General features: G+C 66.9%; 52 protein-coding genes and 2 pseudogenes (2 of these 54 only partly in view). 31 read left to right on the forward strand and 23 right to left on the reverse strand.

The window, feature by feature from the left end; all coding sequences use genetic code 11:
• Positions 1-142, forward strand: the final stretch of a protein-coding gene (locus tag ACH46_RS00530; protein WP_062391214.1) for a hypothetical protein. It extends 482 nt beyond the left edge of the window; 142 of the gene's 624 nt are visible here — the last part of the coding sequence; the start codon falls outside the window, past its left edge; its stop codon occupies positions 140-142.
• On the opposite strand, the gene ACH46_RS00535 is transcribed toward ACH46_RS00530, so the two are convergent.
• The 3 genes from ACH46_RS00535 to ACH46_RS00545 are packed head-to-tail and all read right to left on the reverse strand — an operon-like array spanning position 126 to position 3,627.
• Positions 126-974: a transglutaminase family protein gene (locus ACH46_RS00535; protein WP_062391215.1), complete on the reverse strand. Its 849-nt coding sequence runs from the start codon at positions 972-974 to the stop codon at positions 126-128. The two genes, ACH46_RS00530 and ACH46_RS00535, sit on opposite strands and share 17 nt — an antisense overlap.
• Positions 971-1,951 (reverse strand): alpha-E domain-containing protein, encoded by a 981-nt coding sequence (locus ACH46_RS00540; RefSeq protein ID WP_062391216.1) that lies wholly within the window; start codon positions 1,949-1,951, stop codon positions 971-973. The genes ACH46_RS00535 and ACH46_RS00540 overlap by 4 nt, the downstream gene beginning before the upstream one ends.
• Positions 1,948-3,627 carry a circularly permuted type 2 ATP-grasp protein gene (locus ACH46_RS00545; RefSeq protein WP_082399284.1) on the reverse strand — a complete coding sequence of 560 codons (1,680 nt, stop codon included), beginning with the start codon at positions 3,625-3,627 and terminating at the stop codon, positions 1,948-1,950. Before ACH46_RS00545 ends, ACH46_RS00540 begins: the two co-directional genes overlap by 4 nt.
• Positions 3,628-3,727: 100 nt before the next feature.
• Here ACH46_RS00545 and ACH46_RS00550 point away from each other — a divergent pair, with 100 nt between their 5' ends.
• Positions 3,728-4,345 (forward strand): TetR/AcrR family transcriptional regulator, encoded by a 618-nt coding sequence (locus tag ACH46_RS00550; protein ID WP_062391218.1) that lies wholly within the window; start codon positions 3,728-3,730, stop codon positions 4,343-4,345.
• Here ACH46_RS00550 and ACH46_RS00555 read toward each other — a convergent pair.
• The 3 genes from ACH46_RS00555 to ACH46_RS00565 are packed head-to-tail and all read right to left on the reverse strand — an operon-like array spanning position 4,296 to position 7,665.
• Positions 4,296-5,501 carry an SRPBCC family protein gene (locus ACH46_RS00555; protein WP_062391219.1) on the reverse strand — a complete coding sequence of 402 codons (1,206 nt, stop codon included), beginning with the start codon at positions 5,499-5,501 and terminating at the stop codon, positions 4,296-4,298. The genes ACH46_RS00550 and ACH46_RS00555 overlap by 50 nt on opposite strands.
• 4 nt (positions 5,502-5,505) lie before the next feature.
• On the reverse strand, positions 5,506-6,729 hold the full coding sequence (locus ACH46_RS00560; protein ID WP_062391220.1) for an oxygenase MpaB family protein: 1,224 nt from the start codon (positions 6,727-6,729) through the stop codon (positions 5,506-5,508).
• A 57-nt stretch (positions 6,730-6,786) separates the two neighbouring features.
• Complete coding sequence (locus ACH46_RS00565; RefSeq protein WP_062391221.1) at positions 6,787-7,665, reverse strand: crotonase/enoyl-CoA hydratase family protein; 879 nt, start codon at positions 7,663-7,665, stop codon at positions 6,787-6,789.
• 362 nt (positions 7,666-8,027) lie between these two features.
• Between ACH46_RS00565 and ACH46_RS00570 the strand changes: the two genes are divergently transcribed.
• A complete protein-coding gene (locus ACH46_RS00570; RefSeq protein ID WP_062391222.1) occupies positions 8,028-9,608 on the forward strand; it encodes a DUF222 domain-containing protein in 1,581 nt (526 codons plus the stop codon).
• Positions 9,609-9,775: 167 nt separating this feature from the next.
• Here ACH46_RS00570 and ACH46_RS00575 read toward each other — a convergent pair whose 3' ends face one another.
• Entirely contained in the window at positions 9,776-10,342 is a 567-nt protein-coding gene (locus tag ACH46_RS00575; protein WP_062391223.1) for a peroxidase-related enzyme, read from the reverse strand.
• 135 nt (positions 10,343-10,477) lie between these two features.
• On the reverse strand, positions 10,478-11,680 hold the full coding sequence (locus ACH46_RS00580; RefSeq protein WP_062391224.1) for a CaiB/BaiF CoA transferase family protein: 1,203 nt from the start codon (positions 11,678-11,680) through the stop codon (positions 10,478-10,480).
• A gap of 216 nt (positions 11,681-11,896) precedes the next feature.
• Here ACH46_RS00580 and ACH46_RS00585 point away from each other — a divergent pair, with 216 nt between their 5' ends.
• A complete protein-coding gene (locus ACH46_RS00585; protein ID WP_226995712.1) occupies positions 11,897-13,135 on the forward strand; it encodes a hypothetical protein in 1,239 nt (412 codons plus the stop codon).
• Positions 13,132-14,481: a lipase family protein gene (locus ACH46_RS00590; RefSeq protein ID WP_062391226.1), complete on the forward strand. Its 1,350-nt coding sequence runs from the start codon at positions 13,132-13,134 to the stop codon at positions 14,479-14,481. The genes ACH46_RS00585 and ACH46_RS00590 overlap by 4 nt, the downstream gene beginning before the upstream one ends.
• Positions 14,482-14,497: 16 nt before the next feature.
• On the opposite strand, the gene ACH46_RS00595 is transcribed toward ACH46_RS00590, so the two are convergent.
• Entirely contained in the window at positions 14,498-15,331 is an 834-nt protein-coding gene (locus ACH46_RS00595) for a sigma-70 family RNA polymerase sigma factor (protein ID WP_062391227.1), read from the reverse strand.
• 101 nt (positions 15,332-15,432) lie between these two features.
• Here ACH46_RS00595 and ACH46_RS00600 point away from each other — a divergent pair, with 101 nt between their 5' ends.
• Positions 15,433-15,891, forward strand: a complete 459-nt coding sequence (locus ACH46_RS00600) for a carboxymuconolactone decarboxylase family protein (RefSeq protein WP_062391228.1) — start codon at positions 15,433-15,435, stop codon at positions 15,889-15,891.
• Between the two features lie 85 nt (positions 15,892-15,976).
• Here ACH46_RS00600 and ACH46_RS00605 read toward each other — a convergent pair whose 3' ends face one another.
• Positions 15,977-17,593, reverse strand: coding sequence for an APC family permease (locus ACH46_RS00605; RefSeq protein ID WP_082399286.1), 1,617 nt, complete (start codon positions 17,591-17,593; stop codon positions 15,977-15,979).
• A gap of 216 nt (positions 17,594-17,809) precedes the next feature.
• On the opposite strand from ACH46_RS00605, the gene ACH46_RS00610 reads away from it, so the two are divergent.
• The 10 genes from ACH46_RS00610 to ACH46_RS00660 all read left to right on the forward strand — a co-directional run bounded on the left by ACH46_RS00610 (position 17,810) and on the right by ACH46_RS00660 (position 25,852).
• Positions 17,810-19,093 carry a class-III pyridoxal-phosphate-dependent aminotransferase gene (locus ACH46_RS00610; protein WP_062394792.1) on the forward strand — a complete coding sequence of 428 codons (1,284 nt, stop codon included), beginning with the start codon at positions 17,810-17,812 and terminating at the stop codon, positions 19,091-19,093.
• Positions 19,093-20,700 (forward strand): aldehyde dehydrogenase family protein, encoded by a 1,608-nt coding sequence (locus ACH46_RS00615; protein ID WP_062394794.1) that lies wholly within the window; start codon positions 19,093-19,095, stop codon positions 20,698-20,700. Before ACH46_RS00610 ends, ACH46_RS00615 begins: the two co-directional genes overlap by 1 nt.
• A 1-nt stretch (position 20,701) precedes the next feature.
• Positions 20,702-21,301 (forward strand): BMC domain-containing protein, encoded by a 600-nt coding sequence (locus ACH46_RS00620; RefSeq protein WP_062391229.1) that lies wholly within the window; start codon positions 20,702-20,704, stop codon positions 21,299-21,301.
• Positions 21,301-21,822: a hypothetical protein gene (locus tag ACH46_RS00625; RefSeq protein ID WP_062391230.1), complete on the forward strand. Its 522-nt coding sequence runs from the start codon at positions 21,301-21,303 to the stop codon at positions 21,820-21,822. The genes ACH46_RS00620 and ACH46_RS00625 overlap by 1 nt, the downstream gene beginning before the upstream one ends.
• The gene (locus tag ACH46_RS00630) at positions 21,822-22,061 is read left to right on the forward strand and encodes a EutN/CcmL family microcompartment protein (RefSeq protein WP_062391231.1); all 240 of its coding nucleotides are present in this window, start codon (positions 21,822-21,824) and stop codon (positions 22,059-22,061) included. The genes ACH46_RS00625 and ACH46_RS00630 overlap by 1 nt, the downstream gene beginning before the upstream one ends.
• 103 nt (positions 22,062-22,164) lie before the next feature.
• Positions 22,165-22,446: a BMC domain-containing protein gene (locus tag ACH46_RS00635; protein WP_062391232.1), complete on the forward strand. Its 282-nt coding sequence runs from the start codon at positions 22,165-22,167 to the stop codon at positions 22,444-22,446.
• Positions 22,447-22,523: 77 nt separating this feature from the next.
• On the forward strand, positions 22,524-23,171 hold the full coding sequence (locus ACH46_RS00640) for a microcompartment protein (RefSeq protein ID WP_120298676.1): 648 nt from the start codon (positions 22,524-22,526) through the stop codon (positions 23,169-23,171).
• Positions 23,172-23,174: 3 nt separating this feature from the next.
• A complete protein-coding gene (locus ACH46_RS00645) occupies positions 23,175-24,194 on the forward strand; it encodes a phosphotransferase enzyme family protein (protein WP_062391234.1) in 1,020 nt (339 codons plus the stop codon).
• A gap of 15 nt (positions 24,195-24,209) precedes the next feature.
• Positions 24,210-24,980, forward strand: coding sequence for a 3-oxoacyl-ACP reductase FabG (fabG, locus tag ACH46_RS00650; protein ID WP_062391235.1), 771 nt, complete (start codon positions 24,210-24,212; stop codon positions 24,978-24,980).
• 50 nt (positions 24,981-25,030) lie between these two features.
• Positions 25,031-25,852 carry a GntR family transcriptional regulator gene (locus ACH46_RS00660; protein WP_082399288.1) on the forward strand — a complete coding sequence of 274 codons (822 nt, stop codon included), beginning with the start codon at positions 25,031-25,033 and terminating at the stop codon, positions 25,850-25,852.
• A gap of 26 nt (positions 25,853-25,878) precedes the next feature.
• Here ACH46_RS00660 and ACH46_RS00665 read toward each other — a convergent pair.
• The 5 genes and pseudogenes from ACH46_RS00665 to ACH46_RS00685 form a co-directional block, all read right to left on the reverse strand.
• Positions 25,879-26,822, reverse strand: a pseudogene (locus ACH46_RS00665) (alpha/beta fold hydrolase).
• The gene (locus ACH46_RS00670) at positions 26,785-27,648 is read right to left on the reverse strand and encodes an SCO6745 family protein (protein ID WP_062391238.1); all 864 of its coding nucleotides are present in this window, start codon (positions 27,646-27,648) and stop codon (positions 26,785-26,787) included. Before ACH46_RS00670 ends, ACH46_RS00665 begins: the two are co-directional and overlap by 38 nt.
• Positions 27,649-27,690: 42 nt before the next feature.
• The gene (locus tag ACH46_RS00675) at positions 27,691-29,244 is read right to left on the reverse strand and encodes an MFS transporter (protein ID WP_062394796.1); all 1,554 of its coding nucleotides are present in this window, start codon (positions 29,242-29,244) and stop codon (positions 27,691-27,693) included.
• Between the two features lie 8 nt (positions 29,245-29,252).
• Entirely contained in the window at positions 29,253-29,792 is a 540-nt protein-coding gene (locus tag ACH46_RS00680) for a TetR/AcrR family transcriptional regulator (RefSeq protein ID WP_062391239.1), read from the reverse strand.
• A gap of 140 nt (positions 29,793-29,932) precedes the next feature.
• Positions 29,933-30,487, reverse strand: a complete 555-nt coding sequence (locus tag ACH46_RS00685) for a TetR/AcrR family transcriptional regulator (RefSeq protein ID WP_062391240.1) — start codon at positions 30,485-30,487, stop codon at positions 29,933-29,935.
• Positions 30,488-30,536: 49 nt separating this feature from the next.
• Here ACH46_RS00685 and ACH46_RS00690 point away from each other — a divergent pair, with 49 nt between their 5' ends.
• A complete protein-coding gene (locus ACH46_RS00690) occupies positions 30,537-31,361 on the forward strand; it encodes an acyl-CoA thioesterase (RefSeq protein ID WP_062391241.1) in 825 nt (274 codons plus the stop codon).
• A gap of 16 nt (positions 31,362-31,377) precedes the next feature.
• Here the strand turns inward: ACH46_RS00690 and ACH46_RS00695 are convergent, their stop codons facing one another.
• Positions 31,378-32,859, reverse strand: coding sequence for a M28 family peptidase (locus tag ACH46_RS00695; RefSeq protein WP_082399290.1), 1,482 nt, complete (start codon positions 32,857-32,859; stop codon positions 31,378-31,380).
• A 248-nt stretch (positions 32,860-33,107) separates the two neighbouring features.
• Between ACH46_RS00695 and ACH46_RS00700 the strand changes: the two genes are divergently transcribed.
• Together ACH46_RS00700 and ACH46_RS00710 are read left to right on the forward strand one after the other, a co-directional pair.
• A complete protein-coding gene (locus tag ACH46_RS00700; RefSeq protein ID WP_082399292.1) occupies positions 33,108-33,725 on the forward strand; it encodes an AmiS/UreI family transporter in 618 nt (205 codons plus the stop codon).
• Positions 33,726-34,596: 871 nt separating this feature from the next.
• A complete protein-coding gene (locus tag ACH46_RS00710) occupies positions 34,597-35,013 on the forward strand; it encodes a hypothetical protein (protein WP_062391244.1) in 417 nt (138 codons plus the stop codon).
• A 490-nt stretch (positions 35,014-35,503) separates the two neighbouring features.
• On the opposite strand, the gene ACH46_RS00715 is transcribed toward ACH46_RS00710, so the two are convergent.
• From ACH46_RS00715 to ACH46_RS00725, 3 genes are all read right to left on the reverse strand, one after another.
• Positions 35,504-36,100: a hypothetical protein gene (locus ACH46_RS00715; protein WP_062391245.1), complete on the reverse strand. Its 597-nt coding sequence runs from the start codon at positions 36,098-36,100 to the stop codon at positions 35,504-35,506.
• Between the two features lie 103 nt (positions 36,101-36,203).
• Positions 36,204-36,512, reverse strand: a complete 309-nt coding sequence (locus ACH46_RS00720) for a hypothetical protein (RefSeq protein WP_157850977.1) — start codon at positions 36,510-36,512, stop codon at positions 36,204-36,206.
• Positions 36,513-36,861: 349 nt separating this feature from the next.
• Complete coding sequence (locus ACH46_RS00725; protein ID WP_157850978.1) at positions 36,862-37,908, reverse strand: nuclease-related domain-containing protein; 1,047 nt, start codon at positions 37,906-37,908, stop codon at positions 36,862-36,864.
• Between the two features lie 595 nt (positions 37,909-38,503).
• Between ACH46_RS00725 and ACH46_RS00730 the strand changes: the two genes are divergently transcribed.
• The gene (locus ACH46_RS00730) at positions 38,504-39,205 is read left to right on the forward strand and encodes a hypothetical protein (protein ID WP_062391248.1); all 702 of its coding nucleotides are present in this window, start codon (positions 38,504-38,506) and stop codon (positions 39,203-39,205) included.
• Positions 39,206-39,297: 92 nt separating this feature from the next.
• Positions 39,298-40,011, forward strand: a complete 714-nt coding sequence (locus ACH46_RS00735; RefSeq protein ID WP_062394798.1) for a hypothetical protein — start codon at positions 39,298-39,300, stop codon at positions 40,009-40,011.
• A gap of 83 nt (positions 40,012-40,094) precedes the next feature.
• Here the strand turns inward: ACH46_RS00735 and gdhA are convergent, their stop codons facing one another.
• Positions 40,095-41,438, reverse strand: a complete 1,344-nt coding sequence (gene gdhA, locus ACH46_RS00740; RefSeq protein WP_062391249.1) for an NADP-specific glutamate dehydrogenase — start codon at positions 41,436-41,438, stop codon at positions 40,095-40,097.
• Between the two features lie 267 nt (positions 41,439-41,705).
• Here gdhA and ACH46_RS00745 point away from each other — a divergent pair, with 267 nt between their 5' ends.
• Positions 41,706-45,440, forward strand: a complete 3,735-nt coding sequence (locus ACH46_RS00745; RefSeq protein ID WP_062391250.1) for an NACHT and WD repeat domain-containing protein — start codon at positions 41,706-41,708, stop codon at positions 45,438-45,440.
• Positions 45,441-45,453: 13 nt separating this feature from the next.
• Positions 45,454-46,176, forward strand: a complete 723-nt coding sequence (locus ACH46_RS00750) for a sulfite exporter TauE/SafE family protein (RefSeq protein WP_062391251.1) — start codon at positions 45,454-45,456, stop codon at positions 46,174-46,176.
• 1 nt (position 46,177) lies between these two features.
• On the opposite strand, the gene ACH46_RS00755 is transcribed toward ACH46_RS00750, so the two are convergent.
• Both ACH46_RS00755 and ACH46_RS00760 read right to left on the reverse strand, forming a co-directional pair.
• The gene (locus tag ACH46_RS00755) at positions 46,178-46,657 is read right to left on the reverse strand and encodes a TY-Chap domain-containing protein (protein ID WP_062391252.1); all 480 of its coding nucleotides are present in this window, start codon (positions 46,655-46,657) and stop codon (positions 46,178-46,180) included.
• 98 nt (positions 46,658-46,755) lie between these two features.
• On the reverse strand, positions 46,756-47,316 hold the full coding sequence (locus ACH46_RS00760; protein ID WP_062391253.1) for a DUF2812 domain-containing protein: 561 nt from the start codon (positions 47,314-47,316) through the stop codon (positions 46,756-46,758).
• 302 nt (positions 47,317-47,618) lie between these two features.
• Here ACH46_RS00760 and ACH46_RS00765 point away from each other — a divergent pair, with 302 nt between their 5' ends.
• The 8 genes from ACH46_RS00765 to ACH46_RS00800 all read left to right on the forward strand — a co-directional run bounded on the left by ACH46_RS00765 (position 47,619) and on the right by ACH46_RS00800 (position 56,723).
• Positions 47,619-48,755, forward strand: coding sequence for an N-acetylglucosamine-6-phosphate deacetylase (locus ACH46_RS00765; protein ID WP_062394799.1), 1,137 nt, complete (start codon positions 47,619-47,621; stop codon positions 48,753-48,755).
• 131 nt (positions 48,756-48,886) lie between these two features.
• A complete protein-coding gene (locus ACH46_RS00770) occupies positions 48,887-49,429 on the forward strand; it encodes a Rho termination factor N-terminal domain-containing protein (protein ID WP_062391254.1) in 543 nt (180 codons plus the stop codon).
• Positions 49,430-49,445: 16 nt separating this feature from the next.
• Positions 49,446-50,534 carry an S-(hydroxymethyl)mycothiol dehydrogenase gene (locus ACH46_RS00775; protein WP_062391255.1) on the forward strand — a complete coding sequence of 363 codons (1,089 nt, stop codon included), beginning with the start codon at positions 49,446-49,448 and terminating at the stop codon, positions 50,532-50,534.
• Entirely contained in the window at positions 50,531-51,157 is a 627-nt protein-coding gene (locus ACH46_RS00780) for an MBL fold metallo-hydrolase (protein ID WP_062391256.1), read from the forward strand. The genes ACH46_RS00775 and ACH46_RS00780 overlap by 4 nt, the downstream gene beginning before the upstream one ends.
• Positions 51,123-52,871, forward strand: coding sequence for a SulP family inorganic anion transporter (locus ACH46_RS00785; RefSeq protein WP_226995715.1), 1,749 nt, complete (start codon positions 51,123-51,125; stop codon positions 52,869-52,871). Before ACH46_RS00780 ends, ACH46_RS00785 begins: the two co-directional genes overlap by 35 nt.
• Positions 52,872-53,164: 293 nt before the next feature.
• Positions 53,165-53,968 carry a DUF5715 family protein gene (locus ACH46_RS00790; RefSeq protein ID WP_157850979.1) on the forward strand — a complete coding sequence of 268 codons (804 nt, stop codon included), beginning with the start codon at positions 53,165-53,167 and terminating at the stop codon, positions 53,966-53,968.
• Positions 53,969-54,003: 35 nt separating this feature from the next.
• A complete protein-coding gene (locus ACH46_RS00795) occupies positions 54,004-55,023 on the forward strand; it encodes an IS30 family transposase (RefSeq protein WP_193392963.1) in 1,020 nt (339 codons plus the stop codon).
• A gap of 200 nt (positions 55,024-55,223) precedes the next feature.
• Positions 55,224-56,723: an asparagine synthetase B family protein gene (locus ACH46_RS00800; RefSeq protein WP_062391259.1), complete on the forward strand. Its 1,500-nt coding sequence runs from the start codon at positions 55,224-55,226 to the stop codon at positions 56,721-56,723.
• 10 nt (positions 56,724-56,733) lie between these two features.
• Here ACH46_RS00800 and ACH46_RS00805 read toward each other — a convergent pair.
• Positions 56,734-56,768, reverse strand: a pseudogene (locus ACH46_RS00805) (SDR family NAD(P)-dependent oxidoreductase); it runs 762 nt beyond the window's last position.

The raw sequence follows: 56,768 nt of genomic DNA on the forward strand, positions 1-56,768 counted from the left end.
CGTCGCCGAGATCCCGGCCTGGCTGGTCGCCGCGTACCTGCACATCGCGTTCTTCGCCGTGGCCGTCGCACGGCGCGCCCGGTTCCGGCATGCGCAGGAGCAGGTCGGCGTACCGGCCGCGGAGCTCACGCCAAGCGCGTGATCTGCACCGTCACGTCGAGGTCGGATGCGGCCGAACCGGTGTAGATGCCCTTGATCGGGGACACGTCGGCGTAGTCGCGGCCCACGCCGACCGCGACGTGACGGTCGGTGATCGTCGTGTCGTTGGTCGGATCCACGCCCCACCACGCGCCGGTCCAGACCTCCACCCACGCGTGGCTCTCGCCCTCGACGGTCTCGCCGATCGCGGCTTCGGGCTTCGGATGCAGATATCCCGACACGTACCGGGCGGGGATCCCGAGGGACCGCAGCATCGCGAGCGTCACGTGCGCGAAGTCCTGGCACACCCCGGCACGACGCCGCCACGCGTCGCTCGCATCCGTGTGCACCTCGGTGGTGCCGGTCTCGTAGGTCATCGCCTCGTGCACGCGCGCCACCACCGCGTCGACCGCCTCGGCGGGACCGAGCCCCTTCGCCGCCTTCTCCGCGACCCTGCTCAGCCTCTTCCGCGACGGGACGTACGCCGTGGGCGTCAGCATCTCGTCGAACTCGTCGAGCACCGCATCGGACCGCAGGTCCTCCCACGTCGCGGAGCGGGCGTTCTCGGCGGGCTGCTCCGGTTCGGTCTCGATGACGGTGGTGCCGACCACCTGCAGGCGGTCGTGCGCGGTGTGCAGGTCGAACGCCGACACGATGGTGCCCCAGTAGTCGGTGTAGCGGTAGATGCGGGCCGACGGCACGATGTCGACGTGCTCCACCACCACCGTCTGCCGGGAGTCGTTCCGCGGCGTCAGGCGCGCCTCGTTGAACGACGACGTCGCCGGTCCCTCGTAGGTGTATCCGGTGCTGTGGACCACCCGGAGCCTGCTGCTCATGCGTTCTCCTGCTCTTGTTCCTGCTGCGCCTCGGCGGCGGGACCGGCGTCCGACCACGACACGTACGGCGCGATGTGGAAGTGCTCCTCGGAGATCGAGTCGCTGACCGCCTGACACATCACCTGCAGATCCAGCAGGTGGGTGGCGAGGTTCGGCATCAACGTCTGCGGGTCGATGAACTCCAGCGAACTGCGTGCCCGACCCAGCAGCGTCAGCGCCCGCGACTGCGCGCCGACGCGGTCGGGACGGTGGTCGAGTTCGGCCAGGTACCGTTCGGCGACCTGCAGGGAGTGGAACACCGACCGCGGGAACAGGCGGTCGAGCAGCATGAACTCGACGACGTGTTCGGCGTCGACCGTCCCGCGGTAGGCGCGGATGTAGGTGTCCTGCGCGCCGGCCGCGATCAGCACGCTCATCCACGACGGCGAACTGGTGCGGTCGCCGGAGCGCGAGTGCAGCATCCGGACGATCATGTCGACCCGCTCGATGGACCGGCCGAGCAGCAGATAGCTGTAGCCGTCGTCGTGGCTGAGGGTGGCGTCGGTGAGTCCGGCGAACATGGCCGCCCGCTCCTTCACATACGAGAGGAAGTCGTGCGGACCCAGGCGGCGGGCGCGTCGTTCGGCGTCGCGGAGACCGTTGTAGGTGGCGTTGAGGCACTCCCACATCTCGCTGGAGATCACTTCGCGGGCGCCGCGCGCATTCTCGCGAGCAGCCGAGATCAGCCCGACGATGGAGCCGGCCGCGGTCCGGTCGTAGGCCACCTGGTCGGCGAGCGTCCAGACGGTGTGGCCGCCGCCGTCGTCGGTGGTGAAGCCGAGGACGGCCATCACCTGCCGGACCGCGCGGTCGGGATCGACGGTCGGATCCTCCAGGAGCTGCTGGACGGCGACGTCGAGGATGCGTGCCATGTCGTCGGCGCGTTCCACATAGCGACCGATCCAGAACAGGGAGTCGGCGTTGCGGGCGAGCATCATGACGCGGCCTCCTCACTGACGGTGCCGTCCGGTGTGCTCCGGTCGCGACCCTGTTGCTGTTGCTGTTGCTGTTGGTCGGTGGTGAAGCCCGGTGGCTCCAGCGCCGGGGAGCGCATCTCGGGGAGGTCGGCGACGACCCGCTCGGACGTCAGTTCGCGGGTCTCGCCGGACGAACGGGTGGTGAGCACCCACGTGTCCTTGGAGCCGCCGCCCTGCGAGGAGTTCACCACCAGGGATCCCTCGTTGAGGGCGACGCGCGTCAGGCCGCCGGGCAGCACCCACACCGATTCGCCGTCGTTCACCGCGAACGGCCGCAGATCCACGTGGCGCGGTCGGAGTTCGTCGCCGACGACGGTCGGGTTGGTCGACAGCGCGATCACCGGCTGCGCGATCCACCCGCGCGGGTTGGCGCGGATCTTGGCCGACAGTTCGGCGAGCTCATCGCGGGTGGAGTTCGGCCCGAAGACGATGCCGTAGCCGCCGCTGCCCTCGACGGGCTTCACCACCAGCTCGTCGATCCGGCGGAGCACCTCGTCGCACTCGTCGGGCAGCCAGCAGCGCAGTGTCTCGACGTTCTCGATCTTCGGCTCCTCGCCGAGGTAGTACCGGATCATGTCGGGGACGTAGGTGTAGACCAGCTTGTCGTCGGCCACGCCGTTGCCGACCGCGCTGGAGATGACCACGTTGCCCGCGCGGGCCGCGTTCACCAGGCCTGCGACGCCGAGCATCGAGTCGGGGCGGAACTGCATGGGGTCCAGGAAGGCGTCGTCGATGCGGCGGTAGATCACGTCGACGCGCTGGCGGCCGTCGGTGGTGCGCATGTAGACGACGTTGTCCTGGCAGAACAGGTCGCGGCCCTCCACCAGCTCGACGCCCATCTGCCGCGCGAGCAGGGAGTGCTCGAAGTACGCGGAGTTCGCGACGCCCGGCGTGAGAACGACGATGGTCGGGTCGCCGACGCCCGACGGTGCCGACGCCTGCAGTGCGCGCAGCAAGTGCCGCGGGTACTCGCGGACGGCGCGCACCCGATGCGCCAGGAACAGGTCGGGGAAGACGCGCGCCATGGTTCGCCGGTTCTCCATCACGTACGAGACGCCCGACGGCGAACGGACGTTGTCCTCCAGGACCCGGAAGTCGCCCTTCTGGTCACGGATCAGGTCGATGCCCGCGACGTGGATGCGGACGCCGTTCGGCGGTCGGATGCCCGCGGCAGACCGGTGGAAGTGCTCGCACGAGTAGATGAGGCGGCGCGGCATGATGCCGTCGGCCAGGATCGCCTGCTCGCTGTAGACGTCGTCGAGGAACATCTCGAGCGCCTTCACCCGCTGCGCGATGCCCTCCTCCAGGCGCGACCACTCGCTGGCGCCGATGACGCGGGGGACCGGATCCAGCGGGAACGGTCGCTCCTGTCCGGACAGGGCGAACGTGATGCCCTGGTCGATGAACGCGCGACCGAGGGCGTCGAGCCGGGCCTGCAGATCGTCTTGACCGATCCCGCCGATCGCCGAACCGATGCCGCGGTAGTGCGGTCGGATGGACCCGTCGGGCCGGAACATCTCGTCCAGCGCCGTCTGCTCGAAGCCGTCCGAGTAGTAGTTCAACGCGGTACCGCCGGCGTCTCTCGTCACGGCGGAGGCCGCGGAGTCGGGCGTCGGAGTAGATGCTGCGGGCGTCATACGATGATCGTGCACCCTGGCGCGGGAGGCGCGGCCCGTTTCGCGGGTTTAGCGGCGGACCGGTGCGGGCAAGTGGGTGAAGGACGTGAGAGAGGTTCCGATGGTGGACGACGCATCGACGACGCGGCGCGGTCGCGGGCGTCCACCGGGGCCGCCGCTGGACCTCGCGCGCCGTCGCACACTCCTGCTCGACGCCGCGGAGGACGCGCTGCGCACCGGTGGTTCCGATGTGGGCCTGGGCGAGGTCGCGAAGATCGCCGGGCTGTCGCGATCGGCGGTGTACGCGGCGTTCGCCGACCGCGACGCGCTGCTGGACGCCCTCGCCGCGCGGCGGAGCCGGCGGATCGTCGACGACCTGGGTTCGGTGCTGTCGACGATCACCGATCCGCGCGATCAGACGCGCGCCGCCGTCGACATCCTGGCCGCCTGGTTCGAGGAGGAACCGGTGCTGGCGCCGGTCCTGATGTCGCGCCTCAGCCACGCCGGGGCGGGCGACGGCTCGATCCTCGACGCGCTGGTGGGCATCCTGCGAGCGGGGTTCGCCGCGCGTGGATCAGACGACGCGGCCGCGGAGCCGTGGGCGCACGCGATCGTCGGCGCGGTGTCGTCGACCGTGACCTGGTGGTCGAGGACGGCGACGATGCCGCGGGCTCAGGTGGTGGACCACCTCACCGACTTGATCTGGGCGGGGTTCTCCGGGGTGACTCCGTCGGCCTGACCACCGTCGATCCGTTCCAGAGGCGGACGGCCTCGTCGAACGCGCGGAGCCGGTGGCGCGCCACGTCGTACCCCGTGCGGGAGATGGCCGCGTCCAAGAAGTTCGGATGAAGGCGTCGGACCGGCGTCACCCACCACGGCTGGTACGAGCCGGGCAGGTCGTCGAGCAGACGGGCGGACGCGGTGTGGAAGATCGGGGCCAGGGCGAGGTAGTCGGGGCGGAACTCGCGCAGGTCACGGTCGGGGAACTCGGCGGCCTGCACGCGGGCGATGGCGCGCGGAAGGTCGGCCTCGATGTGGGCGGACACACCGGCCAACAGGCCCTTCATGATCGGCAGAGCCGGGTTCTCCGGATCCTCGCGTTCACAGATCGACCATGCGCGCTGCCACGCGGACTCGGGTTCTCGACCGTGCCGGTAGTCGTCGAGGTTGGTGATGAAGTACTCGTGGAAGACCGGGATCAGCGCCAGGACCCAGTCGGGGTTCTCCAGGCGCAGAGCCGAGTCCGGATCCAGAGCGTGCGCGATCATCTCCTCCGTGACGTACTGGTACACCCGCGCGAACCACTGCTTCGGGTCGTCCGCCGCGGCGAGCTCGTCGGCGACGGCCCGCTGCTCGGCGAGGGATCGGCGGGCGGCGGCAGTCAGTGCGTCGAGGCGTTCGGGGGTCGGATGCCGCCGTTCGACGACCGCTGGTTTCGCGGCGGTGCGGCCGAGATCGAGTTCCTCGGCGATCCTGCGCATCGCGTCGAGCGACGATCGCACCTCGCGTCGGAGATACGCCACCATTCCCCGGCCGAGCAGTGGAACGACGAGGTCGACGTCGACCGTCCAGTCGATGCGGCACCCGCCGCCTGCCGTCGCGGTGATCCGCTGCTCGCCGCGGTGGTGGCGTAGGAGCGGGCCTGCGCGGAAGACGCGATAGCGGAGCAGGTGTGGCGGCACGCTGCCCTCGACCACCTCGAGGAACGAGATCCGCCCGTGCGGCAACGTGATTCGTCGCAGTGCGCCGACCCCGGCCGCGTCGTCGCCGGCCCCCGGTTCGGTGAGCGTGACGTGCGCTGACGACCAGGTGTTCATGCGTGCGGGATCGGTCAGGAGCGACCACGCGACGTCCGCGCTGCAGGGCAGCGTCGCGGTCAGCGTCAAGGTCGGCATCTGTTCATGCCACCGTGTCCATGCGACCCTCGTCGACGTGCCGGTACCGGTCCCCGAAGTCGGCGAAGTCGTCGTCGTCGATGCCGAGACCCCGCGTCACCAGACGGAACTCGCGCTGCGCGACCGATCGCTCAGCACCGAGGAGGCCGAGGGTGCGGACCACCTCGCGGGACCGGACCAGCGGTCGTGCCAGACCGACGACGTGGTGCAGCGGCGTGGTCCGCAGGCCCATGGCGCGAACCACCTCGGGATCCACCCAGCGCGCGCTGATCGCCGAGAAGAACGGCCGCAGCAGGGGTTTGGTGAGGTGGTGCAGCACGCCGTCGAGCGGTCCGGGCAGTCCGACTGCGGTGCGGTAGCCGTCGTCGAGCAGGGCCTTCACCAGCACGCGGGAGGCGTCGACAGGGCGGAGTCGGAACTCGCGGGAGATCGTCCGGATCTCGGTGGCATCGGCGAAGTCGACCGGCAGTCGTGCGGGTTCCACGCCCATGGTCCAGCCGATGTACCGCCAGAGGTGCGTGATGGCTTCGAGCTCGGCGCTCGAGTACCGGATTCCGAGGTCCTTGGCGATCGTCAACGGCAGGATCAGGAAGCCCGCCGTGATCGTCAACTGGGAGTAGGTCTGGTTGATCGGCGCGCCCCATTCGTCGCTGTCCCAGCCGCGGGCGAGCAGGTGGTGGCGGACCATCGCGTGCACCAGGCGGATCCGCACCGTCTCGACCCATCCCGGTGCGCCGGGCGCCATCATCCCGGGTGCGGTCGCGAGGGTGACCCAGCGCCCGGTCGCGACGACCCGGTCCCATGTCCCCTCGCTCAGGCGGCCGGTCTCGATCAGCGGCCGGACGAAGCCCTGGGCCTGGTAGCCGTAGATGAGCGACTGATACAGGGTGCCCACCTGGAGTGACCCGAATCGCCACCAGGCGCGTGCGCCTGCTCGGGCGACGGCGGCGTCGAACCATTCCGGCGTGTCGGTGACGTGGTCGAGGAAGGCGCGGAGTGCCTCGGAGTCGGTCGTTGCGTCGGTGGGGGATTCGAGGGCGGTGAGCACGGTCCGCCAGGTGAGGTCGGAGTCGCTCATCACGTCGGCGATGACGGCGTCGGCGAGCGGATCGCCCACCATCAGGCCGTCGGCCATCTGGTCGACGCGCTCGGGGAACCGCTCGCGGACCGCATCCCAGTTCTGCGCGCCGGTGATGGCTTCGGCCTGAGCCGATGTGGTTCCGCTCATATAAAAGACAGTATGTCATTTAATTCGAGCGGGCAATGACCTCGTGTGCCGAACGGCCTACTCGCCGAGCCACTCCCGGTAGAAGTCCGGCATCTGCGAGGCCTTCCCCTGGAAGTCGGCCGGCCGCTTCTCGAGGAAGGCGCGGACGCCATCGGCGCCGTCGCCCTTGCTGGTGTAGAACATCGCGAGCGAGTCGACCCGATGCGCCTCGACGGGGTGGTCCTGCGCGGAGTTGCGGTAGAGCATCTGCCGGGCGAAGGCGACGGCCACGGGGGAGCGGCCCTTCGTCCAGGCGTTGGCGAGGTCGATCGCTGCGGGCAGCAGATCGTCGGGCTCGTGGATGCTCTGCGCCAGCCCGGCGTCGAGTGCGGCCTGGCCGTCGAGGATGTCGGCGCGATAGACCAGGTCGAGGGCCTTCGGCAGTCCGACGACGCGCGGCAGGAACCACGACGACGCCGCCTCCGGGACGATGCCGAGTCGACCGAAGACGAAGCCGACGCGCGCCTTCGTCGACACCAGTCGGGCGTCCATCGGGAGGGTCATCGTGGCGCCGATCCCGACGGCGGCACCGTTGATTGCGGCGATCACCGGCTTGCGGCACGCGTGGATCGCCAGACTTACGCGCCCGCCGGTGTCGCGGACGCGCGCGAGTTCGGGGTCGTCGAGGTCCGCCATGTCGGCCAGGGTCGGGTTCTTGGACTCATCGAGCCCGAAGACGTTGCCGTCGATGCCGACGAGGTCCATGCCCGCGCAGAAGGCGCGGCCGTTGCCGGTGACGATCACGGCGCGCACCGAGTCGTCGTCGTTCACGTTCCGGAAGGTGGCCTCGAGCTCCTCGGCCATCTCGACGGTGAAGGCGTTCAGATTGTCCGGCCGGTCGAGCCGGACGATCAGGATTCCGTCTTGGTTCTCGTGCGTCAGCGTCGTGTAGTCCACGGGGTCGATTATGAAACGTGCCATCTCGGCGTGTCGGGATTCTCGGTGTGTCGGGCGGATCGAGTAGCTCCGGCGGAGCGCCTGGCGGTGGTGCTGCTCGCGGGCGGTATGACTCAGAAACCTGTCATCACGGCGTGTCCGACTTTCTCGGCGTGTCGCAACCCCCTGCTGATCGAGTAGCTCCGGCGCGCAGCGCCGCAGCGTCATCGAGATCGCCCTCCAGCAAAACCTGCCACAACGGCGTGTCGGATCTTCTCGGCGTGTCGCCGCCAGCCCAGGTCAGCCCCTGTTTCCGGATCCGAAAATGTCAGACCCCCTCACTACAATCGAATGTGAGTTCGATGACAGATTCGGAGGGTGTCATGGCAACGAAAACAGCAAGTCCAACCGGTTCGACCCGTTCGTCGGTGGTGGTGACCGACGACGCGATCCAAGTGCGGATCCCGCGTCCGGACACGGCAGGACCGCAGTCGGCGGGGGCGGCCACACTCGCCTTTGCCGCCCGAGCGGACTCCTTCCAAGGGCTGGTCCTGTGGCATCGGTACGAGGCGATCTATGCGCTGTTGGTGGCGCGGATGGCGCAGGCCGACGCGAACGGGGCGAACACCGAGTACACGCGGGTCTACGATCCGCTGTGCCAGGTCGCTGCGTCGTACGCGGTCGCCGCCGGGGTGCGGCAGAGGTCGGCGGAGCACTTCGTCGAAGCCGCCCAGGCATGCTTCGAGAAGGTTCCGGCGGTGGGGCGTCTGCTGCGCGACGGACTGATCACCCCGGCGTGGTTCACCCGGGTCGTCGAACAGACCTCCCTGGTCATCGACCCCGAGTTGATGGCGTTCCTCGATGCGGAGATCGCCCACCGCCTCTCCACCCTCGGCGGCCTCACCGCCAAGCGCGTCGAGGACGCCGTCAAGGCGATCGTCGCCGAACACGACCCGGACGCGGTCATGCTGACCCGCGAAGAAGTCACAGCGCAGAAGAACGTGATCGTGAACCCGCTCAACGAGGGGATGTCGGAGGTCATCGTCACCACCACCGCCGAGGACGCCATCCTCATCAAAGACGCCCTCGACGCGGTGATCGCCGGAGTGTGCCCGTTCGACGGCCGCACCCGTGGGCAGTTGCGTTCGGATGCGGCGGCCGCCCGCCTGACCGGTGCCCCGTTCGTCTGCGCGTGCGGCCGTGAGGACTGCGCTGCCGAACTGTCCGACGAGCAGATCGCCCAGCGCTGCGCCCGCGTGGTGCTGCACGTCGTCGCCCGCAAGGAGACGCTCGACGGCACGTCCTCGACCCCGGCACTGCTCGACGGGTACGGCCCCATCTCCGCCGACCACGCCCGCGAGTTGGCCGGGCGCCCCGACGCAGTCCGCCGGGAGTTGAACCTCGACGAACTCATGGATCATCAGGCCCAGCCGGGCAACGTGTATCGGCCGACGGCCGCGTTGGACACCGCGGCGCGCGCCGTCCACGGGACGTGCTCGTGGATCGGCTGCGATCGCCCGGCGTGGAAGTGCGACCTGGATCATGTGACCGAGTTCAATCACGCCGACCCGGCCGCGGGCGGTGCCACCTGCGCGTGCAATCTCAACCCGAAGTGCAAGTTCCACCACGGTCTCAAAACCCACGCGGCCGGATGGCTCGACGACCAGATCGTCGGCGCGGACGGGGTGATCTGGACTGAGATCACCACCCCTGAAGGGCTGACGGTGCGGAAGCAGGCCGCCAACGGGTGGCTCCTGCCGGAGTTGGGTTTGATTCCCTGTTCGCACGGTGCGGCGACACGACCGGGTGCCGGACACGCCGGTGATGGCACAGAACCGGAGCGGGCGCGTACTCGGTTGGAGGCCAAGCATCAGTACCGGATGCGGCAGCGGGCCGCGAACCGCCGGGCTCGCGAGGCCGCGGTGGCGGCGATGGAGGCTGCCGACGGCGAGCCACCGTTCTGATCAGTTGGCGGTTTTGATTCTGCGGTGGGTCGCACCGCCAGCTCCAGCCCGCAGCGATCTCGATGACGCTGCGGCGCTGCCCGCCGGAGCTACTCGATCAGCAAAGGGGGTAAGACGGCGACACACCGACGAATCCGACACGCCGCTGATGCTCCCTTTTCGGTGGCTCAACCTCGATGCTGCGATGAGTACTCCGGGTTCGGCCGCATGTCGATACCGCTCGCGACGCGGTTGGTCATGTTGAAGAAGGCGGCGGTCGAGGCGACGTCGAAGATGTCGCGGTCGGAGAGCCCGGCGTCACGCAGTGACTGGCGGTCGGACTCCTCCATCTTCGACGGCTGCTCGGTCAGCTTCTCCGCGAAGAGGAGCATCGCGCGCTGACGGTCGGGGAGGTCGGCTGCACGGAAGTTCATGACGAGGAGTTCGCCCAGTTCCGGATCACCGGACAGTTCGCGGACGGATGCGCCGTGCGCGGTGAGGCAGTAGTAGCACTTGTTGATCGACGACACGACGACGGCGATCATCTCTCGCTCCAGCGGCGACAGACCCGACTCGCCGAGCATCAGATCGTTGTACATCGCGGTGAACGCGTTGAGTTTGGTTTCGTCGAACGTGTAGGCCTGCAAGACGTTCGGGACCATGCCGAGCTTCTCGCGGCAGATGTCGAAGTATTTGCGGGTACGGTCGCTCAACTCGCCTTCGGGAAGGTCGAGGGCGGTGATCCGGTCGCTCACGGGGAAGGTCCTCTCGTCGGGGAGTGCTGTCGTGATCGTAAGACGACCGCCGCGACGAGGTACCGACAATTGCGTCCCCGTGGCACCGATCCGAGGGCTATTCGCCCTCGGCGAGGGCTGAGGGGGACGCAGATGTCAGTGACACAGCACCACGCCGGCCGACCGCAGCCGCGAGACGGTCTCGTCGTCCACACCGAGCTCGGTGAGCAGTGCGGCGGTGTGCTGCCCGAGAGCGGGGACATCGCCCATCGTGGCCGCCGAGTCGCTGAAGGTCGCGGGTGGCAGCAACGCTTTGACCTGCGCATGCTCCGTGCCGACGGTGCGCCACCGGTCGCGGGCGGCGAGCTGGGGATGGGCGGCGACGTCGCGCAATTCCTTGATCTGGGCGGCGGGGATGCCCGCGGCGGCGAGCTTCGCGTCCAAGTCGGCGGTGGTGAAGCGGCGGGTCTGCTCGGCGACCACGGCGTCGCACGCGGACCGATTCTCGACGCGATGGATGTTGGTGTCGAAACGAGGATCGGTGCGCAGTTCCGGGATGTCGAGGACATCGGTGAGTGCGTTCCACCCGCCATCGCTCTGCACGCCGATGAGGATCTGTCCGTCGGCGGTGGGGTAGGCGTCGTACGGTGCGATCGACACGTGACTCACGCCCATCCGCTGCGGTTGCTCACCGGTGTACATCTGCGTGTAGAGCGAATGCCCCATCCACTCGACGGTCGCTTCGAGCATCGACACCTCGATGCTCGCGCCCTCGCCGGTCCGGAAGCGCCGCAGCAGGGCAGCGAGAACCGCTTGCGCGCAATACATTCCGGAAGCGATGTCGGCGGTTGGGATGCCGGTCTTCACAGCCGCGTCGGGAGTGCCGGTGATGGAGATGAGACCGCTCTCGGCCTGAATGAGCATGTCGTAGGCCTTGCGCTGCTCGAACGGGCCGCCACTGCCGTACCCCGACAGGTCGACGGTGACGAGCTCGGGATGGTTGGCGCGCAACTCGTCGGAGCCGAAGCCGAGGCGGGCGGCGGCACCGGGCGCCAGGTTCTGCAGGAAGACATCGGACCGTCGAATCAGCGACAACACCAGGTCGCGACCCTCGACCGATTTGAGGTCGACGGCCAACGACTCCTTGCCCCGGTTGAGCCAGACGAAGTGCGCGCCGGTGCCCTCGACGGCGTGGTCGTAGGCGCGGGCGAAGTCGCCGCCGTCGGGCCGTTCCACCTTGATGACCCGTGCTCCCAGGTCGGCCAGTTGGCGTGAGGCGAGGGGGACGGCGACCGCCTGTTCCAGCGTGACGACGGTGACGCCGTCGAGGGGGAGCAGCGGATCGGAGTGCGGGGCCATGGATTCACTATGGCACTGCCTCAGAGCTGTGCGATGAGTTACCCGACCTGGATGAAGGCGTCGTCTGATCGGACGAATTCCTGAGAAGACTCCCAGGTCACGCCAAAAGCCTATTACGGAATTATTGCGCTCTCCTCTAGGTTTGATCCGCACTGTTGTCAGATAGGCGACGGTCGCAGGAGGTGTCGGATGCGGATGATTCGCAATCGTGGAGTGATGAGCGTCGTCGCTGCGATGGTCGTCGCCGTCGCACTGATCGCTTCGCTGCTTACCGCACCGGCGGTGCAAGCGACACCCGGTGTTGACCGCTACTTGAACCTGCCGCTGGTGAACCGCGATGCGGCCCACGGGCCCGGCGGCATCAATCCGGTCCTTCCTACGGATCCCAAGGTGCTCGGCGCACTGCTCGACGAGGCGCGTGAACGAGGGGTCGCGCCGACGTCGTACAGCGCCCTGCTGCTGCAATACTGGCTCGCCGACACGACCACCGCCGCGGGCATCGATCTGAAGTCGTGGAATCCGCGAGCGGGCGTGACAGCCAACCGCGGCAACCTCGGGAAGTCGTACCAGTTCTACAAGAACCTCCAGCTGCGGCACCGTGAACTGCAGTGGGCGGGCATGGGCGGCCTGGTGGGCGCCGACTTCGGCGGCGGACTGCTCGACTTCGAGCTCGCGACGAACGTCTACGAGATCACTCGACTGGCGCCGGTGGCGCATGCGATCGTCGGCGAGACCAACCGCACCCTGGGCCCGGTCTTCGTCGACCGGTTGCCCCGCGGGCTGCGAGCCCTCGCCCGCGTCGGCGCGACCATCACTCCCGCCGACCTCCGCCACGTCCAGGCGTCGATCCTGGTGATGCAGAAGAACATCTTCAGCGACCTGATGCCGATGCACCGCGCCTACGTGAAGGGCCGGCTCCCGGCGCTGCGCGAGATGACCGAAGCGGGTCTGTTCCCCACCGACATCCTCCGCGCCTGGGAGCAGATCGCGACTAAGACGCCCGACGGTATCGCTGCGGGCAACGCTCGCCTGCTGCGACGCGAGCAGGGCGAGGTCATCAACGAGCAGTGGGACGCGGTTCGCGCCTACCGCGGCGACGTCGGCGAGGCCATGACCTACGCGAGCACTCTCGCCGGTTCGCCGTCTGTTGCCGGGGTGCTGCCGTTGCGGTCGTACAAGCCCCTGCAGCTGCGCGGCATCACCCCCGACCACCGCACGGTGAGCATCACCGTGCCCCTGCCGTCGTGGAACTGGTCGGTCTTCGACGAGCGCTGGGACTACATCACCCACCAGCTGCTGCCCAAGTACCGCTTCCAGGTCGAGAATCGGTGGCCCGACCTGCGCCGTGAACTCGCAATCCCGTCCTCCCAGCAGATCGAACAGCACCGCCCGATCTGGAACCTGCTGCCGATGATGCAGTCCGCTCTGAACACCCTGAAGGTGGAAGTCCGATGAAGGCGAAGTCCTGGCTCACCGCGCTCCTGACCGTCGTGAGCGCCCTCGCGATCAGCACCTCCCTGCTGCCCGCTCCGGCGCAGGCGGCGCCGCCCAACCGGACCCCGCAGGTCACCGAGATCTTCAACGGCTTCGTCATCGGGACCTTCCAGCACGGTCGGATGGGCAGCCCCGACGAAGTCCTGACGCCGCTGCTCTCGACCGACCCCTTCTACCGTGAGCCGCGCCTGACCGGTTCCGAGAAGGCGGGCACGCTGCTCAAGGCCAAGAAGGTCGCCGTGCAGTTCCTCGGCTTCCGTCCGGGCGACGTCGACGCCTACAAGATCATGTACGTCACCACCGCGCTCGACGGCCGCCCCGATATCAGCACCGGGCTCATCATGATCCCGCGCGACGGGCGCGACAACGCGAAGCGTCCGATCGTCAGCTACCAGATGGCCAACGACAGCGTCGGCGCCAACTGTCACCCGTCCGCCATGTGGACCGGCTCGGATCCGATGGACGGCTCGTCGTGGTCGGCGCTCGGCCCCCTCGCCCAGCTCTTCGGCAAGGGCTACGCCGTTGTCATGTCCGACGTCGGCAACAACGGCGACAAGAAGCCGCACGGCGTCTTCGCAGGCAAGTACAACGCCCGAACCAGCCTCGACGCTGTCCGCGCGGCCCTCACGGTCCGTGACGCGCGCCTGTCGAGCACTGCGCCCGTCGGCCTGTTCGGCATTGCCGGCGGCGGTGTCGGCACCGGACACGCCCTCGAGATCAAGGATCAGTACGCGCCGGAACTCAACATCACCGCCGCGGTCCTGGAGGGCATGGTCCCGAACTACCGCAACTTCATCGCGACCGCCGACGGCTCCGTCGGCTCCGGCTTCGCGATGGCGACTCTGCTCGGCCTGGAGCCGCACTACCCGGACATGCGGATCGACGACCACCTCAACCAGGCGGGACGTGCCGTCGCCGACTATTACCGCACCCAGTGCCAGACACCTGCCTACTTCACGCTGCCGCTGGTTCCGCTGAAGACGCTGTTCAAGGGAAATCAGTCGCCGGCGAACATCAAGGCCTTCCAACGTGCCTACCGCGACAACGTGATGGGCACCGGTACTCCCGCGAAGGGCGTGCGGACTCTCGTCGCGTCGTGCGTGGCGGACGACTCGCCGATGTCCCTGGTGCCCGCCGCGGACTCCCGCAAGCTGGTGCGCGCCTGGCGTAGCCGCGGCGGTCGGGTCGACTATCAGCCGACCGACTGCAGCATGGTCAAGTTCATCACCGACATGTACGGCTGGGGTACCGACCTGTTCGGCATGCAGACGGTCGACTGGTTCGCGGCCAACCTGACCCGGCGATAGCCCGAACCGACAACACCTACGACGCGGCCCTGCGCACCTCGACGACCGTCAGCTCGTCGCCGCGCAGGGTCGCGTCGATCGCGGCGATCCCGCCCGACGGCGTGAACGACACGTCCATCACCAGCAGCACTTCGCCGTCGCGACCGGACGGGTGGCGGACGGCGACGCCGACCTTCCCGTCGAGCAGCGCGGTGTACGCGGTCTTCGCGCGGAACATGAATGCTTCCGCGATCGCGGGAGCACCGTGCACCAGGGCGGGCGGCTGATCGTCGGTGAAAGTGCGGAACATCGCGTCCGGATCCAGTAGTTCCACGAGCGAACCGAAGTCGCCGTCGCGGGACGCGGCGAGGAAGGCGTCGACGGCGCGGGTGCGGTGCGACGTCGATTCCGGGGGAGCGGCGGTGACCCGGCGGCGGGCCCGGCTGGCCACCTGTCGGGTCGCGGCCGGGGTCTTGCCGAGAATGGTGGCGACGTCGTCGAACGGGACGCCGAAGACGTCGTGCAGGACGAAGGCCACCCGCTCGGCCGGGGCGAGGGAGTCGAGGACTGCGCCGAGGGCGGCACTGACGGCGTCGGCCAGTTGAGCCTCGTCCGCCGGACCGGGATGCTGATCGACGGGGTCGACGATCTCGACCGGTGCCGCGGGTCGACGCGCTCGCAGCATGTCCAGGCAGATTCGGGAGACGACGGTCGTCAGCCACCCGGTCGGATTCTCGATCTCGTCGCCGACGTCGGCGGCGCGGAGCCACGTCTCCTGGACTGCCTCCTCCGCGTCGGCGGGGGATCCGAGCATCCGCGTCGCCACCGCCAACAGGTGCGGGCGTGCGTCGGAGAAGATTGTCGTCTGCATGTGTCACATCTTTCCGCTCCGCGGCGTCATATGGGTGACGAGGCAACAGCTTCCGTCCAGATCGGCCCGGAATCACCGGGCCCGCCGCAAGGAGATCCACCATGACCGCACGCATGACCAACCCGACGATGCTGCTCCCCGGCGTCTTCGACGCCCTGATGGCGATGCACAAGGCCGTCGCCGACACCGGTCTGCCTGCCGACCTGTCCGAGATGGTCAACATGCGCGCCAGCCAGCTCAACGGCTGCAGCACCTGCCTCGACGGGCACTGGCGGCTGGCGCGCCGATTCGGCGTCAGCGACGAGAAGCTGTTCGCCGTCGGTGCCTGGCGTGACTCCCCGTACTTCACCGAGGCCGAGCGCATCGCGCTGGAGATCACCGAGGAACTGACGCACCTGTCGATGAAGCCGGAGGCCGTGTCCGACGAACTGTGGGAGCGGGCGGCGGAGGAGTTCGACGAGGCGCAACTCGCCGCGTTGATCGTCGCGGTCGCGACCATCAACTTCTACAACCGCGTCAATCACGCGACCCGTCAGCCGGGTGGTTCGTGGAAGCCGTGACGAACCAGGCACTCTCCTCGGGAACGGGTGAAGCGGCCCTGCCGATCGTTGGATCGGTGGGGCCGCTTCTGTGGAGGGCGTAGCGCTACGCGAGTTCCGGGTCGCCGTCGCGTTCGCTGCTGTCGTCGAGCACTACGCGGCCGATGATCTCGTACTTCGCCGGGGCGAACCTCCGAGTCCACAGTGCGAAGACGAGACCCGAGAGGCCGATCACACCGACTACCCACGGTGACAGCTTGAAGACGATGTCCGATGCGGCATCACCAGCTGCGAAGCCCGCGTTCTTGATCAGCAACCAGCCGACGCCCAGCATCCCGACGCCGCCGATCAGTGGTGCCAGGAAGGTGCGGAACCAGTTCGCGGACTCGGGGTGCATCTTCAAGACATGGAAGTAGGAGACGCATGAGAAGGCAGCGAGGGCCTGGACGATGAGGATCGCGGTGGTCCCGAGGATTGCCATCAGCGTGTAGAGCTGGGTATAGGGGTTTCGGTCGCTGAAGAAGAAGAACAGCACGATCACTGTTGCGACGGCGGTCTGCACGAAGCCGGCGATGTGCGGTGATCCGTGCTTGGGATGGGACGAGCCGATCGTCTTCGACATCCCCGGGACCAGATCCTCACGACCGATCGCGTAGATGTACCGCGCTGCGCAGTTATGGAAGGCCATGCCGCAGGCATAGGAGCCGGTCATCATCAGAAACTCGACCAGAATCAACGACCAGTGACCGAGGTGCTCCTCGATAGGAATGAAGAACATGTCTCCTGCGGTGTCGGGGTCCTGGGCAAGGGCGATGGCGCGACTTGGACCGGTGCCGACGAGTGCCGACCAGGAGACGATGACGTAGAAGATTCCGACGCCGAGCACTGCGACCATGGTGGCGATGGGGATGATCTTCTTCGGGTTCCGTGATTCCTCTCCGTACATCGCGGTCGACTCGAAGCCCACCCACGACCAGAAGGCGAAGAACAGACCGATTCCGGCGGAGCCGGCCACCGCGATGGTCGATCCGGCATGGACTGGATCGGCGACGACGCCGGAGAGGCTGTCGAACGCACTCAGCGGATTCAGCGACGACCAGGACCATCCTTCGGGACCGCCACCGCTGCCGATCACAGAGATCGTCATCGCGGTGAGAATCAGGATCTCCGTGACCAGAAAGAAGCCGAGCACCTTCGCGGTGAGATTAACGTCGAAGTACGTCAGGATCGAATTCACCACGAGCATTGTCAACGCGTACCAGACCCAGGGAATCTCGATCCCCATGTGGTTTGTGAAGAAGTTGGTGGCGAAAAACGAGAAGATGCCGACCAGCGCTGCCTCGAAGACGACGTACGCCAAGGTTGTCAGTGCGCCGGCGGCCATGCCGACGATGCGGCCGAGCCCGTGCGAGATGAAGCCGTAGAACGCACCGGTGGACGTGATGTGCTTGCTCATCGCTGAGTATCCGAGGGCGAACAGGCCGAGGATCACCGTGGCCACCAGGTATCCGGCTGGTGCTCCCGCGCCATTGCCGAAACCCACCGCGATGGGAACGTTTCCGATCATGGCAGTGATGGGTGCCGCGGTCGCGACAGCCATGAAGACCACGCCGGTGAGGCCGACGGCGTTTGCCTTCAGTCGCTGGACCTGTGGTGCGGAGTCGGCCGCCTCCTGGATCGGGGACGACGCAGGTGAGGGCGTGCGGGGAGTGTCAGGCGCCATGGGGAGATCCTCCTAGGGGGTGTGCCTCAAGCCACATGTGTTGTGGGTCACTTGAGTAGGAGTACACCGTTTCTGTAATTGGTTCAATAGGTTTGGACCAATTTGACTCAAATCCTTCAAACCATTGCGCGAATCGGTATGGACCGTATAGCTTCGAGTCACAGCCTCCCCGATGAGTTCGGATGGGCGAGGGCAGGAGAGAAGAACGGTGAAGTGATGCACGATTACGGAGCGTTCGCTTTCGAGTCGAAGGCGGACGTCCTCGACTCTTCGAAAGAGTTCTGGAACCCCGACAAGACACAGTTTTGGTCTGACAGCGGCGTAGACCTCGTGATCGATCGACGCGAAGGTTACTTCCTTTGGGACATGGACGGCCGCCGGCTGATCGATACCCATCTCAACGGCGGCACGTACAACCTCGGACATCGCAATCCGGAGATCGTCGAGGCGCTGAAGGTGTCAATGGACCACTTCGACATGGGGAACCATCACTTCCCGTCGGTAGCGCGTGCAGCGTTGGCCAAGGAGCTCGTCCAGAGTGCACCGCCCGGACTGACGAAGGTTGCCTTTGCCTCCGGTGGAGGCGAGGCGATCGACATCGCCCTCAAAAGTGCACGGCGCGCTACCAAGCGGCGGGACATCGTCTCCATCGTCAAGGCCTATCACGGGCACACTGGTTTAGCTGTTGCTGCAGGTGACGAACGTTTTGCCGACTTCTTCCTCTCCGACCGCCCGGAGTTCCATCAGGTTCCGTTCAATGACCTCGCCGCGATGGAGGCAGCTCTGCGCGGGCGCGACGTCGCAGCGGTGATCATGGAGACGATTCCGGCGACCTACGGCTTCCCGCTTCCCGAGCCCGGTTACCTCGAACAAGTCAAGAATTTGTGTGAGAAGAACGGCACGCTGTACATCGCCGACGAGGTGCAGACCGGAATGATGCGGACCGGCGAGATGTGGGGCATCACCAAACACGGTATCGACCCGGACATCCTCGTGACCGGCAAGGGACTCTCCGGTGGCATGTATCCGATCGCCGCCGCGTTGCTCAGTGAGCGATCGGGTGCATGGCTTCGCGAAGACGGTTTCGCACACATGTCGACCTTCGGCGGCGCCGAACTCGCATGCATCGCCGCGCTCAAAGCGTTGGAGATCACGCAGCGGCCGGCCGTTCGCTCGATGGTCCATTACATCGCAGATGTGATCGGCACGGGGCTGCGACAGATCCAGGCAGCCCACCCGAACTGGTTCACCGGGATTCGACAGAACGGTGTGATCTTCGGTCTGGAGTTCGCTCATCCAGAAGGTGCCAAGTTCGTCATGCGCGAGCTGTATCAGCTAGGAGTCTGGGCGATCTTCTCAACGCTCGACCCGCGTGTTCTGCAGTACAAGCCAGGGATTCTGTTGACCCCGGACATCACGGAGGAACTGCTCGACCGCACTGCTCTGGCGATAGCTCGCGCAGAGGCCGCGGTGTGCGGCACCACGAGGAAGGCGAGCTGATGGGTTTGGAGAGTATTGCGGCGGCATCGAAAACGGCTTCGGCCGGACACATGCTAGAGCGTGCTGGATGGGCGGCACGTGCATTCGGCGACTATTCGCAACGTGACGTGGAGCGGATCGTCCGGGCCGTTGCCGACGTCGCGTTCGCCAACTCACGTCGGTTCGCGGAAGCCGCTGTCGCGGAGACGACGTTCGGCGTCGTCGAGCACAAGCTGCAGAAGAATGAGGCCTGTTCGCGCGGCCTGCTGGAAGCGTATGCGGGCACCGACTTCGTGAGTCCTCGGATTGACGCTGATGCGAAGATCATCGAGGTACCGAGGCCTGCCGGCGTGATACTGGCGATCACACCGTCGACCAACCCGGTCGCGAGCGTGTACTTCAAGGTGCTGCTGGCTTTGATGACGCGCAATGCGGTCGTTGTCTCGCCGCACCCGATGGCGAAGAAGTGCTGCGTCGAGGCGGCGGAGCTCCTCGCCGAGGCGGCTGTGGCGGCGGGCGCCCCCGACGGAGTGATCCAGGCCGTCGCTGAACCAACGATCCCACTGGTCGAGTCGATGATGGCGGACCGTCGAACCAACCTCATCATCGCCACGGGTGGTTCCGGTGTCGTACGTGCCGCCTACAGCTCGGGCAACCCCGCGATGGGCGTCGGCCCGGGAAACGTGCCGGTGTTCGTCGACCACTCGGCCGACATCCGGGCCGCTGCGCGCCGGATCGTTGACAGCAAGGCGTTCGATAACTCGGTCCTGTGCACCAACGAGTCCGTCCTGATTGTGGAGGAGTCGGTGTCGGACTCCTTGATCCGCGAGATGCGCAACGCCGGGGCGGTACTGCTCAATCGACAGGAGACGCAGCAGCTTCGCGACTACATGTTCCCCAGCGGGCAGCTCAATACCGCTGTGGTGGGCAAGGATGCCGCGGTGATCGCTGCGGGCGCCGGTGTCCGGGTGGGACCGAGGACCAAGGTGCTACTGGCACCGTTCGACGTCGCAGTCCCCGACGAACCGTTAACCCACGAAAAGCTGTCACCGGTCCTGGGGCTGATCACCGCCCGAGATCGCGCCCAGGGGATCGCGACAGCACGCGCGATCGTTCGCGGCGTCGGTGCCGGCCACAGTGCTGCCATTCACAGCACCGACCCCGAGACCGTGATGGCATTCACCGCTCGGGTTCCGGTGCTGCGAGTGGTGGTGAATGTCGGCAACAGCACCGGCAGCTCGGGGCTGGGGACCAACCTCCCAATCTCTATGACCATTGGTACCGGATTCGCTGGTCGCAGTTCTCTCGGTGAGAATCTCAAGCCAGATCACTTGATCAATTGTGTGCGAATCGCGTACAACTCTGATTCGGCCGAGGTGATGCCGTCGTATGTGAACCAGGACCCGACGCGTAACCACACGACGCCGGTTCCTGTCTACCCCGTTGCATCGAATGACCCCGAAGCGGTCGCTGCGCATGCGGTCGACCAGGTTAGCAGGCGCTTGGCTGCCTCTTCGTCCGCTACCGCGTTCGGAGTATCGACCTCCGGTGGGGCCGACCAGGGCCTTGTGCGCGAGGAGATCCGTCGCCTCGTCGCCGAAGAACTGTCCCAACTGATCAAGGGCTGACATGACTGAATTGCGTTCGTTCATCTTCATCGACCGACTGGCACCGCAGACGATGTGTTATCTCGCCACCTGGATCAAGGGCACGCTTCCCCGGGCGGGTGTGGCGGCGCAGATCATCGAGGTGGCACCCGGTATCGACATCGAGCAGATCACTGACAGCGCCCTCAAGTATGCAGAGGTCTCCGCCGGGATCCTCGTGGTGGAACGGCAGTTCGGGTACCTCGAGTTCCACGGTGAGACCGGTTCGGTCAAGGCTGCTGCGGAGGGGGTACTCGATGTGATGGGTGCGGACCCGGGCACCGCGGTTCGCCCCACGGTGTTGGCCAACAAGATCATCTCGTCCATCGACCGACAGCACGCGTTCCTCATCAACCGCAACAAGATCGGCTCGATGGTGGTGCCCGGTGAGTCGCTCTTCGTCCTTGAGGTACAGCCGGCGTCGTACGCGATCCTGGCGACGAACGAGGCGGAGAAGGCGGCTGACATTAAGGTCGTGGACTACCGGATGATCGGCGCCAGCGGACGTGTCTACCTCTCGGGCAAAGAAGCCGATGTGCGCCAGGCCGCCGATGCAGCACTCGATGTGTTGCGGAGCTTGTGATGAGCCAGCCTCAACTCGATCTGCGCGCGATCATCGCAGATACGGTGCGCGACGTCGTTGCGGAGATGGTCGCAGGCTCGGTGCATGATGCAGTGGCGGGATCCGGTCAGATCGCAGCACCGTCGGCATCGCCTCCACCAGTACTCGAGACGGCTGGAGTGCCGGGGTCGGAGCACGTGATTCGCGCACCTGGTCGCCAGGTCGTCGAGGCTGTCCGCATCTCCGATAACACCGACCTGGATCATTTCGTCCGGCGACTGGTGACCATGTTTGAGAATCCGAAGGTTCGCCAGGACATCAAGGCGGGGCGTTTGAGTTTCCGCCTTGAAGGACGCTCGATGCTGGCAGCAGACACCGGCCCCGTGATGCGAGTTGAATCCGGGGCCCTCACCGAGAGACAGGTGGAGACCGCACATGCGGAGGGACGGCGAATTGTCCTGGCGCGTCGAGCTGTGGCGACACCGCTCGCCCGTGAACGTGCCCGAGCACTGAGAGTTCCGATCGAGAAGGAGACACGCTGATGCAACAGGCAGTTGTGACCGGAACAGTCTGGTCAACCAAACGGATCGACGGCATTCCGCCCGGAGCACTTCTGACGGTGCGGACCGCCGGTGGAGAGGAGCTCGTCGCTTTCGATGTCCTGGGCAGCGGTGTCGGCGAAGAAGTCCTGATCAGTCTGGGCTCAGTAGCTGCCGCATGGTTCACCGGAACACCGCCTCCGATTGACGCCCTGATCATCGGATCTGTCGATCCCCGATAGTCCGCAGAACGAACTGTTCTTCCACCCCCATCCCAACCCCACATCACTGGAACAACCACACTCGGATCCGCCTGGATCGAGAAAGAAAGCAAGGAGACAAATCATGTCGAGCACCGCAGTCGGAATGATCGAGACCAAGGGATTCGTTGCCGCTCTCACCGCCGCCGACGCCATGGTGAAGGCCGCGAATGTGGTCATCACCGATCGTCAGGAAGTCGGCGACGGCCTCGTCGCCGTGATCGTCACCGGTGAAGTCGGCGCAGTCAAAGCGGCCACCGAAGCGGGCGCCGAAGCAGCGTCGCAGGTTGGTGAGCTCATCAGCGTCCACGTGATCCCGCGCCCGCATGCCGAACTGGGAAACCACTTCGACATCTCGGCGAAGTGAGTCTGCCCAACCGGTGAAGTCCGGCCGTGTCGGTGCGTGAGCATCGATCTGGACGTGATATGAGACAGGAGTCGCCGATGTCCGACACATCGATCAGTAGTGAACTGCGCGTCTATTTGATGGTCGAGGACCTTCAAGAGCAGTTCGCCGCGTATCTGGGAACCCCGACGCGTGCCCGTGGATATCCTCCCTTCGCAGGTGATCACGCGCTCATCATCGAGGTCGCTCCGGCTCTCGCGATCGAGCGAGTGATCGACCTCGCGTTGCGCGAGGTGCCGGGAGTCGAGCCGGGCATCCTTTTCGTCGAGCGCCAATTCGGGGTTCTCGAACTGCACGGTAAGAGTCTCGACGAGGTCAAACGGGCGGGGGAGGCGGTGCTCGCCGGCACCGGATCTTCGGCTGGTGATCAGCTCCGACCACGGGTGCTCTACCACGACATCATCGAGAACGTGAGCGACCAGCACGCTGTGCTGATCAATCGCAACAGGAAGGGGTCGATGTTGATGCCCGGCCAGTCGCTCCTGGTCTACGAGATGACCCCGGCGCTCTTCGCGGCAGTCGCGGCCAATGAGGCGGAGCGCGCTGCACCGGGTCTGTCGATGATCGATGTCCAGATGATCGGCGCGGCGGGTCGGCTCTACCTGGGTGGAACGACAGAAGAGGTCACTGCGGCGCGCGATCGCATCACTGCGGTCCTCTCCTCCATCGAGGGACGGGAGCAGTGAGCCATGGCCGACTCGAAGAGCATCGGAATCGATGCGACTGAAGGGCTCGCTTACGCGGCGATGAAGGCGTATGACTTCCCGGAGCCGTATGAGCTCTCGCTCATCAACCTCTCGGAGAACGCCACGTTTCTGGTGACCGCGACCGACAGCGATGACCGAGCGGTGATGCGTGTCCATCGACTCGGCTATCACGATCGAGCGTCGATCGAGAGTGAACTTGACTGGACCACGGCTCTGCGACTGGACATCGGAGTCGCCACCCCCGCCGTGGTGTCGGCCCGCGACGGCAGTCGGGTGACGACGATTCGTGACGGCGATGTTGATCGTCACGTGGTGCTGTTCGACCTGGCGCCGGGTGCGGAGCCGGACGGGGAACTCCTTCGAGCATCTGACTTCCGGCTGCTCGGGAGACTGACCGCGAAGCTCCACATGCACGCAATGACATGGCAGCGGCCGCCCACGTTTACCCGATTCAAGTGGGACTGGGATGCATTCCTCGGTGAGGAGGCTCGCTGGGGCCGGTGGAGTGACGGGGTCGGCATCGGGGCCGAGGAGATCGACGTCCTCGGTGCCGCCACAGCGCTTCTCCGACGACGATTGAGTGAGTACGGCACCGGGCCGGACCGTTACGGACTGATACACGCTGATCTGCGCCTGGCGAATCTTCTGATCATCGACGATCAGATCACTGTCATCGACTTCGATGACTGCGGTGAATCCTGGTTCATGTACGACTTTGGCACCGCCGTCTCGTTCATCGAAGATGATCCTCGTGTCCCTGACTGGCGCGCCGCGTGGTTGACCGGTTACCGCGAGGTACGTGAACTCAGTGCCGAGCATGAACGGATGCTGGCGACATTCGTCATGCTTCGCCGGCTCATGTTAGTGGCATGGATGGGTTCACACTCGCACTCTACTGAGGCCGTGGCTCTCGGTAAGAGTTTCACCGCTGGAACCATGGTTCTGGCACACCGGTACCTGGCCTCTGACGGCCAGTCGATCGACCGCGACGTCGCGGCCTGACAGTTAGGACGGCAGATGTTCTCATCCATGGCAGAGCACACCGTGGTGGTGACCGGAGGAAGTCGGGGGATCGGCCGCGGTATCGCGACTATCTTCGTCGAGGCAGGTGCACGCGTGGTCCTCGTCGGTCGTCGTGCGGCCGAACTTGCCGCAGTGGCTGAAGAACTGGGACCACGTACGGACTATCTGGTCGCTGACATCGGCGACCGCGGTCAGTGTCGTGAGATGGCTGCGGAGGTAGTGAGGCGGCACGGAGGAATCGACGTGCTGTGCTGCAATGCCGGCATCTTCCCGCAACACAGGCTCTCTGAGATGACTCAGGAAGACCTTGATCTCGTGATGCGGACCAACCTCAGTGGCACGGTCTTCAGCGTCCAGGCCTGTACGGATGCGCTTGCGGCGTGCGGCCGCGGGCGAATCGTCCTCACCTCGTCGATCACGGGTCCGATCACGGGCTACCCGGGATGGTCGCATTACGGGGCGAGCAAGGCGGCGCAGCTCGGGTTCATGCGCAGTGCTGCGCTGGAACTCGCACGACAGGGCATCACGATCAACGCCGTCATGCCCGGCAACATCGCGACGGAGGGCTTGGACGGGCTGGGTGACGACTACGTAGCAGGCATGGCGGCCGCGGTGCCCGCGGGCCGGTTGGGCAGTGTCGCTGATATCGGTCACGCGGTGTTGTTCTTCGCAGCACCGGAGACGGGATACGTCACCGGTCAAACACTGATCGTCGACGGTGGTCAGATCCTGCCGGAGTCTGCGGAGGCTCTCGCACAGATGTGATCATTTGACGAGATAGGCTGGACAGAGTCCTAGTCAGCAGAGGGGGATCGATGACTGCGGAGTCCGTACGGGCGATCGGACGCGAGTCGACGTCACTCGTAGAGACTCTCCGGCGGCGGATCGTATCCGAGATCAGTTCTGGCATTCTCGCTCCTGGTACTCGTCTCGGTGGTGAGCGCGACCTTGCCGAGAGTTATGGAGTCAGCCGGTCGACGCTTCGGCAAGTCTTGGGCGGACTCGAGGAAGCCGGCCTCATCGAACGCGTCGCCGGCCGTGGCGGTGGAACTTTCGTTGGCCACCCGAAGGTCGCTCGAGACTCGACAGAGGTGGTCGGTCTGCCGGCTTCGTTGGCGAGTCAGGGCTATGCCGCGGGTACGCGGGTGCTGTCAACGCGGCTCGCACCGCCAGATGACACAGCGCGTGCGAGGCTGGGGCTGCGGGCTGACGAGCTGGTCGCGGACATCCAGCGTCTGCGACTCGCGGACGGTCGTCCCCTGTCGTTGGACCGAGCTCAGTTCCCCGCGGCGCGGTTCCGAGGCCTGCTCGAGATGTCCCTCGGCGGTTCGTTGTATGCATTGCTCGAGGAGAAGTTCGACCTTCGGATCGGGGAGGCCGAGGAAACCATCGAAGTCGTCAACGCCACCGACGATGAGGCAGGGATCCTCGGTGTGGACGTGGGTTTCCCACTCGTGTCTATCGAACGCATCGCTTACGACGACGGCGGTGAGCCCTTCGAGTACTCACACGATCTGTTTCGCGCCGACCGTGTTCGGATCACCATGCGTACGCCGGGGCGTGGACTACGTGCGGCTGCCGTAGGCCTTGAGGAGATCGTGACCCTGACCGCCGTCGCCCCAATGACGTCCGACTGATCGAGGCGTTCGACACATCATCTTCATCACCGCTCACGTGGTTCGAGGCAGGCCGTGACGAACGCGGTCCCGGCGCGGATCGCGGGCTGATGCCGCAGCAGTCGGTAATGGGCCAGACGCCCCAGCCCCCGCGTCGTGACCAGTTCCGCGCCGGGCCAGGCCTCCGCGATCGCCGTGCTGGTGGCATAGGGGCGTCGGGGTCGTCGGGATCGTGCACCAGCAGGAGTGGCGGATATCCGGTGTGCGGTGCCAAGCGCACGACGTCGGTGTCGTAGAGCGGCACGCCCAGGAGGCCGTCGAGCCGTCGATGCAGCCGTCGCCGGGTCCGCGGTCCGAAGCCGTGCCGCTGGGCGAAGTGATCCAGGTAGTCGGCGAAGTCGCCCATCGGCGCGAGGAACACGAGGCGACCGACCGGGGTGCCCCGGGTCGCGGCCAGTGCGACGGCCTTCGCGCCCATCGAGTGGGCGACCACCGCGTGTGCCGGTCCGTGCGCGGCGATCATCGCCGCGACCGCGTCACCGCACTCACCGATCGTCGTGCGCCCCGGACCCATCGCGCCGGCATCGGACTCGTTGTGGGCGGGCAGGTCGACGGCGATCACTCGGAAGCCGGCCTTGGTGAGCGGCTTGATGAACATCGCCAGGTGCGGACGCCGCCCGCCCCACCCGTGAACCAGATAGACGATCGGGCCCTCGCCCCATGCCTCACCGGCGACCCGGTGCCCGTCCCAGAACGCCTCGACGGACTCACCGGCAGGGATCCCGGGCGGCATGCGCACCGCGTCGAACACGGGAGGAGTGCACCAGAGTCGGGCCGCCCACCGCGCCCCGATGCCGGGCGCGACCACCTCCAGAACACCGAACGCGCGCCTGGTCCGAACCGGTATCTCGGGTTCGAGACCGGACTCGGCCGGCGCGGGTTCTGCCACCGCGTCAGGCCTTCTTCCGCGTCCCCGGAAGCACTCCGGCATCCAGGATCGGCTTCACGAACGGCCGCGTCTGTTCGATGACGTCGGCGAAGTCCGCGGAGAAGGCGGCACCGGTGATCGCGTCGGTGCGTGCCTCGATGCGCTGGTACAGCTCATAGCCCGCATCCGTGAGGCGGTGGCCGTCGTCCGTGGCGGCGACCAGGTCACGCTGCGCGAGACGCTCGACGGCCGCGTTCCAGTCATCGTCCGACCACCCTCGCGTCAGCAGGAACATGCGCTTGCCCATCACTCGTCGCTGAACGGTGGGATCTGGCAGCGCGGCTTCGTGGAAGACGCCCGCGTCGATGCCGTTCAGATCGCTGTCGACGAGCGCGGAGATGTGGTTGTCGCCGCGCCACTCGCGCAGTGCCGACAGGTGACGCCACAGAGCGAGGTGCGGGACCTCGGGGATCGGGGTCGTCGCCCACGCGGTGCCGAGTGGACGACCCGACAGCGGGAGACCGGCGATCAACTCCTCGAACGCAGGCAGCAGGGGAGTGATCCGATCGACGGCGTCACCGAGGATCGAGCGGTACTGCTCGTCGAGCATCGCGTAGCGGCGGTCGTCGAGTGCGGTGAGACCGGCGGCGCGAGCGCGGTCCCACGACGCCGCGATGGTCTCGGGGTTGAAGTTGTAGAAGGCGGAGGCGACGACGGCACCGGTCGTCTCGCCGAGCGGGCAGGCCCGCGCACCGACGTAGAAGGCGTGGCCGTCGAGGCCCAGATCCTGCTGGGCGTCGCCGAGTCCGTGGTTGAAGTAGGTGAGGACGTGGAAGGGCTCAAGGGAGTCGTAGGCGCGGCGGGCGATGGCGGCGGTGTCGAGGCTCATCACTTCACTGTGCCACCGAAAGGGCTTGTGCGGAGGCGATGTTCAACGTGAAACATCACTGTTGGTCGCGTCGAGCCGGGTGCCCTTGGGAACCAGGGCGAACACCGTCGCGGCGACCCCGAGCATCAGCAGTCCACCGATCAGGTTCGTCACCTGCATAGACTCGGTGAAGGCGACGCCGGCGTCGTGGGCGAGGTCGGGCAGGTGCAGTTCCTGAGCTGTCGCGGCGGCGGAGCCGATGGACTCGCGGGCGGCCTCGCCGGCAGTGGGGTCGAGTCCGGCGAGGACGTCGGAGCCGTCGAGCTGCTGCCGGTACAGGACCGCGGCGATGCTGCCGAGCAGGGCGACGCCGACCACGCTGCCGAGCTCGTAGGAGGTTTCCTCCATGGCGGCCGCGTTGCCGGCGCGGTTCTCCGGGCTGCCCGACATGATCAGTGCCGAGCCGATCGCGAGCGAACCCATGCCGATGCCGACGAGGCACAGCGAGACGACGACGGAGGCGTAGTGGAGCTCGCCGGGAACCAGGTAGATCACGATCATGCCGAGGCCCGCCATGGCGATGCCGCCCGCCATCACGGTGCGCGGACCGATCCGTTCGGCGAGGGCCGGGGCGGCGAGGGAGGCGATCGCCGCGGCGATGGCGAGGGGGATCAGTTCCACGCCGGCGCGGATGGGGGAGCTGCCCTCGACGGCCTGCAGCCATTGAGCCAACAGCAGCAGCGCCGCGGCCATCGCGAACATGGAACCGAGCGCCCCGGCGATGCCGCCGGTGAAGACGCGATTGCGGAACAGGCCGAAGTCGAGCATCGGGCGCTCCTGCCGCAGGCTGCGTCGAATGAAGAGGGTCAGCAGGACGCTGCCGCCGATCATCGCCGCCCAGCCGCCGGGAACCAGCAGGCTGGACTGCGCGCCGAAGTGCTTCACCGACCACATCAGCAGGGTGATGCCGGAGAACGAGAGAACGATGCCGAGCCAGTCCCAGACACCGGGATCGGCGGAACGGGACTCGGGGATCAGGAACGCGGCACCGACCACCGCGAGGGCCATCAGCGGCACGTTGACCAGGAAGGCCGACTGCCACGAGAACTGCTCGACCAGGAAGCCGCCGATCAGGGGGCCGATGGCCGCGCCGAGACCGGCGATCGACGCCCACACAGCCAGGGCGCGTGCGCGTTCCCGTGCGTCGGTGAAGAGCACGCGGATGGTCGAGAGGGTGGTCGGCATGATGAACGCGCCGCCGATGCCGAGCAGGGTGCGGATGCCGATCACCGCGACGGCGGAGTCGGCGAACAGCACGAGGAGCGAGGCCAACCCGAAGGTCGCGTAGCCGGCCATCAGCAGGCGCTTGCGGCCCCAGCGGTCGGCGAGGGCGGCGGCCGGGACCAGCAGACCGGCCAGCACCAGGGAGTAGACGTCGACGATCCACAGCACCTGGTCGGCGCTGGGCTTCAGGTCGGCGGACATCGCGGGAAGCGCGACGTTGAGGATCGTCATGTCCATGACGATCACCAGCAGGCTGGCGCTCAGGACGGCGGTCGCCAGCCATGCGCGGCGGGTCGAGAGAGTGGGGGATTCGGTGGCGAGTCCGGTGCTCATCGGATAGGTCATTTCTGCGCCATGAACGGCGCGACGAGGGTGTGGAGGAAGTCTTTGGAGACGACGGTCTCGTGCAGGACCGCGTGCACGACGACGCCGTCGGCCAGCATCGCGAGGGCCAGTGCGTTGTCCGCGCCGACGTAGCCGGTGAGGATGTCGATTAGGTTGTTCTGCCAGCGGAGAGACAGCTCGCGGAGGTCGGCGTTGAACGCGCCCGCCGACATCAGGGAGACGTCGGCGGCGATGTTCCGACTGTTCTGCAGGTAGTCGTGCATCCGGTCGACGAGCGCGTCGGGCGATCCGTCGGCGTCGAGCAGGGCCTGACGGACGGCGTCGAGGTCGTCGTCGATCTCCTTCGCGAGAAGCGCGAGCGCTTGGGTGCGGAGGTCGTCGAGCGAGGTGAAGTACTGGGTCGTGGAGCCGAGGGGGACCTGCGCCCGTTCGGCGACCATCCGGTGCGTGATGCGTTCCGGACCCACCTCGACGACGAGGTCGGCCGCGGCGTTCACGATCGCCGCACGACGGGCCTCGGGATCTCGCTTCGCCATTGCTCCTCCAAATTCTGTACGAATGTACATGTACAAATGTACGCGACGGAGTCGCGGGTTGAGCCGACTTCCGAGGCGTTAGCCGAGGCGTCGGTCGAAACCACGGTGAGGTGCGCTGGGAGAGTCAACCCCTGGGGCCCCTAGAACGCCCTCCGCACATGCCCGGCCAAGGCGTCCAGCGGCTCCACCGTCCGCCGCGCGCGGGAGGTGATGATCGCGCCCTCGAGGGAGGCGATGAGCATCTGTCCGGTGCCCTGTGCGGCGTCCGGGGAGGCGCCGTCGCGTGCGAAGGCTGCGGCGACCAGGCCGCCGAGTGCGGTGAACGACTCGGCGGCGCGCTCGGCTGCCTCCGGGTACTCGGCGGTGGCGAGGGCGGCCGCCACGAGAGGGCAGCCGAACTCGTAGTCGCTGTCGGTGAGGATGGTCTTCCAGCTGTCGATCACGGCGACGAAGCCGTCGACGGCCGACCGTCCCGCCTGCAGTTGAAGCATTCGGGCTGTCGCGTAGCGCCCGGCGGAGGTGGTGGCCTCGGCGAGGAGTTGCGCCTTGCCGTCGGGGAAGTGCTGGTACATCGACCGTCGCGCGACGCCGCTGTGGGCCAGCAGCTCGGCCATCCCGAAGCCGTCGGCACCTTTGCGGCGGAGCAGGGTGATGGCCGAGGCGATCAGGCGGTCGTGAACCGAGGGCGTGGTCATGCTCACAGGGTACTCACTTGTAGAACGATCGTTCTGCTACCGTCACGCTATGACTCACGTATTCGACGAGGCGATCGTCCTCGCGCCGGTTGCCGACGCCGCAGACCGCGACGGGCGCGCAGGGCATGTGGTGCGGGCGACGACGCATCCGGCCTACGCCAACATGGTCGGTCCATTCGGCGGGATCACGGCCGCCACCGTCGTCAACGGCATTCAGCAGCATCCGGATGTGCTGGGGGAGCCGCTGTCCCTGACGATCAACTACGTCGCGCCGATCGCCTACGGCGAGTGGGATCTGGAGTTGGATCCGGTGCGCACCAACCGCACCAACCAGCACTGGGTCTTCACCATCTCGCAGGAGGGCGACGCCGTCGCCACCGGCACCGCGGTCTTCGCCGTCGTGCGCGACACCTGGGCGGACATCGAAGCCACGCCACCGCAGGCACCTCCCGCCGACGAGGTGGAGCCGTCGGACTTCGTCGACTTCATCGAGTGGGCCAAGCAGTACGACAAGCGGTTCGTGGTCGGCGGGCTCAGCGAGGACGGGTCAGACGACTCGACGTCGACCCTGTGGCTGCGCGACGAACCCGCGCGTCCCATCGACTTCCCGGCGCTGGCGTCGATGACCGACTGCTTCTTCCCGCGCATCTTCCTGCGTCACGGCGCGTACATGCCCGCGGGCACCATCTCGCTGACCGTGTACTTCCACGCGACGTCCGGCGAACTGGCCGCGCACGGCACTGACCACGTCCTGGCGACGGCGCGCGGTGTCCGGTTCGGTCACGGCCACTTCGACCAGTACGGCCAGATCTGGTCCGGCGACACGCTGCTCGCGACCACGCATCAGCTCGTCTACTACAAGGATCCCGCCTGAGCCTTGGTTCAGTCGGTCAGAGGGCCGAGAAGTACGCGGTGGAGAAGGCCACCGAGCCGAGGGCGATGCGGTACATGCCGAGATTCACGTTGCTGATGGTGTCACCGGGCTTGTGGTAGTTCGGGTCGAAGAAGTCGCCGACCGTGCCGCCCCACTGGCTCTGCTGCTTCTGGCTCTTCTTGCCGTCCGCGCCGGTGTCCACGCCACCGCAGGCGATGCCCGCCTCCTTGAACGGGCCGTAGTCCGAGCGGCCGTCGAAGGCGGAGGCGTCGACGGGCACATTCCTCCACGCGAAGTAATTGCGGAAGACCTGCTCGATCACGCCGGATCCGGCGGGGCCCGCGCCGCCCTCGAGCTTGCCCGAACCGTCACCGTCGAAGGTGAAGTACCCGCCGTTGGGTGAACCGAGCATGTCGAAGTTGAGGTAGCGCTTGATCTTCGACGCCTGCTCCGCGCTCAGGGCGGAGACGTAGTGCTCCGAGCCGAAGAGGCCCTCCTCCTCCGCGCCCCACAGTGCGAAGCGGACCTTGTTCTTGACGTCGGCGTTCGCGCCGATCGTGGCCGCGGTCTCCAGGACGGCGGCCGAACCGGTGCCGTTGTCGTTGATGCCGGGCCCCTCGGCGACGCCGTCGAGGTGCGCACCGACCATCTGCACGTTGTCGGCGTCGCCCTTGGTGGTCTCGGCGAGGATGTTCCAGGTCTTTGCCTTCTCGGTCTTCGCGTCCACGGTCAGCGTGACGTCCTGCCCGTCGACGATCGGCGCGTCCTGTGCGACGCCGACGACGGCGATGGAGGCGCTGTCGTCGAGGCCGAGGGTGCCGCCCTTCCAGTCGCCCGGTCGGTCGTTGGTGATGACGAGAGCCTTGGCGCCCTTCGCTGCGGCGGCCTTGTACTTGTCGCCGAAGGTGCACGTGCCGCGCTGGACGACCGCGATCGTTCCTTCGGTGACCTTCCGCAGGTCGTCGGCGGTGCAACCCAGGTTGCCGGTGACCACGGCCTTGGCGGTGACGGTGCCGTCGGTCGCTCCGGAGAATGCGAGCGCGGTGGCCTTCACGGGCGCACCCGCGGCGAGGACGTCCGCCTTCGACGCGGACCACACGGCCGTCGGGAACTCCTGCCGGACCGGTTTGTACCCCGCCTCGCGCAACACCTTCTCGGCGTACTCGACGCTCTGCCGGTAGCCCGGTGAGCCGAGCGCACGGTTGCCGCCGTTGCGGTTCGCGATGTCCTGGAAGGCCCGCAGGTGCTTCATTGCGCCGTCGAGGGTGACGGCGTCCGCCAGCGTCCTGGCCTTCGCGGTGGCGCCGGCGTCGTCGGCCGCACCCGGAGGTGCCGGACGATCGACGCTGCTCGGCGCCGCCGTCGAGGAAGAGACGGCCGCCGTGCTCGACGACGCCGCGTCGTCTCCCGACGTGCCGCAGCCCGCCACGACGAGGCTGACGGCGGCGAGTGCGGTGGCGATTCGAACGGCGACGGAGCTTCTTCGCGTGGGCGACATGCCGCTATTAGATATGCATGTGGAGGATTGCGGAGGGATTGTGCGCACTTCCCTCGGAAGTCGAGTGGAGTTCGCTCTAGGGATACAGGGAGTGTCGGGGCGGTCGCGACAAAGTAGGGCTGGCGGCTGAGGGTGGGCCGTTCCGGTCCATTGCCGTCCGGCGTCGGTGATACGGCTCTACTCTTGAACAACCAAGTCTGTCCTGCCTCCGGTTGTCCTCCCACAGCCCGAACCCGAAGGGGTTACAGATGTCCAGCCTTGCCCTCGTCTTCGTCGGAGCCGTCCTCCTCGCCAACGGCCTCGTCTTCCTCGGCCCCATGTCGGCCCGCGCCGCCGTCCCGGTGAACCTGCTGGTCGGCGCCCTGATCGTCACGACGTCCCTGCTCGGCGCCGTGCCCGCGGGTCTCGACGATCGCATGGCGCTGTTCGGCGCCCTCGGCTTCTGCGTCTTCGGCTTCACCTACCTCAGCGTCGCGACGAGCACCCTGCTCAACGCCGACGGCTCCGGCGTCGGCTGGTACTGCGGCTGGGCCGCGGTGATGTCCGCCGTGCTAGCCGTCGTCAACTTCAGCGAAGGCGACCCGCGCCTGGCTTGGCTGTGGGTCTCGTGGATCGCGCTATTCGCGGCGTTCTTCCTCGCCGCCTTCACCGGCAGTGACCGCTTCGGCCGCGCTGCGGGCGCCGTCTCGGTGATCCAGTCCGTCACAACCGGGACCATTCCCGGACTGCTGATGATCAACGGTTCCTGGGCCGACTTCTCGGTCGTCGTCATCGCAGTCGTCCAGGTCCTCGGCATCCTCGGGTATCTCGCCGTCCTGGTGATGCCCGCGCGCGTCCGGGAGGGTTCCGTGCGTACTGGTAGCTGAAATGGGTGTCGGTACGGCGTGTCTTGGCTCGGCCTTTCAAATACCGTCCGCGCAGTGCCGGAAAAGCAGGGTGCAGACCGGGACGATCTCAACTTCTCCGCCGAGGTGAGTTCTGGTGCTTTTGTCGTGACCACCGCCTCGCCGGACCAGAGGCGGCGGGTTCCTTTGTCGCGCCGGTCATTCGAATAACGGACTCCGTCAGTTGTACTGTTCGGTGCGTTACGGCAGAGTCAGTCATATGAGATACAAACGGGGGATGTTCGTTCTCGTAGCAACTGCGGCGTTAGTCGCCTTGTCGGGGTGTTCAGTTCTCGGCGGCGAACCGGGCGGTGATACGACGGCGGCGTCGTCATCCGTAGTGACGGTGACCGAGACAGCGGACACTGCGCCTCCTCCGTCACCGAAGTCCACGACTCCTTCGACCACGTCACCGGGTGCGCGGAAGGTCACCGGCTTCTTCACCCCATCGAACGGGATCGTCTGTGACAGTTACGGTTCCAACGGATCAGGAATGATGTTATGCCGTCTGACCGGCATAGGCGGAACGGCAAGCCCGAAGAACGTCAATGCGGAGAGCTGCGACGGCGAGCCGTACGTGCGGTCGTCGGCGATGGGGTGGCGTGACAACAGATCGGGTTTCTGTTGGTGGAGTTACTCGGGGAATATGCCAGAACCAGGTCGCTATCCCGTTCTCGACTACGGTAAGTCCGCGGTCCTCTACTCCCCGCAAGGACTGGTCGTGTGTTCGTCCGCGTTCGACGGCGTGACCTGCAGGAAGCAGGGCACGACCCGGGCCGCCGACGGCTTCTTCTTCTCCAAACAATTCGTCGGCAGTCTCGCCGCCAAACCCACGTCATAACGAAGGAACGGTATGTCATTTCAGGATCAACCCACGCACAATTTCGACAACAGCAATCCGCATGTGCAGCGCCCCTTCGGCCCTGACGGCGGTCAGGTGCCGAATGGTCAGTACCCGCCGCAGCAGCCGCAGCAGCCGCAGTACGCGCCGAAAGCTCCGCTCCTCGTTCCGGGGGTTCCCAAGGCGGAACGCGTTATCGCCCTGATCGCGGCTCTGATCATCGTCGTGGGAAACACGATCTTCTTCCTCGTCAACGCCAACGCCAGCGCCGGCGACGGCAGCGAGCTCTCCGCCGTACAGGTGACACAGTTGAACACTGAGACAATATCGCTGCTGATCGCGCACTCGGTCGGTGTCACGGCTCTCGCGTACGCGGTGATCCTCGTGCTCCGCTTGACGGGTCGATCACCGGGGAAGAACTCTCTGTAGAAGACGAGAGAAAGGACCCCGAGCCATGAGTGCTCGGGGTCCTTCGATCTGTTCGGTCGTACCATCGGATCGATCCATGGCACCGCCTCCATGAGATCGTCGCGCACCTCGAACGGCTCGACGCCTTTCTCGACGCTCACAGTGCGTCGGGCAGAATGTCGCTGGCACTCCGACTCTTGGTTCTGTTTGGCGTCGAATTGAGGATTCCGGGACGGGTGGGCGCCCCTGACTCCCACTCTTCTTCGGGAGCGTTTGAAGGGGTCGCACCCCTGTGAAACCCGCACAAGGAGATCCTGGCGTCCCTCGAGGTCGGCGTCTCCAACGGGATACGAATAGCCAGATCGGTTACAACGCGTTTCAATGCGTCGAGTCACGAGACGACGCACCCTGATTCTCCACAGAGGGTGCTAATCCTCCTCCCTCGAGGTGAGTGCCGCCCCGAGTCCACAGAGACGGGGCGGCACACGAGGAAAGGAGGAGAGACCGCGCTCTACATACCCATCGTCTCCAGTTCGCCGTTCGAGATGTACTTGAAGCCGGCATCGTCGACGAAGAAGCCGTACTCCTTGTCAGCGGTCACGCACAGCACGGAACGATCGTCGGTGGCGGCACAGACGAACTCACGGTTCTCCGTTCTCAGGGTTGCACCACGGCGAGCGTCGATGACGTAGCTGTCGATGCTCTCGCCGGTCGCTTTCTCCAGGTCGTCGAGGCTCATGTCACTCGCGCCGTCTGTGTTGCGCCAGCACGCCTTACCGCTGTTCCGGCGGACTTTGATGATCGCGTTCACCGTCGCATCCTCCGGGTTCTTCATACAGGTGTACGCCTCGTCGACTCCCGTCGTCGGCACCGACTTCGGCTGAACGCGCATGCACGACAGCGACCCGCTGTCGGCGGCGTCGCTCATGCACAGGATGTTCTTCGACGGCGTCACGAACATCTCCATCGACTTCGCGCCCGACGCCATGTCCGCGACGGTAGAGATTCGGGCCGGCCAATCGACGTCCGGCTTGGCGCCGGACGAACACGCCGTCAGACCCGCGAGCGCCGCCGCGAGCGCGGCGAGCAGGATGATGGTCTTTTTCATTGATTCCCTCCGAAATGTCGTGTATCCACGTACGCATTAGCTGTGAATAGGCGACGTGAATTACATGGTTTCTATAACGAATGTCGGGTGCCACCCCACCGCTTTACGGGGCTTGCGGGGACCAGCGACCGTTACTGAGATAGAGAAACGCCTGCTTGCTCGCGAACCATCCGGTCTGTTCGTCCTCTGTCGTGCACGTGACGCCCGTGTACTCCATCCGGCAGGTGATCGGCCCCATCTTCGACGACAGGATTGCGGTGCCGCCGTAGCCGAGATTCGGTGTGGTCGGCGGAATGAAACCCCATTGCGCGGACCACCAACAGGGGCCCTTGTCACCGAGGAGACCGATCGTGTTCGGCACCGGGTAGTGCTCGCTGTCGCACGATTGGGCGTTCGGAGTGTTCTCCGGCATCGTTTTCACGGTCACGGCTGTGACAGAGCATCCGGTCGCGTCGTCGCCGCCCTGGCAGTAGATCGCTCCTGACGGGGATCGGAACCCTCGAACTCGTTTCGGCGGCTGACTCGTGGGTTCGGCCGGCCGTGAGGTCGTACTCATCGGTGCCGGAGTACCGGTCGCGGTCTCGGTGACGGTGATGACTGCGGGAGCCGTGGTCGGTGTGGCATCGTTCGCCGCACCGCATCCCGAAAGAGCAAGAGCCGCAGCGGCTCCCGCGACCATCACTCGTTTGTATCTCATGCGAATGACCTTGTCGTAACGACGGCGACTGTTCAACATCGAGTCATTCGGTCGCATGACGGGATCACATCCGGGGGAGTAGAAGGTGCTTGCGCCACGAGAGAATCTCGGATGGCGAGGAGTACGTGATCCCGTCGTTCACCGGATTCAGAGCCTTGAGCATGTCCCCGAACATGTTTTGCTCGACCGCGATGACAATCGTTTCAGGGCCGTTGATGAAGGCGTACCCGTTGCCGACACCGACCGTTCCGTCGACGACGACCACGATGATCCCTCGAACGGGCGAGTTCAGCATCGATGCCTCCCACCGCAGGGTGTCGACTGACCTCGCGCGGTGACCGCCGTCGTCGAAGTCCGCGACGAACACGCCATTGGCGACGCTCGTGTTCCCCGACCACCGCTTCGTGTCGACCATGAACAACCCCAGGGTCGGGTGGAAGATCAGGTGATCGATGTTCGCTCGAACATTCTCGTTCTCGTAGATCTCGATGTCGTGCGCCACCTCCCAGCCAGGGCCGAGGGCGTTGAGCATAAGACCGACCTTCTCCTCGGCGGCCGCTCCGATCAGCCACGGTTTCGCGTGGTCGGGAACCTGCTGTTCGTTCCCGCTTCTCGCCGCCTCGATGATCGGGCCTACGGTTCGGAACACGGGGGAGTGGTCGGTGCCGGCGGCGGGAATGCCGCGCCGCTTCATGTAGGCGGCACCCGCGATACCGACCGCGCCGCCGGCGCCGATCTTGTGCTTGTTCGTGAAGACGGCGATACCGTAAGCACCGCCGACGATGACGCCACCGACGACCAGCACGAACAGGAAACTGATGATGAGGAGCGAGATCATCGCGGCCATGAGCGGCTGAGTGGAGGGGTTCTCGGTACCTCCGAGTGCGGCGAAGACGATGGTGACGACGAGGAACACAAGCCAGGCCACGATGGCCCACTTGACGTAGGAGAGTACGGATCGCCCCGACTTCTCGAGGGGTGCGGGCTGGGGGATGAGGATTCCCCTGGTCTCGGCGACGGCTCGGCCGTACGCCGCCCACGCCCCGACCGCGGGGTGGCCGAGGACATGCGTACCGCTGGGGTGGATGTAATCCGCAGGAGGGTTGGGCACCACGACTTTCCGCATAGTTGCCGATTATGCGGGATAGGCGTCCTAACTCTGGCCATCGGGTCATTCGGATAGCCGACTCGATCCGTCGATGAGGGTGATGCCAGAGGAGACCTATGCATGGTTCTCGGCTCCGCTACATCAATCACAGACGGAATTCGAAATCGCATGATGTAGATCAAAACGAAGGCGATGTATGTTGAGCCCGCGTAAACGGGGAGGTAGATCTCGGGCTCCGAGCCGTCGGCCACGACGACCTCAACTACGACCTGACGTAACCGGAACTCTCGACCTCTGAGGAGCAAAGTTCAGGTCGCACTCCAGGGCAATGAGTATTCCCGAGGGTAGACACAGCACCGTCAACCCGGAGGGATCAGCGACACCCAAACCCACAGTCAGGCCACCCGGCGAAGAATCGTCTCGTCCTTGTCCTACGCTGTTCTGGTTCGAGGGGAATGATGGGGAGTTCGTGCGACATCTGGCAGAAATGGGTGTACGGCCTTAGCTCCACCACTGCTGATGTCGGTAGGCCCGCCGGCACGTACATTTGTCAGGTGCACGGGCCGCGATTCCGGTGGCCCCTCGGCGAAGGAGCCCTATGAGCAGATTCGCGACCCGACTCGGCACCGCGCTGCTGGCGGCGACCGCGATCACGGCGCTCGCCACGGGATGCAGCAGCGACTCCGGAGGCCACAGCGCCGTCGACCTGGTGCTGACGCAGAGCGAACTGCCCGACGGATTCACCGTCGCCAAGCTCGGCAAGGACGAGTTGGCTCAGGTCACCGATCAACTCCACGACTCCACCAAGAACGTCGAGACGAAGCCTGCGAAGTGCGCGGCACCCGGATCGATGGTCAGCTCGATCGACGCGAAGACCACGGGCGTCATGGCGGCGACCTCGGCGAAGTTCGCGATCAGCCAATCGGTGCAGCCGGTGGATCAGGTGGACGGCGGCGTCGACCTCGCGAAGACCCGCGACCGGGTCACGGGCAAGTGCGCTCAGGTGCACGTCACCGTGACGAGCGGTCCCATCAAGGGCGCGGAGATCGACGTCCGCCACACGATCGTCAACGCCTCCGACATCGACGACGCCGATCAGCTGCTGGTGGTCGAGAGCACCAGCCACACGGTCAACGGCGCCAAGAGCGGCACGAAGGACTTGATCGTCGGCACCGCGGTCACCAGCGGCTTCGTCATCACCGTCGAGATGACCGCCGCCGAGGACTCCTCCGGGCCGTTGGACCGCGACCTCTTCACCACCGTTCTGGGGCGCGCCGTCGAGAAGGCCGCTCGAGCCTGACCCCGTATCGGGGCACCGGTGTCCGTTCGGGAACACCCGTCCGTCAGGATTGTGCCGTCGAATAGTGAGAGGGGCTCAGTCCTGTGAAGACGATGAAGAGGGTCGCGGGTGCGACCGCAACCGTGGGTGCGGCACTGCTGCTGGTGACGGGGTGCAACTCCAACGGCGCCGATGTGAACGGAGCCGAGTCCTCGGCCCCGACCGTGGACAAGGCCAAGATCCCGACGCTGATGCTCGGCAAGGCCGACCTGCCCGCCGGATACCAGCTGATGGAGGTGCCGAAGGACAAGGCGCAGGAACTGGCCGACAGCATGACGACGTCGGCCAAGAACGCCACCGTGACGCCCTCGCACTGCCACCAGGTGAGCGCGTACCCGTCGAGCGTCAAGGCGGATGAGCTCGGCACCACGGTCGCGATGAAGACGACGTCCATGCTGGTCGAGACCGTGGGTGTGGTCGACCAGGACCTGGAGAAGATCCGGAAGAACGCGAGCGGCGACTGCTCCAAGCTGACGATCCAGATCAACGACGGTCCGGCCGCAGGTGCCGAGGCGAAGGCGGACGTCACCGTGCTCGACGGCCCGAAGACGGAGGCCGACGAGGCCGTGGTCCTGCAGCAGAAGATGGCGATCAAGATGAACGGCACCACGACCAAGACCACGACGGTCGTCGGCTTCGCCAAGGTGAACGGCTACCTCGTCAGCGTCCAGACCAGCGATGCCGCGCCCGGCGGCTCGCCGGATCTGGCGGCCTTCAACAGCTTCTTCACCAAGGCGATCGACAAGGTCGCGTCGAAGACGTCGTAGCGCCGACTCGATCGCAAGATTTCGGCCCCCGAATCCATCTGAGAGATGGATTCGGGGGCCGAAATTCGTGTGTTCTTCGCGACCTAGATGACGCCCAGTGCGCTCATGGCGTCGGCGACCTTCACGAAGCCGGCGACGTTGGCGCCCAGGATGTAGTTGCCCGGCTCGTCGTACTCGTCGGCGGTGGTCAGGCAGTTGTGGTGCAGGGTCCGCATGATGTCGCTCAGGCGGTTCTCGGCGTACTGGAAGCTCCAGGAGTCACGCGAGGCGTTCTGCTGCATCTCCAGCGCGGAGGTGGCCACACCGCCGGCGTTGGCGGCCTTGCCCGGGGCGAAGCCGACGCCCGCGGTCTGCAGGACCTTGATGGCCTCCGGGGTGGTGGGCATGTTGGCGCCCTCGGCGACGATCTTGCAGCCGTTCTTGACGAGCGCCTCGGCGTCGTTCTCGTCGAGCTCGTTCTGCGTGGCGCAGGGGAGCGCGATGTCGGCCGGGACGTGCCACAGGGTGCCCTCGGTGACGAGGCGGGTGCCGTTGCCGCGGAGCTCCACGTACTCGCTCAGGCGAGCACGACGGACCTGCTTGACCTCCTTGAGGACGTCGAGGTCGATGCCCTTCTCGTCGACGACGTAGCCGGAGGAGTCCGAGCATGCGATCACGGTGCCGCCGAGCTGGTGGATCTTCTCGATGGCGTAGGTCGCGACGTTGCCCGAACCGGAGACGAGGACCTTCTTGCCGTCGAAGCTGTCGCCCTTGGCCTTCAGCATCTCGTCGACGAAGAAGACGGCGCCGTAGCCGGTGGCCTCGGGACGCACCTGCGAGCCGCCCCACGACAGGCCCTTGCCGGTCAGGACGCCCGACTCGTAGCGGTTGGTGATGCGCTTGTACTGGCCGAACAGGTAGCCGATCTCGCGGCCGCCGACGCCGATGTCACCGGCGGGGACGTCGGTGTACTCACCGATGTGGCGGTACAGCTCGGTCATGAACGACTGGCAGAAGCGCATGACCTCGCGGTCGCTGCGGCCCTTGGGGTCGAAGTCCGAGCCGCCCTTGCCGCCGCCGATGGGCAGGCCGGTGAGGGCGTTCTTGAAGATCTGCTCGAAGCCGAGGAACTTGACGATCGACAGGTTCACCGACGGGTGGAAGCGCAGGCCGCCCTTGTACGGGCCGAGCGCGGAGTTGAACTCGACGCGGAAGCCGCGGTTGATCTGAACCTGACCCGAATCGTCGATCCACGGCACGCGGAAGATGATCTGGCGCTCCGGCTCGCACATGCGAGTCAGGATGTCCCGGTACTCGGGGTGCTTGAGCATGACGGGGCTCAGGGACTCGAAGACTTCCTGAACGGCCTGGTGGAACTCGGGCTCACCCGGATTGCGATGGATCACCGTGTCGTAGCAACCCTGCAGATCGCTGTCCCATGCAGTCATGTGTTGTTCTCCCAACTGGCGCGCAGCACGAGCTGGGCTCTGCGCACACCAACAAAATTTCGGTCCACTGGGCCAATTCCGGAGTCAACTGTATCGGCGCTGCCGGTCGAGAATGAAACCGCAGTCCCACTTTGTGGGTTTGACCACGCTGTCAGGCAGTCCGGGCCAGCGGGGAGAGATGCCCGTTACGTACCGGATCGAGGGGCCTGCCGTCTGAACGGGTGAACGCCTTCGGGCGACCGCCGCGACCTCGGATAATCTCTCACTGTGACCACGCTGCCGCCGGAGAGCGAGTTCGGTCCGGCGCTCGCGAATCTGTTCCGCCAAGCCGGTAAACCGACGCTGCGCAAAGCATCCGAGAGCCTGTCCGGCCGCGGCCGCCCGGAAGTGACCCAGCAGCGGATCAGCGACTGGCGCAACGGCAGGCACGTCCCCCGCGATTTCGCGACCGTCGAGCCGCTGATCATGTGGCTCAACCTGCGGGCGCTGGACGCCGGGGCCGACGACCTGCTGTCGATGCCGCAGTGGCGGGAGCTCTGGCGGCGACATCACGAACCGGTCCAGCGGATCGAGACGCCGTTCGTGGGACTGGCGTCGATGCGGGCCGACGACCGCGACCTCTACTTCGGGCGCGACGACACCGTCGCCGCACTGGTGGCACTCCTGGAACGCGCCCGAGACTCCGAGACCGGCCGCATCGTCGTGGTCACCGGGGTGTCGGGGGCGGGGAAGTCGTCGCTGCTCGGCGCAGGACTCGCCGGCGCCGACGAGCCGTGGAACACGCCGATCGCGGTGCGGGCCGGGGCAGGCGAGCCGACGGTGCCGTCGGGCACTCCGCTGGTGGTCGTCGATCAGTTCGAGGAGATCTTCGCGCTCGACGAGACCGCGCGCCGCGGTGTCCTGGCCCGGCTGTCGGAGATCTCCGACGCCGGCAGTGTGGTCGTGCTCGGCATCCGCGCCGACTTCTTCGGGCAGTGCGTCGAGTACCCGGTGCTCGCGAAGGCGTGGCAGGACCGCTCGATGATCGTCTCGGAGATGTCCGACGAGCAGCTCCGCTCCGCCATCACCGGCCCCGTGGCGCTGGCCGGCGGGAAGATCGACGACGGCCTCGCCGACCTGATGATCGACGACCTGCACCAGGAGTCGTCGGAGGGCGACCGCGCCGGACACCTTCCGCTCCTGGCCCACGCCCTGCGCGTGATGTGGTCGCGGCGGTCCGGCAATCGGCTGACCGTCGCCGCCTACCGCGAGTCCGGCGGCATCACGTCGGCGCTCGCCGAGACCGCGGAGGCCACATGGGCGGCCCTCGACCCCGCCGACCAGGACGAGGCGCGCGCCGTCCTGCTGGCCCTGGTGCAGTTCGGGCCGCGCCGCGCCCCGATGCGCGCCTCCGTGTCGCCGACGGACCTGCGCGACCGGTTCTCGCCGTCGGTGATGCGCATCGTCGACGCCTTCTCCGACGCCCGCCTCCTGACCGTCAGCTCGGACTCGGTCACCTTCATCCACGACGCCGTCATGTCGTCCTGGCCGCGGATGGCCGACTGGATCGCCGCCGACGCGGACCTCCTGCAGTGGCGGCAGCAGCTCGCCGACGACGCCGACGCCTGGAACCGCAACGATCACCGTCCCGACTACCTGTACAGCGGCGGTCGTCTGGAGACCGCCCTCGCGAACCGGGCCGGGCTCGGGCAGCACCGGCAGGTCCTGCTGCCCGCCGGCTCCGCGACCTTCCTCGACGCTGCGGAACAGCAGCAGGTGCGGCGGAGACGGCTGCGCATCGGCGCCATTCTCGCCGTGGTCCTGCTGGCGGTGGCCGCCGTGGTCACCGCCGTCATCGCGATGGGCCAGTCGGCCGACCTGGCCCGACAGCGCAATGCGGCCGAGCGGACGGCCGTCATGTCCAGCATCGACGGCCTGGTGAACTCCGATCCGTCGCTGGCCGCACGGCTCCTCTCGGTCGCCGACAAGCACTATCCGGACGACAGCCGGGTCCGCAGCGGAATCCTCGCGTCGTACATGTCGCCGCTGGCGCGCTCGCTGAACGGGCACGACGGCGCCGTGTACGACGTCGTCTTCTCCCGCGACGGTCGACTCCTCGCCACCGCGGGCAACGACCGCACCGTCCGCATCTGGGAACGCGCCGTCGGCCGGCCGCGACCGTTCGCCCCGGTCGCGACGCTCCGCGGCTTCACCACCTTCGTCACATCGGTGACCTTCGACGCGTCGGCTCGGCTGCTCGCGGCGGCGAGCGGTGACGGCACGGTGCGCGTGTGGAGCCTGGCCGACCGCCGCGCGCCCCGACAGATCGCGACCCTCCACCCCGGCGAGGGTGCGGCCTACCTGACCCGCTTCAGCCCCAGCGGCAGGCATCTCGCGACCAGCTCGGACGACGGCACCGTCGTCGTGTATCGCACCGACGGCGACAAGCCGCCGGTCCAGACCGCGGTCCTGCGCGGCCACTCGGGTCCGGTCCGCACACTGGCGTTCAATTCCGCGGGCACCGTCCTGGCGACCGGCGGCGAGGACCAGACGGTCCGGCTGTGGGGCGACGCCGACTCGGACACCCCGCGCCCGGTAGGCGCGCCGCTCACCGGATTCCCGAGCATCACCCACGCCCTGGCGTTCCTGCCGGGCGACCGGGTGCTGGCCGTCACCGGCGACAGCGCCAACGTCCAACTGTGGAACGTCGCCGATCCGGCGGCTCCGAAGCCCGAGGACACCGCGCTGCCGGGCGTGACCGCCGGGTCGTGGTCCATCGCAGCCAACCCCGAGCAGCCGCTCCTCGCGCGCGCCGGGTTCGACGGCGTCATCCACGTGTGGAACACGTCGACCGCATCGGGACCGCTGCCGCTGTGGGACCTGCAGCGGTCGCCGGAACTCGGCGCCACCCGCATGATGAGCACCTCCTTCAGCCCCGACGGGCAGGAGCTGGCGGTGGGACGATCCGACGGCGGCATCGACATCTGGACCATCCCGTCCGGCCTGTTGCCCGACCGCGGCGCCCTGATCAGCGGCGTCGACGTGGACGGCACCGGCACCAAACTGGTGACCGTCGGCGCCGACGCCCGTATGAACGTGTGGACCGACCACGACGGCACCTGGCGTCGACGGTCGAGCATCGGCATCGAGAGCCGCGCCAACAACCGGCCCCGGGTGGCGATCACCACCGACGGCACGCTGGTCGCGACCGCCAACAACAACGGCGGGCTCGTCGAACTGTGGGATGTCGCCGACCCGGAGCACCCGCGGCGCGCCGGGGACCTCCGCATCGACACCCGCTACACCTACCCGGTGGCCTTCGCATCGGGCACGCGGGAACTCGCGACGGGCGAGACCGACACCTCCATCCAACGGTGGGACGTCAGCGATCCCGCCTCGCCGAAACGAGTCGGCGCGCCGCTGACCGGCCCCACCGACCTGATCCGCAGCGTCAGTTACTCCGCTGACGGCAGCCGACTGGTCGTCGGATCCGACGACGGCAACGCGTACGCCTATCGCCTCGGCGACGCCGAACCGCGTGCCACGGTGCTGCCGATGGAGCAGCCGGTGTCGGCCGCGCTGTTCGCGCGAGACGCGAACTACCTGGTGGCGGGTGGCGAGGACCTCGTCGTCTGGAAGCTCGACGGAGACGAGCCGACCGTCGTGAGCCGGATCGACGGCGTGTACGCGGACACGATCGGCCGATCGGGAACCAGCCTGATGGTCGGCCGCGGAACCCGCGAGATCACCGAGTTCCGGCTCGACGACGACGGCCGGCTCACCGAAGGCTCCGCGGTCTCACCGGTCCTCGGCGGATCGCGCACGGTGTCGCGGTGGGTGCTGCCCACCGACCTGAGCGACGGCCCCGTGTACCCGGTCGCCGGCGACGGCACCGGCGTGGTCTACCTGCAGAGCACCGACGTCGACACCGCGCGCGCCTGGATCTGCCGGACCACCCGTCCGCTGAGCTCGGCCGAACGCGAGCGCTACCTGGGACGGCTGTCGGCCGACGACGGGTGCTGAAGGAGGAGCCTTCGTGAGCGCGCTTGTCGCGGGGATCGGCTGTGTGTGGTTCGCAGCGATCGTCGGCGGTGCCACGGGATTCGGCAGCGCACTGATCGGCACCCCGCTGATGCTCCTCGTCGGCGTCGATCTGCCCGTCGCGGTGGCGATGAACCTCGCCGCGGGATTCGTCACCCGGGCCGCGGTCGCGGTCCAACTGCGTTCGGCGATGGTGCGCAAGCGCGTGATCCAACTCTGTCTCGGTGCCGTCCCGGGGATCTTCGCCGGGCTCGCGCTGCTGTCCTGGCTGCCGATGAGTGGACTCCGTGTGTTCGCGGGGGCGGCGACGGTGGTCTGCGGGATCTGGCTCGCGCTGCCGACGGCACGGGCGGGACGGCCGGGGTCGGTGCTGACTGTCGCGACGGGTGTGGTCGGCGGCTTCCTCACGTCGACGACATCGCTGGGTGGTCCGCCTCCGGTGCTGCTCATGCAGTGGGCGCGGGTGCCGTCGCTCACCTTCATCGCCGACCTCGCGGGCTATTTCGTGGTCACGACGGGCCTGTCGCTGGTCGTCCTCGTTGCAGGCGGCAAGGTGCCGACGGATCTGCCGTGGTGGTTGATCGTCGGGGTGCTGGCGGCCGCGATGGCGGGCAACGCGATCGGCATGCGCATCGCCCGACGGTTGGGTCAGGACCGGTTCCGCGTACTGGTGATCGTCTTCGTCGTCGTGGCGGGGATCGCGACCCTGCTCACGTGACTCACCGCATCTTCGGCTCGCGCGCCGCAGCTCGCGAGGTCACGAAGGTCCGCAGCTCCCGGTCCTGGTCGGACACCAGGTAGGTGGGGTCGGGGACGTCCCACACGTCGCGGAGCGCGTACTGCGCGGCCATCGCGGCGGCGTCGACCCGTCGCTGCGCGAACTCGCGGATGCACGTCCCGTCACGAAGTGAACGCCACCCCTCCGCAGTCAGGAGGGCGACGCGCTCGGCGTCTTCGGGGCCGTACGGGTACAGATCGCGGGCGGCGACGGTGAGTCGCAGTCGACTGTTCCCGGTGTGCGTGAACGCGATGGTGGGCTGCGGACCGAACATCTCGGTCCAGAGCGCATACACGGTGATCGGATGGTCGGCGGTCATACCGTCGAGGAGGTCGGCCAGCTCGCAGCGGAAACGGACCCAGATCCGTTCGAGCGCGGCGTCGAACGCGGACTCGGAGAAGACATCGGATGCATCGACCATCGTGGACCTCCTGCAGGATGGCCCCACGATAACAACGACCACCGACAAGATCGGCGGACGCAGATCCGCGATCCGGTCGGTGGTCGGAAGAAGGTGCGTCAGGCGTTGATGCGCTGGCGCGTCGCGACGACGTCGTCGGCCCGCGCCTGCCGCTCGGAGATGGCGAAGGCCGCGGCGGCGAAGGTGGCGACCGTGCCGATCACGCCGAGAACGATCGCCGGCACCCACAGGGCGGCCGAGGAACTGACGGCGATCGAGGTTGCGGCCATGGCGACGGCGGCGATCAGGGTGACCATCGCGACCAGTGCCAGGCCGACACCGAGCAGCGATGCCCGACGCTCCAGGTCGACGCCGATGAAGCCGGCGGGACGCTCGTCGGTGTAGGCGCGGCTCCAGATGTGCAGATCGGAGGCGTGACCGACGTGCTGCCAGCCGTCGGCCTCGCGGAATCGGTAGTAGTCGACGGGCGCGGGGTTGGCGCGCCGCTCCACCACGTAGCGCACCTTCGCGGGCGCGGACTGGGTGAACGTCATCCGGAGCGGGCTCAGCCAGGTGTAGTCGGTCAGGATCTGACCGTCGGCGGCCTTGGCCTCGAGCCACTGCTCGAAGGCGACGGGTGCGGGACGCAGAAACGGGGCAAACCACGTTGTCGTGCTCATGGGAACCTCCAGAAGGGGTCGACCGCGCATGCGGCTTATGACTCCACCTTTCCGCGCGCGAGAGGGAGGGGTCAAGGACTTTGAGACTGGACTCACGTTTCGTCTCTCGTGCCTGCTGGGGAACACGAAAGGGTCGATTGGTCACCCGGTCGCTCGTCCGATCGGTCGGATCGGATGAGCCCTGTCCGACGGTACGCGTCGCGTCGATCCACCGTGGTGGCGGATGGTCTGTCGATAGACTCCGACTGCATTCGGCGAGACGTCGCATTTTCCAACGGGAGGCTCAGGGCGTGGGCGAGACCATGATCATCAGTGCAGGCGCGGTGGTCGCGGGAGACCGGGTTCTCCGCCCCGGCTGGATCCGCTCCTCGGGCGGCGTCATCGACGAGGTCGGCGCAGGCACTCCGCCTCAGCCCGCCGACCGGGACTTCCCGGACGGAATCGCCGTCCCCGGCTTCGTGGACATGCACGTGCACGGCGGGGGAGGGTCGTCGTACACCGACGGCGTGGCCGACGAGGTCCGCGCGGCCGCCGCCTTCCATCGCGGACACGGCACCACGACCACCGTCACGAGCACGGTGAGCGCCACACCGGAACACCTGCTGGTCATCGTCGAACGGCTCCGCGACCTGGTTCGTGAGGGCGTCAGCGCGGGCATCCACCTCGAAGGGCCGTGGATCAGTCATGCGCGCTGCGGCGCCCACGATCCGGGAGCGCTTCGGAATCCGACGCTCGACGAGATCGACGCAGTGCTGGAACTGGCCGACGGCACCGTCGCGATGGTGACCATCGCCCCCGAACTCCCCGGAGCGTCGGAGGCGATCGACCGGTTCGTCGCCGCCGGCGTCACCGTCGCGGTGGGCCACACCGACGCGACCTACGACCAGGTGCGCGACGCCGTGGACCGCGGTGCGCGCGTGGCCACGCACCTCTTCAATGCGATGGCACCGCTGACGCACCGCGAACCGGGGCCGCCGCTCGCGCTGATGGACGACCCCCGCGTGGTGGTCGAGATGATCGGCGACGGCGTCCATCTGCATCCGGCGCTGGTGCGCGACGTTCAGCGGGCCGTCGGCTTCGACCGCGTCGCCCTCGTGACCGATGCGATGGTGGCGGCCGGCATGTCGGACGGCGCCTACAAGCTCGGGTCGCTCGATGTGACGGTCACCGACGGCGTCGCCCGCGTGAGCGAGACCGGTGCCATCGCGGGCAGCACCGCCACCATGGACGGGCTGTTCGCACGCACCGCCGCCGGCCTGCGCGGCCACGCCGACCACTTCTCCGACGACGTGCTGATCGCCTGTGCGGCAATGACTTCCGGGAATCCGGCGCGGGTCCTCGGTCGTGCGGACATCGGTGTGCTGGAGCCCGGGCGGCGCGCCGACGTCGTCGTCCTGGACCCCGACCTGCGTGTGACCGAGGTCTTCTCCAAGCATTGAACTGTGCTCGGTGACACAGGTGTCGCTGGTTACCGGCGGGTCGCATCCTCGGGTTTTGTCCCAGTAGGGTCACAATTGAGCCGGTCGGACACTCCGGCTGGAACCGAAGACTTTGTGGAGGGACCCCAGTGATGAGTGCGAAGAAGAAGATGATCAAGCGACTCGAGGAGCAGATCGCGCGACTCTCGAGTGAAGTGGTGTCGCTCCGCGACGCCGTCCTCGCTCGCTCGCCGCTCGCCCCGATGCTCACTCAGAAGGCAGAGGAGACGCCGACCGCCGCCGAGCCCGCTGCGAAGCCTGCCGCCGAGAAGAAGCCTGCCGAGAAGAAGCCTGCCGCGGCGAAGGCACCCGCTGCCAAGCCCGCTCCTGCGGCCAAGCCGGCAGCTGCCAAGCCTGCTGCGACCAAGCCTGCTGCAACCAAGTCGGCCTCGAAGCCTGCTGCCGCCCCCAAGCCCGCAGCCGCGAAGCCCGCAGCCGCGACCAAGCCGGCTGCCGCCAAGCCTGCTGCGACCAAGGCTCCTGCCGCCGCGAAGCCCGCTGCCGCGCCCAAGCCTGCCGCGAAGCCTGCGAACAGTGCGAAGACGGTCGCAGATCTGCGTGCCGACGCCAAGGCGGCCGGGATCAAGGGATACTCGACGATGAAGAAGGCAGAACTCATCGCCGCCCTCGGCTAACTCGCAAGGAGGCCTCGTGCCCACCGTCGTCAAGGGAGTCATCTCCCGCACCAAGAACGCACCCACAGAACTCGTCGACATCGTGATCCCCGACCCCGGCGCCAACGACGTGGTGGTGAAGGTGAGCACCTGCGGCGTCTGCCACACGGACCTGGCGTACGCGACGGGCGGGATCAACGACGAGTACCCGTTCCTGCTCGGCCACGAGGCCGCGGGCATCGTCGAATCCGTCGGCGACGCGGTGACGCACGTCGAGGTCGGCGACTACGTGGTCCTCAACTGGCGTGCCGTGTGCGGCGAGTGCCGTGCCTGCAAGCGCGGTCGCCCCTGGTACTGCTTCAACACGTTCAACGCCAGTGCGCCGATGACCCTGACCGACGGCACCGAACTGTCTCCTGCGCTCGGCATCGGCGCGTTCGCCGAGAAGACCCTCGTCCACGAGGGCCAGTGCACCAAGGTCGACGAGGCCGCCGACCCCGCCGTCGCCTGCCTGCTGGGCTGCGGCGTGATGGCCGGCCTGGGCGCCGCGATGAACACCGGCAACGTGGGACGCGGCGACTCCGTGGCCGTCATCGGCTGCGGCGGCGTCGGTGACGCCGCGATCGCCGGCGCGAAGCTGGCCGGAGCCACGACCATCATCGCCGTCGACCGCGATCCCAACAAGCTCGTCTGGGCCACCGAGCTCGGCGCCACCCACACCATCGACGCGTCCGCGATCGAGGACGTCGCCGAAGCCGTCAAGGAATTGACCGGTGGATTCGGCGCCGATGTGGTGATCGACGCCGTCGGCCGCCCGGAGACGTACAAGACAGCGTTCTACGCCCGCGACCTCGCAGGCGTCGTCGTGCTGGTCGGCGTGCCGACGCCGGAGATGCGCCTGGAGATGCCGCTCGTCGACTTCTTCAGCCACGGTGGCGCACTGAAGTCGTCCTGGTACGGCGACTGCCTGCCCGAACGCGACTTCCCGATGCTCATCGACCTGTTCCTGCAGGGACGACTCCCGCTCGACAAGTTCGTCACCGAGCGGATCGGCATCGACGGCATCGACGCCGCGTTCAAGGCCATGGAGGAAGGCCGCGTCCTGCGTTCGGTGGTGGAGTTGTGAGCCTGCGCATCGACCGCGTCGTCACCTCGGGCACCTTCTCGCTCGACGGCGGGACCTGGGACGTCGACAACAACATCTGGGTCATCGGCGACGACGCGGAGGCCGTGATCATCGATGCCGCGCACGACGCCGCACCGATCCTCGCGGCCGTCGAGAACCGGACGGTGGTCGCGATCGTGCTGACACACGCGCACAACGACCACATCGGTGTCGCCCCCGAACTCGCCGAGGCCACCGGGGCGCCGATCCTGTTGCACCCCGCCGACGAGATGCTGTGGGAGCAGACTCATCCCGGCGTTCCGCACGGCGAACTGTCCGACGGGCAGAAGATCGCCGTAGGCGGCGAGGAACTGGAAGTGATCAACACACCCGGCCACTCGCCGGGGTCGTGCGTCGTGTGGGCGCCGTCCGAGCAGGTCCTGTTCAGCGGCGACACCCTCTTCCAGGGCGGCCCCGGCGCGACAGGACGCTCGTTCTCGAGCTTCGACGACATCATCGCGTCGATCCGCGACCGGATTCTGGTGCTCGACCCGCAGACCCGCGTCTGCACCGGGCACGGCGACGAGACCACGGTGGGTTCGGAGGCGGGTGACCTCGACGAGTGGATTCGTCGTGGTCACTGAGCGGTTCGCTCGACTGCTTCCGCCCGCGCTGAGCGGCTATCAGCGTTCTTGGCTGCGAGCCGACGTCCTCGCCGGGGCGTCGCTCGCGGCCGTCGCCATTCCGGAGGCGATGGGCTACAGCTCCATCGCGCACGTCCCGCTCGGCGCGGGCCTGTATTCGCTGATCGTGCCCGCGATCGTGTTCGCACTGGTCGGTGCCTCACGACTGCTGGTGGTCGGTGCGGACTCCGCAACCGCCGCACTGCTCGCGTCGGGCGTCGCCGGTCTCGGCATCGCGGGCCTGCGACCCGACACGGGGGAGTGGCTGGCGTGGGCCGGGCTCATTGCGCTGGTGACCGGCGTCCTCCTCGTGATCGCGTGGGTCCTGCAGCTCGGCTTCCTCGGCGACTTCCTCTCCACCTCCGTACTCGTCGGCTTCCTCGCCGGCGTCGGCGTCCTCGTGCTGACCGAACAGGTTCCCGGCATGCTCGGCCAGCCGAAACACGACGCGGGCGACGTCGTCGGGAAATGGCTGGCCGTCTTCCGCCATCTCGACGAGGTGCGCTGGCAGGCCGTCGTCTTCGCCGTCGCCACCCTCATCGGGCTGGTCGGCGTCAAGAAGCTGCGACCGTCGCTGCCGATGCCGATCCTCGTGGTGGTCGGATCGATCGTCGCCGTCATGGTCTTTGACCTGGGCCGATGGGTGCCGACCGTCGGGAACATCGACGCAGGCGTCCCGTCGATCCGATTCCCGTCGGTGAGCGACGTGATCGCGCACTTTCCGACCGTCCTGACGATCTCATTCGGCTGCCTGCTGGTGATCCTCGCGCAGAGCGCCGCCACCGCGCGCAGCTTCGCGCAGCGGCACGGCGACCCGATCGACGTGAACCGCGACATCCTCGGTCTGTCGGCCGCCAACGTGTCGGCGGCGCTGACCGGATCGTTCGTCGTCAACGGCAGTCCCACCAAGACGGCCATCGTCGATCAGCAGCGCGGTCGCACCCAGGTCGCCAACCTGACGATGGCTGCCGCGACCCTGCTCGTCGTCGCGGTGGCGTCCGGGCCGCTCGGTCACCTGCCCGACGCAGTCCTCGCCGCCATCGTGTTCATGGTCGGCGTCGACCTCATCGACTGGAAAGGCTTCGCGCGGATCTGGCGGATCCGACACGTGGAGTTCGCGATCGCCGTCCTCACCACCGGCATGGTGGTGGTCTTCGGCGTGCTGACCGGGGTCATCGCCGCGATGGTGGTGTCGCTGCTGCAGATCATCCATCGCCAGTACCGACCCGAGCGGTTCGTCGTCGGCCTCGGCGACCACGGGCAGCGCCGCTACGAGAGCGCCAAGCCCGGCCACCAGACGCTGCCCGGACTCATCGTCTTCCGGTACGACGCGGACCTCTTCTACGCCAACGTCGGCCGCTTCAACGACGACGTGACCGCCCTGGTGAAGGGCGCGCCGGACCCGGTGAAGTGGCTGGTCCTGGACTGTTCCGCCATCTCCGACGTCGACTACTCGGCCGCGGCGGTGCTGCAGAACCTCATCGACTTCGTCCACTCCGTCGGCGCCCGGTTCATCCTCGCCGGCGTGACGCCCGAACTGCGGGAGTCGCTGGAGACCGCGCGGATCATGGCCGACCTCTCGGCCGACAGCGTCTACCCGGGTGTCGGATCGGCGGTGCGGGCCTTCGAGAAGGCGTCGCCCGCCGCCGGTGACGAGAATGCCCCCACAGAATGAATTACTCGCATCTGTAGAGAGCATTCACAAATGCTGATTGGCGAGCAACAATAGGGGCTTGTTGAATTCGTCGAATCAGTGACGAATTAGACGCGAGTAAACGCGATCGAAGGGTGCCAGAAGGCTATTCGATCGGTAGTCTTCATTTCGAAGTGTTGATGATTCCGCGTCGCCGAGGGCGCCGATGCGGGAATGATTATCGCGCTATCTGTCGGAGGATTCCGTCGAATGTCGGCGGAGTGTTCGACGACTTCGGTGTGCGCGGATTGTGGACTTTGGGAAGGGCGTTCTCGATGAGAGTGGATCCGGCGGTGTTGCTCGAGTATCGAGATGCTGTGGACTCGGTCGCCGGACGCCTCGCCCACGAGGACTCACCGGACCGCGCGGCGCGACTCCTGTCAGATCTCGTCGCGGGGGAGCCGGCGATCGTGCAGGTGCTGGCGTGTCACCCGGAGGGGTACGACGGAGCGGTGCGGAGCCTGAGCGGCGAAGCGGCTGCGTATACGCCCAGTACACGCAGTTCAGCGAGTGATCTGCCGAGCTTGATCCGCGTTCTGTTGCTGCATCAGGTGGACGTCGCGTGGTGGGGCGAGAGGCCCGAGTACGAGACGTCGCGAGACGTGATGGAAGCGGTCGACCTCGAAGATCTGGACGCCCTGAGAGCGGCGGGATCGCTGCGATTCCGGTACCGGCGGCAAGCGACCACGGCGGCGCATCGTGTGGTGCGTGGAGTCGCCCGGCGCCTGCCGATCGTCACGGGCCCGCCCGGGGCGGGGATGCGCTATCCCCGTGCGCGGAAAGAAGTCGTCGAACTCCTCAACGAGATCGCGGACGACTATCAGAATTCTTGCGGAGGCCCCAATACGTCTGGGGGTAGGGCCGGTGTCTGGGTGAACAGTGCCGTCCGCAGTGTCTCCCATCAGAATCACCTCCGAGATCTCGGCTACTCGGCCATGCGGCCGAGTTCTCACTGCATCGGTTACGGGGCCGATGTCGCAGTCCGCTGGTTGGAGCGCGTCGGCACCGACGGTCTCCTCAAGGAGGGGCGGTGTCATACCGTCGTAGCAACACTGCAGGCCACGAGGGGTTGCGGGTGACGCGGTAGGAGAGCCTGGTGGGGTTGGGGCGGATGATGCTGACGTCGGCGGATCGGACAGAGATCGCGGTCGGACGGCGGGCCGGGATGACGATTACAGCGATCGCCGAGCAGATCGGGCGGGACAAGTCGGTGGTGTCGCGGGAGATCAAACGCAACGCCACCAAGACGGGCGCGTATCAGGTGGTGCACGCCGACACGCAGGCACGGGCGCGTCGGGCCCGTCCGCAGGTACGGGCGATCGATGCGGACTCGGTGCTCGCCGACCGGGTGCGGGCGGATCTGTCGAGATCGCGGACGCCGAGGCAGATCGCGGGACGGTTGAAACTCGAGGCCGAAGTACCCACAGTGTATCCCATGAAGGGTTCGCCGAGCGCGCAGGGGCGCCGTGTGTCGCATGAGTCGATCTATCGGTGGATTTATGCTCTGCCGAAGGGAGAGTTGGCTGCTCAGGGCATCCTGTTGCAGTCCAAGCGGACCACGCGTAAGCCGCGTAAGTCCGTTGGTGAGCGGTCGGCGCGGATTGTGGGCATGGTCAGCATCGATGACCGCCCCGAGACGGCGACCGATCGGCGAGTGCCGGGCTGGTGGGAAGGCGATCTGATCGTCGGGAAAGCTGGCCAGTCCGCCGCGGTGACCCTGGTCGAACGCACGAGCCGGTACACGCTCGTCCTGGGGCTGCCGGACGGGAAGAAGGCGCCCGGGGTCGCTGATGTGCTGATCGATCACCTGCGGGGACTACCGGAGTTCATGCGACAGGGGCTGACGTGGGATCAAGGCACCGAGATGGCCGAGCATGCCAGCGTGACCGTTGCTGCCGAGTTGCCGATCTACTTCGCCCATCCGCGTTCGCCGTGGGAGCGGCCCACCAACGAGAACACCAACGGACTGATCCGTGAGTACCTGCCGAAGGGCACCGAGATCCCGTCCGACCAGCTGTACCTGGAAGCGATCTCCCGCGAACTGAACGAACGGCCACGCCAGTGCCTGGGCTTCTACACCCCGAGGGAGGTCTTCGAACAGTTACTGAAGGAGAACGTTGCTTCGACGAGTTGACACCGCCAGGTGCTCCTCGAGCGACGGGACCGCGGAGAGATGAATGTCATCGATGAGGGCGCCGCCTGGCACGTGTGCCCGGCGCCGCACACGGTCCCCGCCCTGAGAGCTGCTTTCGACGCGAGAACGGAGAACTGAAACGTGTGTGGAATCGCACTGATCGTCGGTGACGGGGTCGAACCGCGTCATCTCGACCGTTGATGGCGGCCATCGGCGGCCGCGGCGAGGTGGACGAGCGCGCCGCGTTCCCCGGCGCGGTGGCAGGCACGCAACGGCTGCGGATCGTCGATCGGGACCGCGCGGTTCAACCGTGGCGGTCCGCGGACGGTTCCCTGGTCCTGTGCTTCAACGGGGAGATCTTCAACCACGACGACCTGCGTGCGCAGCTCCGCGCGCTGGGTCATGAGTTCCGGTCGGAGTCCGATACGGAGGTGGTGCTCGAAGCATTCCGCGAATGGGGTCCGGAGGGGACCCGGAGGCTGCGAGGCGAGTTCGCCTTCGCGATCCTCGACCTGGAGACGCACGACGTCTACCTGTCCCGTGATCCGATCGGGGTGAAGCCGCTCTACTACGCATGGCGGCACGGCCGTTTCCACGTCGCCTCCGAAGTGAAAGCCCTCGTCGGTCTCGGCTCGCCGATCCACGAGGTGGCGCCCGGACACCACGGATCCACCCGCGGCGAATCGGGACCCGTGCTCGTGCCGCACTTCGAGCTGTTCGACGCCCGCCGAGAGCTCGGCCTGATCGACTCCCCGGAGACGGCGATCGAGCTGATCCGGTCGACCCTCGACGAGTCGATCAGGATCCGCATGGCGACTGATCTGCCGGTCGGCGTCGTGCTGTCGGGCGGCCTGGACAGCTCCCTGGTCCTGACGAAGGTTCATGAGCAGCATCCGGACTGTGTCGCATTCACCATCGGGACGCCGGGCAGTGAGGACCTGCAGTACGCCCGCCGGCTCACGGCCGAACTCGGAGTCCGCCACGAGGTGATCACCATGCACCCCGGTCAGATCGGGCTGCGGGAGATCCGCCGAGCGATCCGCATGGGCGAGTTGACTGAGTACGGCGACGTCATCAACGCGATCGTGTCGATACCGCTGTTCGCCCGGGTGCAGGAGACGGGCATCAAGATCGTTCTCACCGGCGACGGATCGGACGAGCTCTTCGGCGGCTATCCGATGTACCACGAGATCGGCGAGGAGCAGGGCGACCGCTTGTTCGCGCACAAGCTGCTCAATCTCGGCCGCACCGAGCTGCAGCGGGTCGATCGATCCAGCATGGGGCAGGGCGTCGAGACCCGCGTGCCGTTCCTCGATCGGGAGATGATCGCGCTGGCCATGCGGATCCCGCTGTCGATGAAGACGGCCGGGGAGCAGGAGAAGTGGCTGGTGCGCGAGGCGTTCCGGGACATCCTCCCGGACTACATCGTGAGCAGGCCGAAGGCGGGGATGTCGTACTCCTCGGGCCTGCACGACCGCGCTCGACTGTTCAAGCCGCTGTTCCCTCGCCTGCACCGCCGGCTGTCGTACGACCTGCACGCGCCGATTCGACGGGACTTCGACACGGTGCTCAGCTCGGTGGGGAACGATCTGGACCTGGCGATGGCCGCCGGTGCGCTGCGCACGGACTACACCCCCGCCGAACGAGCTCGCGATCTGCTCGGGGCGGTGCGCTGGAACGTCCAGGCGGCGATCGGCTGACGTCGGGGGCCTACGGCAGGATCGAGTCCACGTAGCCGCCGTCCA

The organism is Gordonia phthalatica, assembly GCF_001305675.1.
Lineage (GTDB): Bacteria > Actinomycetota > Actinomycetes > Mycobacteriales > Mycobacteriaceae > Gordonia > Gordonia phthalatica.

Bases quoted from the DNA above. Each gene is read 5' to 3' on its own strand.
- ACH46_RS00700 (WP_082399292.1), top strand. From the start codon at position 33,108: ATGTCCAGCCTTGCCCTCGTCTTCGTCGGAGCCGTCCTCCTCGCCAAC.
- ACH46_RS00590 (WP_062391226.1), top strand. From the start codon at position 13,132: ATGAAGGCGAAGTCCTGGCTCACCGCGCTCCTGACCGTCGTGAGCGCC.
- ACH46_RS00660 (WP_082399288.1), top strand. From the start codon at position 25,031: ATGACTGCGGAGTCCGTACGGGCGATCGGACGCGAGTCGACGTCACTC.
- ACH46_RS00640 (WP_120298676.1), top strand. From the start codon at position 22,524: ATGTCCGACACATCGATCAGTAGTGAACTGCGCGTCTATTTGATGGTC.
- ACH46_RS00735 (WP_062394798.1), top strand. From the start codon at position 39,298: ATGAAGAGGGTCGCGGGTGCGACCGCAACCGTGGGTGCGGCACTGCTG.
- ACH46_RS00670 (WP_062391238.1), bottom strand. From the start codon at position 27,648: ATGAGCCTCGACACCGCCGCCATCGCCCGCCGCGCCTACGACTCCCTT.
- ACH46_RS00545 (WP_082399284.1), bottom strand. From the start codon at position 3,627: ATGACGCCCGCAGCATCTACTCCGACGCCCGACTCCGCGGCCTCCGCC.
- ACH46_RS00770 (WP_062391254.1), top strand. From the start codon at position 48,887: ATGAGTGCGAAGAAGAAGATGATCAAGCGACTCGAGGAGCAGATCGCG.
- ACH46_RS00710 (WP_062391244.1), top strand. From the start codon at position 34,597: ATGTCATTTCAGGATCAACCCACGCACAATTTCGACAACAGCAATCCG.
- ACH46_RS00555 (WP_062391219.1), bottom strand. From the start codon at position 5,501: ATGCCGACCTTGACGCTGACCGCGACGCTGCCCTGCAGCGCGGACGTC.
- ACH46_RS00580 (WP_062391224.1), bottom strand. From the start codon at position 11,680: ATGGCCCCGCACTCCGATCCGCTGCTCCCCCTCGACGGCGTCACCGTC.
- ACH46_RS00675 (WP_062394796.1), bottom strand. From the start codon at position 29,244: ATGAGCACCGGACTCGCCACCGAATCCCCCACTCTCTCGACCCGCCGC.
- ACH46_RS00680 (WP_062391239.1), bottom strand. From the start codon at position 29,792: ATGGCGAAGCGAGATCCCGAGGCCCGTCGTGCGGCGATCGTGAACGCC.
- ACH46_RS00730 (WP_062391248.1), top strand. From the start codon at position 38,504: ATGAGCAGATTCGCGACCCGACTCGGCACCGCGCTGCTGGCGGCGACC.
- ACH46_RS00630 (WP_062391231.1), top strand. From the start codon at position 21,822: ATGCAACAGGCAGTTGTGACCGGAACAGTCTGGTCAACCAAACGGATC.
- ACH46_RS00755 (WP_062391252.1), bottom strand. From the start codon at position 46,657: ATGGTCGATGCATCCGATGTCTTCTCCGAGTCCGCGTTCGACGCCGCG.
- ACH46_RS00690 (WP_062391241.1), top strand. From the start codon at position 30,537: ATGACTCACGTATTCGACGAGGCGATCGTCCTCGCGCCGGTTGCCGAC.
- ACH46_RS00800 (WP_062391259.1), top strand. From the start codon at position 55,224: ATGGCGGCCATCGGCGGCCGCGGCGAGGTGGACGAGCGCGCCGCGTTC.
- ACH46_RS00795 (WP_193392963.1), top strand. From the start codon at position 54,004: ATGCTGACGTCGGCGGATCGGACAGAGATCGCGGTCGGACGGCGGGCC.
- ACH46_RS00625 (WP_062391230.1), top strand. From the start codon at position 21,301: ATGAGCCAGCCTCAACTCGATCTGCGCGCGATCATCGCAGATACGGTG.
- ACH46_RS00550 (WP_062391218.1), top strand. From the start codon at position 3,728: ATGGTGGACGACGCATCGACGACGCGGCGCGGTCGCGGGCGTCCACCG.
- ACH46_RS00610 (WP_062394792.1), top strand. From the start codon at position 17,810: ATGCACGATTACGGAGCGTTCGCTTTCGAGTCGAAGGCGGACGTCCTC.
- ACH46_RS00570 (WP_062391222.1), top strand. From the start codon at position 8,028: ATGGCAACGAAAACAGCAAGTCCAACCGGTTCGACCCGTTCGTCGGTG.
- ACH46_RS00760 (WP_062391253.1), bottom strand. From the start codon at position 47,316: ATGAGCACGACAACGTGGTTTGCCCCGTTTCTGCGTCCCGCACCCGTC.
- ACH46_RS00585 (WP_226995712.1), top strand. From the start codon at position 11,897: ATGAGCGTCGTCGCTGCGATGGTCGTCGCCGTCGCACTGATCGCTTCG.
- ACH46_RS00715 (WP_062391245.1), bottom strand. From the start codon at position 36,100: ATGAAAAAGACCATCATCCTGCTCGCCGCGCTCGCGGCGGCGCTCGCG.
- ACH46_RS00605 (WP_082399286.1), bottom strand. From the start codon at position 17,593: ATGGCGCCTGACACTCCCCGCACGCCCTCACCTGCGTCGTCCCCGATC.
- ACH46_RS00560 (WP_062391220.1), bottom strand. From the start codon at position 6,729: ATGAGCGGAACCACATCGGCTCAGGCCGAAGCCATCACCGGCGCGCAG.
- ACH46_RS00685 (WP_062391240.1), bottom strand. From the start codon at position 30,487: ATGACCACGCCCTCGGTTCACGACCGCCTGATCGCCTCGGCCATCACC.
- gdhA (WP_062391249.1), bottom strand. From the start codon at position 41,438: ATGACTGCATGGGACAGCGATCTGCAGGGTTGCTACGACACGGTGATC.
- ACH46_RS00620 (WP_062391229.1), top strand. From the start codon at position 20,702: ATGACTGAATTGCGTTCGTTCATCTTCATCGACCGACTGGCACCGCAG.
- ACH46_RS00720 (WP_157850977.1), bottom strand. From the start codon at position 36,512: ATGCCGGAGAACACTCCGAACGCCCAATCGTGCGACAGCGAGCACTAC.
- ACH46_RS00540 (WP_062391216.1), bottom strand. From the start codon at position 1,951: ATGATGCTCGCCCGCAACGCCGACTCCCTGTTCTGGATCGGTCGCTAT.
- ACH46_RS00635 (WP_062391232.1), top strand. From the start codon at position 22,165: ATGTCGAGCACCGCAGTCGGAATGATCGAGACCAAGGGATTCGTTGCC.
- ACH46_RS00645 (WP_062391234.1), top strand. From the start codon at position 23,175: ATGGCCGACTCGAAGAGCATCGGAATCGATGCGACTGAAGGGCTCGCT.
- ACH46_RS00600 (WP_062391228.1), top strand. From the start codon at position 15,433: ATGACCGCACGCATGACCAACCCGACGATGCTGCTCCCCGGCGTCTTC.
- fabG (WP_062391235.1), top strand. From the start codon at position 24,210: ATGTTCTCATCCATGGCAGAGCACACCGTGGTGGTGACCGGAGGAAGT.
- ACH46_RS00765 (WP_062394799.1), top strand. From the start codon at position 47,619: ATGATCATCAGTGCAGGCGCGGTGGTCGCGGGAGACCGGGTTCTCCGC.
- ACH46_RS00615 (WP_062394794.1), top strand. From the start codon at position 19,093: ATGGGTTTGGAGAGTATTGCGGCGGCATCGAAAACGGCTTCGGCCGGA.
- ACH46_RS00695 (WP_082399290.1), bottom strand. From the start codon at position 32,859: ATGTCGCCCACGCGAAGAAGCTCCGTCGCCGTTCGAATCGCCACCGCA.
- ACH46_RS00790 (WP_157850979.1), top strand. From the start codon at position 53,165: ATGAGAGTGGATCCGGCGGTGTTGCTCGAGTATCGAGATGCTGTGGAC.
- ACH46_RS00535 (WP_062391215.1), bottom strand. From the start codon at position 974: ATGAGCAGCAGGCTCCGGGTGGTCCACAGCACCGGATACACCTACGAG.
- ACH46_RS00595 (WP_062391227.1), bottom strand. From the start codon at position 15,331: ATGCAGACGACAATCTTCTCCGACGCACGCCCGCACCTGTTGGCGGTG.